The organism is Mucilaginibacter sp. UR6-1 (genome assembly GCF_020880975.1).
GTDB lineage: Bacteria > Bacteroidota > Bacteroidia > Sphingobacteriales > Sphingobacteriaceae > Mucilaginibacter.
Genome location: NZ_JAJIWP010000001.1, coordinates 807,401 through 865,071 on the forward strand (window position 1 = coordinate 807,401; position 57,671 = coordinate 865,071).

Genomic DNA, 57,671 nt, shown 5'->3' on the forward strand with positions numbered 1-57,671 from the left:
TGCGCCTGAAAGCCAAATCGCTTAACATTAATGCCGAGGATTACGAAACCGGCAAGGTTAAAAACGTTGGCGAGCTTTACACCGGCGTTACCGCGGTTGATAAAACTACTGAAAAATTTATCGGTCAGCTTAACAAGCAGCTAACCCTGTCAAACGGAATGCTTGATCCTGATGTGTATAAGAGCAATCACTTTTACATATTTAACAGTAAAAAAGCATCATCTGCTGCATTTTATAATGCCAATAACCAACAGCTTGAAAAAGTTACAGAGCAGCCCGTGCTCAATATCTTCCCCCGAAATACCGAGCAGGCTTTGGCCATTCATGCCCTGCTGCATCCGGATATTAAATTGGTAACCATTCAGGGTAATGCCGGTACAGGTAAAACCTTATTGGCTTTGGCCAGCGCACTTGAGCAGCGTAAGTTTTACCGGCAAATTTATGTAACCAGGCCAATAGTGCCGCTAAGTAATAAGGATATTGGTTTTTTGCCTGGCGATGTAAAATCAAAGATAGACCCTTATATGGCTCCGATATGGGATAACCTGAAATTCATCAAGGATCAATTCGCCGGTGACGAAAAAATGCAGGCCAAGATTGATGAACTGGTGAGCAATGATAAAATAACCATTACCCCGCTGGCCTTTATCCGCGGGCGTACATTGAGTAAGATATTTTTTATTGTTGACGAAGCGCAGAACCTTACCCCGCATGAAGTAAAAACCATTATATCAAGGGCCGGAGAGAACAGCAAATTTGTTTTTACCGGGGATATTTACCAGATAGACACACCTTATATGGATGCGGAGAGTAACGGCCTGTCGTATCTTATAGACAAGGCGAAGAATCATCCGCTGTACGCGCATATTACCCTGCAAAAAGGCGAGCGCAGTGAATTGGCTAATTTGGCTACGCAGTTATTGTAAAATACTGTCGGTTATTTTAATAACGTCGTTACTTATCTTATTAATAAAATCGAGTTGTTCTTTAAGCAGATTATCGTCGGCTGATGGCGGCGCGTGTTCGGCCAGGGGCTCTTCGGTAAGCTGTTTTGCTATCTTAAATTCGGCAACGGGGCCAAAAAGTTTTTTACTGGCATCATTAAGTACAGCAATACTCTTTTTAACAGATCGTATGGCATCAGGCCTTGCGCGGCGTGCCGGTTTACCCATTATTGACGCGGCAATTGTAGCTATATACGATGACAGGATATGGTTCAATACTACAAACTTATGTACATCCTTTATCTTTACCTGCTTGCTTTTCGGTTCAGACGTCATGCGTTGAAACGCTGCTGATAAATTGGCCGATTGTACAAACACATCCTTGCGGGCAAGCTTATATTCGGTTACATCAATATTATTGCCGGCTATGCTGTAACCTATCTTTGCCAGGTAATTGGCATTGGCGTTGATAACATCGCGCAGGTTCTCTTTGATTTGTTCAAACTCCCAGGATGGAAAAACAAAATAACTGGCAATAAACGCAACAGACGAACCTATTATAGTATCCAGTATACGCTCCTGCACAATATTATAACCACCTATACCTATAAATTTTAGCATGATAAGCACAAAAGGCGTCATAAATATTACGCTTACAATATAGTTGAGCCTTGTAAAGCTGTAAGTACCTATCATCAGCACAATCATGAGGCCGAACAATACGTTGTCATTACTTACTAATGCCAATATCAACACACCAATTATACCGCCCACTATGGTACCTATCAGCCTGTGGTAATTGCGCTCTTTTGATAAACTGAAACCCGGTTTCAGGATCACGATAATGGTAAGCAATATCCAGTAACTATGGTGGCTCGGCGCAAAAAATTTAGCGATAACAAACCCCACAAAGCATACTAACGATACACGCAAGGCATGTTTAAAGGCTGATGAGTTCATGCTCAGGTTATCAAAAAATATATGCAAGGCATAATCCTGATGCGTAACAAATTTTGAGTATTCTATTTTTCCTTGTTTCTCAAACAATAGTTTAGATGAGCTTGAATTATAATAATCATATATATTATGGATCTTTTGGTTCAGATCGCGAATATTGATAAGTATCTTTTTTAAAACCAACGTACTGCCGCTGCCTGCTTTATTGCCGGCTTCATCAATCATCAGTTTAATTTTTTCCAGATCTTTACTTAGGTCAAGCACCCGTTTATTACGCAGGTTGGAGAGTACCATGAAGGCCACATTGTCCACCTCGTCGGCCATTTTGTATATTACTTTATGAATAGCAGGCAAAACTTCGCTATCCTTAAAACTTTCGCGAATGTGCCCGTAATCATAATGCGTTGCCATCACCTGTTCAAACATATCAACCAGGTCAACAAATGTCAGTACTAATATCCGGCTGGCGTTGGTTGATTCTTTAACGGTTATACGGCTTTTAAATAATATTTCCCTCACCGCGTCCTGATGGGTACTTACATGTACCTGCTGGGCAACAAGCTTACGGTAGTTTTCGTCAATATCTGTATTAACATCGTAAAAATCAGCCTTAATACGTAAAAAACGGGCTATATCGCCAATACTTTCACCAAGCGTTTGCTGTGCGGCACGGTATGGCCTTATCCTAAAAAACAGCAAACTGAACAGCGTATACCAAATGCCGCCAACCAGCAGGGTTAAGCTAACCTCCAGCACTTCGCCGGGTTGGGTATCCTTACCCATCATAAAAACCATGGCCAGCAGGGCGGCTGTACCTACTGATGCTGCACGGTTACCATATACAATAAGTAGTGAAAATATAAAGCTGAACAGCGTAATTTCAACCCCGAGGGCGATGATATTTAAACGGGCAAAACCTGTTATAAGCGATACCAGGAACAGGCATATATTACCCAGCCCCATAGCATTACGTTTATGCACAACCGGGCCCGGACTATCAATTACCGACATGCACAGCGCGCCAAGCGAAAGCGTAAAGCCTATATCTAACAAACCAAACTGCAGCAGCAGCAGCGAGGGGAATAATATACCGGCCGTATAGCGTAACCCATCCGAGAAATACTGGCTGTAAAAAAAGCTTTTAACCTCCCGTTGCTGCGAATTATTAATAGGATTGGATATACTGAGTGCCACTGCGCAAATTTAAGTATTTTATTCGTTGATATTATTTATACCATTATTATGTCTTTTTGATTGATAAATGACTATAAAATTTAACAAACAAGCCGTTTTTTGCCGAATTTATTTAAATTCACGCCGATAATGGCCGCGTACGATACTGTACTGGTCTGTTTTGCCCCAAACATTCAACAATAACTATGTCCGCATCGTTAAAATTAAGCCAAAGAGAAGCAACTTTTAACAACGAAGTTGTTGCCCGCTTTGAGTTATATAACAGTTTGTTTCAAACACTTCCGTTTTACCAGGTTAAAGAAATTGGCATTTTGCTGCCATTTTTTACAGCCCATTGCGAGCAGGGAGTTAACGCCGGTTTATCGCCGGAGGAGATCATCAATTCTTTCTTCAGTAAAAACGTACCCGATATTGACCATGAAGAACAGATAAACCGGATGTTCCGCCTGTTGCAATACATAGAGCGCCAGGTTGTGCTTTTTGATGCCATTGAGGATTCATCATTCGGCAAGATAGGTCGCGCGGCGGATGCCGGTACATTACAGAGCTTATTACAGCAAGCCAACATCAGTGATCAGGCCCGTAAGGATATCAGTGAGAAATTAAAGGAAACATCGTTAAGGCTGGTGCTTACCGCGCATCCAACGCAGTTTTATCCCGGTACAGTGCTTGGCATCATGACGGACTTGATTGAGGCGCTGAAGCATAATGATATTAACACTATCGATGAATTGCTGCAGCAATTAGGCAAAACGCCGTTCTTCAACAAAACATCGCCAACACCGGTTGACGAGGCTACCAGCCTTATCTGGTTCATGGAAAATATATTTTACCATGCGCTATCAGGTATACAAACTACGCTTGAAGAAGAGTTTGATATTGATATAGTCGCCAAAAACCAAATACTTGAGCTGGGCTTTTGGCCGGGCGGCGACCGCGACGGCAATCCTAATGTTGTTACTGAAACTACCCGTTCGGTAGTTCGCATATTAAGGCAGGTATTATTCAGATGCTATTACCGTGATTATAAGGTTTTAAAACGCCGCATCACTTTCCGTGGGTTTGATAAAAAGCTGGATAGCCTTGAAAAGCTGTTATATCAAAATGCCTTTAACCCGCAGCGCGATCCGCATGATGTGCAGGACGAATTGCTTGAAATACTGAACTCGATACGTGATACCTTGATTAAAGATCACGACAGCTTGTTCCTGGACATTGTGGAAGGCATGATACGTAAGGTACGCCTGTTTGGTTGTTACTTTGCCACGCTTGACATAAGGCAGGATAGCCGCGTGCTGCGCAGCGTATTTAAATATGGCAGCGAGCAGATCAGCGAAACCGGCATTAAACCTGATTATTTTGAACTGGATGAAGCTAAAAAGTTAAAGAACATCAAATTCAACGAGGCTGATTTTATTTGCCCGGATGATGCTGACGAAATGACCAAGGATACGCTGAATACCATTCGTCTTGTCAAAAAGATCCAGCATAATAATGGTGAAAAAGCTTGTCAGCGTTTTATCATCAGTAACTGCCAGCAGGCATCAGATATTTTACAACTGATAGACCTGTTTTTGTGGAGCGGTTGGGAAAAAGACAATCTTACCATTGATTTTGTACCGCTTTTTGAAACGGTGAACGATTTGAAACACGCCGCCGATGTGATGGAAAAATTATATACCCATCCATTTTATAAGGAGCATCTTAAACAGCGCGATAATTCACAAACCATTATGCTTGGTTTCTCTGACAGTACTAAGGATGGTGGTTACCTGATGGCCAACTGGTCTATCTACAAGGCCAAGGTTGAGCTTACATCAATGGCGCGTAAATATGGTATAGATCTGTCGTTTTTTGATGGCAGGGGCGGCCCACCGGCACGCGGTGGTGGTAAAACGCACCGCTTTTACTCGTCAATGGGGCAGGAGATAGCCAACAAGCACATACAGCTTACCATACAGGGGCAAACTGTTAGCTCACAATATGGCTCGGTTGAAACCGCAAGGTTCAATATGGAGCAGTTGATACATGCAGGTATTGTATCGGCTCTGCATCCAAACCAGCACGATTTGCTTGATGCCAAACACAAAGCGCTTATAAGTGATATGGCTGATGAAAGCTACAGTTTATTTATGGCGCTGCGTGAGCATCCGTTATTTACGGAGTATCTCGAAAAGTTCAGCCCGATAAAACTGTTATCGCTGGTAAATATCAGCAGCCGCCCAACAAAACGTAATTCTGATTCAAAACTACGCCTTGAGGATTTACGTGCTATAAGTTTTGTAACCGCCTGGAGCCAGTTAAAACAAAGTATACCAGGTTTTTATGGTGTAGGTACTGCCCTTAAAAAAATGAAGGACGAAGGCAAATGGGAGCAGGTTAAAGAGTTGTATACAGGTTCGGGCTTTTTCCGCACCATGCTGGATAATTGCATGATGTCAATGTCGAAATCAGATTTCAGGGTAACCGCTCATTTGGAGAAAGACGAAAAATTCGGTGATTTTTGGAAAATGCTGAAGAACGAATTTGATCTTACTAAAAGTATGCTGCTTGACCTTACCGGCGCTGAAGTTTTAATGGCCGACTACCCGGTTGAGCGCCGCTCAATAGCTATCCGCGAAAAGATCGTGCTGCCGCTGGTGGTAATACAACACTATGCGCTTGGTTTACTTAACAAAAATGAAAACAGCGAATTAACTGAAGTTTATAATAAGCTGGCTATCAGAACAGTATATGGTATAGTTAATGCCGGCCGCAACCTGGCTTAATTAAGTATGCTTTTGTCATTCTTTTGTAAACCTAACCGGTATAAATTTGTTATGTACTAATTATACATATACAATTTTATACCATGAGAAGAGCAGTGGCCATAGGTTTACTATTTTTGGCAGTTATTGGTTTAGGGGCCTGCAAGGATAAGCGTAAGGCGCAGAATTATAATTTGCATGTTTTGGTTGATGATGACGGACTTGCTTTTATACGTAAGGCGGCCGAATCAGGTATTGCGGAGGTCGAGGCATCTAACATAGCCAAAGCAACATCTAAAAATCAGCAGGTGGTTAAATTCGCTACCATGCTTGCAGATCAGCATGCTGCTATAAATGAAGAACTGAAAACGCTGCAAACCCGCAATATGGTATCAACTAATGATACCATTAGCCTTGAAAAGCAACAAGCCATTGCCGACCTTGCCAAAAATACCGGTGTAGAGTTTGACCGTAAGTACATCAACATGATGGTGAAAGACCATGAGGAGGCGGTAAAGATATTTAGCAGCGGCACAAGTATCCGTATATCATCAGTAAATAAATTCGCTAACAAACATTTGGCCGAATTAAAAGCGCACCTTGATACAGCAAAGCAAATAAGCGCGAGCTTAAAATAATTTAAGCTGTTGTTGCATGGGTGGCCGCTCCTTACCAAAAACGGTGCGGCCGCCATATTTCCATGAATTCTGCCTTTCCTGTTCTATTACCTTTTCAAAATTCGAGTTAGGTATAAAATTCTTTTCAGCTTGCTCGGTTATTTTCGAGAGGCGCTTTATGGCCTCATTTTTATCATTATTACCCAACTTTGAGCGGTGTACAGCTTTTTGTAACACACCAATGGTTTCATCATACACCTTGATAGGTACCGGGAAGGGGTGGCCATCCTTGCCGCCATGCGCAAAGGAGAAACGGGCCGGATCTTTAAACCGCGAAGGTGTGCCATGTATTACCTCGCTAACCAGTGCTAATGATTGTAAAGTGCGTGGCCCAAGTCCTTGTAGTAACAGCAGGTCTTCAAAATCAGCAGGCTGTTTTTCATGCGCCAGCCATAGTACAGTGCCCAACCTCTTCATGTCTACATTCTCTGCCCGTACCTCGTGATGATCAGGCATAACCAGGTGCTTTATTTCGTTAAGCATTATTTCGGGCTTTTCGGCTGCTATCTGCATAATGCCCTTGCGTAACGGAGCTGCTGTTTTATCGGCCAGGTTTAATATATAACCAGTATTATGCCCGTAAACAAAAGTATGCGGATCATCAACGAAGGATTGCAGCTCCTCCGAATGCCAATGGTAACGCCTCGCGGTTTTAGTATCAGCCCGCATACCTTGCTGTACTACACACCATTGCCCGGTATCAGTTAAAATAAAGTTATGTGTATAAAGCTGAAAGCCATCCTGAACCGCGGTATTGTCTATTTTGGCGCTTAACTTACTGCAACGTACCAGTTCGGTGCTGTTAAGCCCGGTACTTTCACATACCTTTAAAAGTTCGGCAGGCGTATTGGTGGAGTGTTTGCCCTTGCCGCCGCAAATATAAATACCCAGCTCGCGGCTTAATGGGTTTACCGCCCTTTTTAAAGCACCCATTACTGATGTGGTGATACCGGATGAGTGCCAGTCCATGCCCATTACCGCCCCCAGGCTTTGAAACCAAAACGGGTCGCTTAACCTGCGAATAACTTCCTGCTTGCCATAATCGGTCACAATGTTTTCAACTATAGCCAGGCCAAGCTTAGCCATGCGTTCGGCAAGCCAAACAGGCACGTATCCATAGTGGAGCGGGAGATCGGCATTACCGGCGCGTTTCATACTAACAAATTTAGCATTTATTTATATAGATGTAGAGTATGTTCAATTATTGTTATTCGATTTATGGCTGCTAACAGCAAATACATATATTAGCATTGTATACCATGAAAACCGAACGACAAAAAATGCTTGATGGCGAGCTATACATAGCCGCCGATGCTGAACTAACCGAGATGCGAGAACGAGCCCGGCAACTGCTGCATCAGTACAACCAGATGATAGCATCGCCAACGGAAGAAAAGACCGGCGTATTGAAACAACTCCTGAGTAAATGTTCAACAATTGACATACAGCCACCGTTTTTTTGCGATTATGGCACCAATATTATTGCCGGCGACAACCTGTTTATGAACTTTAACTGCGTGGTATTGGATTGCGCTTTGGTAACCATTGGCAACAATGTGCAGTTTGGCCCATATATTCAGGTGTATACAGCAACCCACCCGTTGGTAGCAGCCGAACGCATTAAAGGGCCGGAGCTGGCTAAACCCATAACCATTGGCGATAATGTTTGGATAGGCGGTGGGGCAATTATTTGTCCGGGTGTAACTATTGGCGAAAATACCACCATTGGCTCGGGCAGTGTGGTAACCCGGGATGTGCCGGCCAATGTTTTTGCCGCGGGAAATCCCTGCCGTGTAATCAAGAATCTTTAACTAAAAACTTTATATGAAGAAATTAATATTATTGATAGTTGCAATGGCATTTGGCGGCCCGCTGATAACCAAGGCACAGCAAAAGCCGTTGTATGATACCACGCAGAAACCCACACTGGTATCGCGCCAGTTTGAATTTACCGAAGGGCCCGCTACCGACAAGAATGGTGATGTGTACTTTACCGATCAGCCTAATGATAAAATATGGAAATACAGTGCCGATGGTAAATTGACTGTTTTTATGGATAAAACGGGCAGGAGCAACGGTTTATTTTTTGACAACAAAGGCTGCTTATTAGCCTGTGCCGATGAAAAGAATGAGCTATGGGTTATTGATAAAAAGGGTGGGCATGAAGTGCTTTTATCAAACTTTAACGGTAAACGTTTTAACGGGCCAAATGATGGTTGGGTACTGCCTAATGGCGATATGTATTTTACCGACCCATATTACCAGCGCGATTACTGGCAGCATAAATCATCTGAACTGGATGGTGAAAAACTTTACTATTTAAAAAAAGGCAGTAAACAGGCAGTGGTGGCTAATGATCAGTTTAAGCAGCCTAACGGTATTGTGGGTACTGCTGATGGCAAGTATTTGTATGTGGCAGACATCGGCGATAATAAAACCTACCGCTTTAACATCGGGAAAAATGGTTCGCTAACCAACCGCGTACTGATCATCAAACAGGGATCAGACGGGATGACGCTTGATGACAAGGGTAACATTTACCTGACAGGCAAGGGTGTTACAATTTATAACCCGCAGGGCGAAAAGCTGTTTAACATACCTGTACCCGAGCAATGGACAGGCAATGTAACCTTTGCCGGTAAAAACCGTGATGTGCTTTTCATCACTGCATCAAAGGGCATTTATACCTTAAAGATGAACGTTAAAGGCAAATAACGCTATTTATAGGATCGCCTTGAGGTTGATGCACGGATGATAAGCTTTGGCTTAACACTGATAGTGCGCGGCACAACAGGCGATTCTTTATTTTCCGACTCCTGGAAATAGAGGTTGGCGATGGTTTTGCCCATATAATGGCTAAATTGGTCAATAGTGGTTATTGACGGGCTGGTCAATTCGGTAAATGGTTCGTTGGAGTAACCTAATATCCCCAGCTCCGAAGGTACCTTAATACCCATGGAGGTTGCCACCTCCAAAACGCCTAAAGCCGAAAAATCTGACGTGGAAGCGAATATGGCATCCGGTGGTTCGGGCAGGTTGAGCAGTTTGCGGGTAGCCTCGGCACCTAATTCTTTTGTCCAGGCATTTTCAATAATCAGTTCATTAATAACAGGTAGGTTATGTAGTTTCAAAGCTTCCAGATAACCTTGTTTACGCTGCCTGAATATATCAAGGTTTTGAGGGCCCTCAAGCAGGGCTATACGCTTATAACCCTGTTCTATGAGGTGTGTTATACCTTCTAACGATGCCTGGTGGTTATCATTCAATACCTTTAATGTTTCTACCTCATCGGCAACACGGTCAAACTGGATCAGCTTAATGCCATGATCTATAACGTTTTGCAGATGCGAATAATCGCTACCCTCGGCAGCAACCGATATTACTATACAATCAACATGCTGATTGATTAGCGCATTAACAGATTTTACCTCTTTCTCGTGCGATTCATTCGACTGGCAGATGATCAGGTTATAATCCTTACTGTACGTTGTTTCCTCGATACCGGCAATCACGTTTGAAAATATATTTTGATTGATACGCGGTACAACAATACCAATTGTTTTTGATTCGCCTTTACGCAGGTTTGATGCCAGTATGTTTCGCTTATAATTAAGCTCAGCGGCGGTTTTTAAAACCAGCTTCTTGGTTTCCTCATTTACATGACTGCTATTGTTAAGCGCACGCGATACCGAAGAAGCGGTTATGTTCAACTTTTCGGCAATATCGTATATAGTTGTTCTTTTTTTCGGTTTCATGGTCGGTTAAAAGTAATCAATAAAATTATGTGCAATCGATTGCATTTATAAAAATTTAATTTAAATTCGTTGCTAAATAATCCGAATAACCAAAACCAAGTAATAAACCGGTCTACCATGTTGCTATTAGGTATTGATATAGGCACATCATCTATTAAAGTTTGTATTGTAAATGCCGACACGCAGGCGGTAGTTACTGCTGCGCAGTATCCGGATGAGGAGTCGCCCATAAAATCATTAAAACCAGGCTGGGCCGAGCAGGAACCGGCTATGTGGTGGAATCATGTTAAACTGGCTTTAGCTAAATGCCATGCCACCGGTAAGTACAATCCGCAGCAAATAGCAGCCATTGGCATTGCCTATCAAATGCATGGTTTGGTTTTAGTAGATAAACAGCAAAATGTATTGCGCGATAGTATAATATGGTGTGATAGCCGTGCGGTAAAAATAGGAGATGATGCCTTTGAAGGTATCGGGAACGATGTTTGCCTGGGTAATATGCTTAATTCGCCGGGTAACTTCACGGCATCAAAATTAGCCTGGGTTAAACAAAACGAACCGGATGTTTACAGCAGGATAGACAAGATCATGCTTCCCGGAGATTTTATTGCCATGAAGCTGACGGGTGAAGTTACCACATCCATATCCGCCTTATCCGAAGGCATATTCTGGGATTTTAAGAACGACTGCTTATCAAAAGAGGTAAAAGAATATTTTGGCTTTGATGATAGCCTGTTTCCGCCGGTACATCCGGTATTTTCATCACACGGAAACGTTATTGCACAGATGGCTGAGGAATTAAATATCCCGGCTGGCATCCCGGTAGCTTATAAATCAGGCGATCAGCCCAATAACGCGCTTTCGCTCAATGTACTTAACCCCGGCGAAGTGGCCGCAACGGCCGGCACATCGGGGGTAATATATGGCGTTACAGATAGCCTGGAGTACGATCAGCTCTCGCGCGTAAATGCCTTTGCGCATGTTAATTACAGCGATAATTTAAAGCGCTTAGGGATATTGCTTTGCATCAACGGAACGGGGAGTATGTATAGCTGGGCCAAAAAAATGTTTGGCCAAACTTTGAGCTACCCGCAAATGAATGCCGAAGCAGAACAAATAGCTGAAGGTAGTGATGGCTTGAGGATATTGCCTTTTGGTAATGGCGCTGAGCGTATGCTTACCAATAAATTGATAGGGGCACACTTTGAAAATATCGACTTGAACCTCCATACCCGTGGTCATATTTTCCGTGCGGTACAGGAGGGCATAGCCTGCTCTTTCCGTTACGGGTTAGACATAATGCATGAGAACGGCATGAATCCAACGGTGATACGGGCCGGTAAAAGCAATTTGTTTTTGAGCGATCTGTTCACACAAATATTTGTAAACGTAACCGGTGTGGCTGTTGAATTGTACAGTAACGATGGCAGCGCCGGTGCCGCTTTAGGTGCCGGAATAGGCGCGGGTATATTTACAACAGCAGCCGAGGCATTTACCAATATGCAGGTTATAAAACGTGTGGAACCACAAGCCGGTAATAAAATGGAGCAATTATATAAGGAATGGAAAGCGTTGTTAGACAAACAACTTGCTTCGGTCAATTAAACAATTATTTAATATTAAAATACAATAAATCTATGGGCATAGTAACAGGAAACAAAGAGTTTTTTAAAGGTATTGACCAGATAAAATTTGAAGGACTTGAATCAGATAATCCTTTAGCATTCCGTTGGTATGATGCTGACCGTATTGTTGCAGGTAAAAGCATGAAAGACCACCTACGTTTCGCTTGCGCTTACTGGCATTCATTTGTAGGTAATGGCGGCGATCCGTTTGGTGGTGCTACACACGTTTTTCCATGGGATGAAAAAGCTGACGCTGTTGAACGCGCTAAAGATAAAATGGATGCCGCTTTTGAGTTCATCACAAAAATGAATTTGCCTTACTACTGTTTTCATGATGTTGACGTGGTTGATTATACCAACGATATTAACGAGAACGACCGCCGCCTGCAAGCCCTGGTTGATTATGCCAAGCAAAAGCAAGCCGAAAGCGGTGTGAAACTCCTGTGGGGTACAGCAAACCTGTTTAGCCATAAACGTTATATGAACGGCGCTTCAACCAATCCCGATTTCCATGTATTGGCACATGGTGCCGCTCAAGTAAAGGCAGCTTTAGATGCTATCATTGCTTTAGGCGGTGAGAACTATGTATTTTGGGGTGGACGCGAAGGTTATATGACCTTGCTTAATACTGATATGAAACGCGAGCAGGAGCATTTTGCGCGCTTTTTGCATACCGCAAAAGATTATGCCCGTAAACAGGGCTTTAAAGGCACGTTCTTTATCGAACCGAAACCTTGTGAGCCAACCAAGCACCAATATGATTACGATGCTGCTACGGTATTAGGCTTTTTACAGAAGTACGATCTTTTAAATGATTTCAAACTAAACCTTGAGGTTAACCACGCTACGCTGGCCGGGCATACCTTTCAGCATGAGTTGCAGGTAGCTGTTGATTCAGGCTTGTTAGGATCGATAGACGCTAACCGCGGCGATTACCAGAACGGTTGGGATACCGATCAATTTCCGAATGATATTAATGAATTGACCGAGGCCATGCTGATCATTCTTGAAGGCGGCGGCTTTCAGGGTGGCGGTATTAACTTTGATGCCAAAATACGGCGTAATTCAACTGATCCGGCTGATCTGTTCTACGCGCACGTTGGCGGTATGGATCTGTTTGCACGTGCATTGATCACGGCTGACAATATTCTGCAAAAATCAGACTACAAAAAGATACGTGAAGAGCGCTATGCTTCATTTGACAGCGGCAAAGGTAAGGAATATGAAGAAGGTAAATTATCGTTAGAAGAACTGAGAAACTACGCTGCCGAAAATGGCGAGCCACAAGTGATCAGCGGAAAACAGGAATACCTGGAAAATCTGATCAACCGCTATATTTAATAATTTTTAGTGTGTTATAATGGCCCTGCGCAGCGTTAGCTGTACAGGGCTTTTTTATGCCTTAACGGTCAACCTCGCCCAATACAAAATCGATAGAACCAATAATGGCTATCAGGTCGGCTATCATTACACCTTTGGCAATCTCGGGTAATACTGAAAGGTTATTAAAACTTGGTCCGCGCGATTTAGCACGGAAGGGTATCTCTGATTTTCCATCTGCAATAAAATAAAAGCCCAGCTCGCCTTTGGCACCTTCTCCGCGAATGTAATAATCCTGGGCTTTAGGCGTGATTTTACGGGGTAGCTTTGCACGCGGGTCAAAATCAGCGGTACGTTTCAATTCCTTTTGTAAGCGATCAAGGCATTGCTCAACAATTTTCACAGATTCGGCTATTTCATCAACACGTACTTTATAACGATCCCAGCAATCGCCAAGTGTACCCATTTCACCCTTACCAACCGGTATATCAAAATCAATTTCAGGGTATGCAGAGTAATTATCAATACGGCGCAGATCCCACTTTAAACCCGAGCCACGCAGCATGGGGCCCGAGCAGCCGTAGTTTATAGCTACATCCATTGGCAGTACACCTACATTGGCTGTTCGTTCAATAAACACCTGGTTTTCAGTAAGCAACTGGTTAAGCTCAGCCATTTTTGGCTTAAAATACGTTATAAATTCGCGGCAGCGTTCTTCAAAACCAACAGGCAGATCATAAAACAAACCGCCTATCCAGATATAATTGTACAGCATGCGCGAACCGGATGCCCACTCCAACATGCCCATAATATGTTCACGATCACGAAAACACCACAGGAAAGGGGTAAAGGCACCTATATCAATGCCATAAGTGCCAATGGCTATCAGGTGCGAAGCTATACGGTTCAATTCGCAAACCAATACACGTATGTACTCTACACGTTTGGGTATTTCTTTATCAATACCCAGCATTCGCTCAACACCCATTACCCACACATGGCTGTTATTCATAGATGCCAGGTAGTCCATACGGTCAGTAAACGGAATAGTTTGCTGATAGGTAAGACTTTCCGCGTGTTTTTCAAAGCAACGGTGCAGGTAACCCAAATGCGGAATTACATCTTTAACAATCTCGCCATCGGTTATAAGCTCCAACCGCAAAACACCGTGTGTTGACGGATGCTGCGGCCCCATATTGAGCACCATATCTTCGGTAGCGGCATTGGCTATCTTTTCATGGTAACGCTGTAAAGCTTCTTCGTATTTCGAATTTCGAATGTTCAATTTCGAATTTATTTATTGTTTATTACGCTGATTTTGTTTAGCTGTTTTACCTATGGCTGTAAAGATAGCGGTTAACTCTTTTGCCTCTTGTTTTAGTAAATAAACTGTTTCATTATGCACCAAACCACATTCCTCGATTAACTCTAACCAATAAATAGATTCATCGGCTTCTTCCTCAACGATAGTTATCTTATTGATAAAATCGGCAGTTGATTTACCCTTACATGCTGAACGATAATTGGCACCAACTGATGATGAGCTACGCAATAATTGATTAACAAGTACATTTACAGCACGTATATTTGGTAGTTCGCTACAAAACTTTATGATGTCGACAGCAAATTTCTTAGTGCGCTTCTGTAATTCTAACTTATCCACTTAATGGTATTTATCTTTTTTGTATCTACGTTAAATTCGAAATTGAACATTCGAATTTCGAAATCATCAATCTATCTTTATCCCCTTATAATATTCAGCGTTTTTATAATCTTTTCTTAGGGGATAACCTTCCCAGTCATCCGGCAACAATATTCTTCTCAGATCAGGATGGCCTTCAAAGTAAATGCCCAGCAGATCATAAGCTTCCCGCTCATGCCAGTCGGCCGTACGGTAAACTGTAGATACACTTTTAAAAGTAGGCAGTTTCTGGATGTTCCTGTCATGTTCAACACTTATTTTAAGCGTTAGCTGCAGGCGATAAGGTATTGATGCCAAATGATATACCACACCAAAACGGCATGCATCCACACCATAGTCAACACCACTAAGGCTTGACATGAAATCGAAGTACGTTTTGGGGTTATCGCGCAGCTCGCGGCAAACATCAACTATGCTGTCAGGTGCGATCAGCAAGGCAGGCTGCATGCCGGCACGTTCTTCGCCAATAATAGCATCAGCGCCAAATTTGGCTACCAGTAATTCTTTTATATCATCAAAGGTCATGGTGCCAAACGTACTTTCTTCCAGCTTTTTTTATCTGTTTTTTTATAAACTATACGATCATGTAAACGGCTGCGACGGCCCTGCCAAAACTCAATCAGCGTAGGCTTTAAAACATATCCGCCCCAATGCGATGGCTTAGGAACATCTTTATTTTCATACTCTGCCTCTAACTGCTGCATTTTGCTTTCAAGCACTTCACGGCTGGCTATTTCCTGGCTTTGCGGTGATGCAACGGCCCCAATCTGGCTTAGTTTGGGTCGAGAGTGAAAATACTCGTCTGATTCGTTTTTATTCAGCTTTTCAATGGTTCCCTCAATGCGTATCTGCCGCTCTAATGGTCCCCAAAAAAACACTAATGAGCCTAATGGATTTTTAGCCATCTCACGGCCTTTACGGCTTAAATAGTTGGTGTAAAATTTAAAACCATCATTACTGTAACCCTTTAGTAATACTATACGTGCCGATGGTCGGCCATCTTGGGTTGCGGTAGCCAGTGTCATGGCGTTGGGTTCATGCATTTCAGCAGCGAGTGCCTCATTAAACCACTTGTCAAACTGTTTTATGGGGTCGTCACTTGTACTGTCTTCGTTTAAAGTGGCAGCACTGTAGTCCTGACGTAAATTTTGTATCCTTTGGTTATCCATCAATGCAAACTTACAAATTAATTATACCGTACATATTGTTATAATGTAATTTAGTGTACGAACATAAATTTGCAATTATTGTTAAATAGTTAAGTAAATGTAAACCTTATGCTTAATTCAATATCAGCAGCGGCAGGGCGATTATTAATATCCGAACCCTTTATGATGGATCCGAACTTTAAAAGATCGGTTATATTGCTTACAGAATATTCAGAGGATGGGGCTGTAGGGTTTGTGCTCAACCATCAATCAGATATGTTGCTTGGTGACATACTGCCCGAATTATCGTATTCTGATCTGCCGGTTTATGAGGGCGGCCCGGTAGCTAAAAACACCTTGCATTTTGTTCACCGTTGCCCGCACAAAATACCAGGCGGCATTGAAATATGGGACAATATATTTTGGGGAGGCGACTTTGAAGAGGTTAAACAACTGATAAACACCTATCAGTTAAATGAAAGCGAGATAAAATTCTTTGCCGGATATTCAGGCTGGACACAAGGACAATTGGATGCTGAACTTATAGAAGATACCTGGATAGTAGCTAACCGCTTTAATGCCGATCTGATTTTCGCCAACAGCGAGCATAACCTATGGCGCGAAGTTGTGATCAGCCTTGGCAGCAGGTACGCGCACATTGCAAATTTTCCGGAAAATCCGTCGTTGAATTGAGATGAAGAGTCCGGAAGTAGGGAAGACCGTAAGTCCGAAAGCTATATTTTATACCAAAAAACTTTCGGACTTACTGACTTTACGGTCTTTCGGACTATAAACCCTCCATCTCCCTTGCTGATTCTTCTACTTTTTTGGCTAATTCCTGCTTGTAGGCTATCAGGTTATTGGTAACCGTTTCGTTTGCAATGCTGATAATTTGCGCGGCTAATATACCCGCGTTTTTTGCAGCGTTGAGTGCTACGGTAGCAACCGGTATACCGTTTGGCATTTGCAGGATTGACAGGATAGAATCCCAGCCATCAATAGAATTGCTTGATTTTACCGGGACACCAATTACTGGCAAATGCGTTAATGAGGCTACCATACCCGGCAAATGCGCGGCACCGCCGGCACCGGCTATAATTACCTTTATACCACGACCGGCAGCTTCTTTAGCGTATTTGAACATACGGTCGGGCGTGCGGTGAGCTGATACAACGGTGATCTCGTACGCTACGCCTAATTCTTTAAGCACATCGACAGCATCCTGCATTACGCCAAGATCTGATTTGCTGCCCATTATTATTCCGATTTGGGGGATATTTGGGTTCATAGTTAGTTAAATTGTGTTATTGTTCCTTGCTTTACTGTAAAAGATTTTACAAAAGTATCTAATTGAGCTTTGTATTTATCTTTATCAGCAAAAGGTAACGACCCACTCACAATTAGTATTGTATTATTAAAATAAATCGCCCTTTGATATATATAGCGTATATTTTGCTCAACTGCAGAATCTTTGTAACAGAATTCTATGCCATGCAATCCCTGAATTACAATCTCTTTATTGTAAAGAAGTTCCTTCTTGTTTTTAGGATTGGCTGCTCCGGCAACAATACCGGTATATAAATCATGTAAACTAATTGAATCTTTAACTATAAGATCTTTCATTTTAAATGATAATACCACAAATGCATTTGGCGCAACATCCGCCTTATACATTAAGCCCATTCCGTTTGGCAGGTTACTAACAACTGGTTGTTTAGGGAAGTCTATAGTGGCAATATCATCAAAATTTTGTTTGAAGGTGTTTTGGCTAAACGCCGTTGCAACGGTTAATGATAATAATAATAACGTTGCAATGATGGTTCTGATAAACTTCATACAATTATGAAATTACCTTCAAAGTCTTCTGCACATATCTTGCTTTTTCAATAGCCTGTTCTCTGTCTGCATCAACAATGGTTACGTGGCCCATTTTACGGAATGGTTTGGTTAAGGCTTTTCCATACAGGTGGATGTTTACTCCAGCGCATTTCAATACCTTTTCTATACCCTGGTAAACCGCCGGGCCTTCATGGCCGGGTTCGCCCAGTACGTTTATCATTATCGCGTTATTAAGGCAGGCTGTATCGCCAAGTGGTTGGTTGAATATAGCACGCAGGTGCTGCTCAAATTGAGATACTGTATTACCTTCAATAGTTTGATGACCGCTGTTGTGCGGGCGCGGAGCCAGTTCATTAACCAGTATCTTTCCGCTCTTATCCAAAAACATCTCAACGGCTAATAAACCAACTATCTTTAAATCATCTGCAATCTTTTTAGCTATCTGCTCTGCTTCCTGCTGTACCTCAAATGGCAGAGTAGAGGGGGCTATCAAAAATTCAACAAGGTTAGCTTGCGGGTTAAACTCCATCTCCACCATCGGGAAGGTTTTGATCTCACCGCTTTCATTCCGGGCAACTATTACAGCTATCTCTTTTTCAAAGTCAACCCAGCGCTCAACCAAGCTTGGCTCGGTAAAGGCACCTGTAAGGTCATCTTCACTAACCACTTTATACACACCTTTACCATCATAACCATCCTTACGCAGTTTTTGAATGTATGGGAATGGTATAATGCTATTCTTTAATTGCTCAGGTGATGAAATGATCTGAAATTCAGCGGTTGGTATATCATTCTCCTTAAAAAACTGCTTTTGCAGGCCTTTATCCTGTATCAGCCTGATCACGCGTGACTGTGGATAAACCAGCACACCTTCGCGCTCCAGTTGTTCCAAAGCGTCAACATTCACCTTTTCAATTTCGATGGTGAGCAGGTCAACCTTTTTACCAAAATTGTAAACAGTAGCGTAATCACTAAGCGAGCCTACTGTAAATTCTTCACACAGTTTGCGGCATGGAGCTTCCCGGTCAGGGTCGAGCACCTTGACTGTAACATTGTAATTTATAGCCTGTTGTATCAGCATGCGCCCAAGCTGGCCGCCGCCCAGTATTCCTAATTTTAAATCGCCGTAAAATGCTTTCATTGTTATCTGCAAATAAACGCATTTTAGTTAAGGTGTAAAAGCCCTTATTAACGTTCAAAATATAACTGCGCCTATAAGTTTTTTGCCAAATAATTATTTAGCGAATATTAACTATTGGATGCAAAGTATGATACAATCTTAACATAAACAGCCCAAACCTTATACTAATTTGACTGTTCAGGGTTAAAACAAAGCTCTAAAAGCGCTATATTTGCAGCGTTTTTGAAATAAGTTGTTTGAACATTTAAATAGTACTCGATGAATACAAAAATAGCAGTAGCCAATGGCGATGGTATAGGTCCGGAAATAATGGACGCCGTATTAAAAATTTTTAGCGCGGCAAACGTAAATTTAGAATATGAGTTTGTTGAAATGGGCAAATCGTATTTTGATGCAGGACACTCAACCGGCATGACCGAGCAGGCGAAAGCTACAATTGAAAATTTGGGTATATTATTTAAAGGCCCGATGGAAACCCCAAAAGGCAAGGGTGTTAAAAGTATAAATGTTACCGCCCGTAAGGTTTGGAACACTTACGCTAACCAACGCGATTTCCGTACGCTTAACGGTGTTGATACTGTGTTCTCAAAAGCAGGGATGAATATAAATATCACTATCATCCGCGAAAATATTGAGGATACTTACGGCGGCATTGAGCACATGCTTACCAATGATGTTGCCGTAGGCCGTCGTATTATAACACGCCCGGGTTCGGCACAGGTTATTCGTTACGCCTTTGAAATGGCTAAACGTAAAGGCCTTAAAAAACTGGCATGCGGCCACAAAGCCAACATCATGAAGCTTACTGATGGTATCTTCCTTGAAACTTTTTATCAGATAGCGAAGGAATATCCCGAGATAGAAGTGTCGGACATTATTGTTGATGACCTTTGTATGAAATTGGTATCTCGTCCGGAAATATTTGAATCAATTGTACTTACCAACCTGCAGGGCGATATCGTGTCTGACCTTTGTGCCGGTTTGGTAGGTGGTTTAGGTTTTGCCCCGTCAGCCAATATTGGTGATAATATCTCCATTTTTGAGGCTGTACACGGTACCGCGCCTGATATTGCCGGTCGTGGTATTGCTAACCCAACTGCGTTATTGCTTTCAGGCATATCAATGCTGCGTTTCCTGGGTTTAACTGAACATGCCGCCACTATTGAAAATTCATTGCTTTACACGCTTGAGCAAGGTGTACATACCGGCGATTTTGGTGATCGCTCAACCCAATCAGTAAATACTCAAGGTTTTGCTGATGCTATTATAGCTAATTTAGGCCAGGTACCTGCAAATGGCAGCGTAGTTGCGCAACCAAACTTTGAAACCCGCAAACCGGTTACAAGGCCTGCACAAAACAAGATAACTGATACAGCACCAAACATTACCAAAGAGATACAAGGTGTAGATATATTTGTTGAAACCGCCTTACAGCCCGCTGAAATAGCCGAGATAGCAAAAACAAAACTGAATGATAAGTTTAAACTGGTGATGATATCAAACCGTGGTACACAGGTTTGGCCAACCGGTTCGATATTTACTGAGCTGGTTAACCAATCACGCATTCGTTACGAAAAAACTGATGGTACAACCTTAACGCCGCGCGATGTATTCGCCATAGCGGCTGAACTATCTGACAGCATTAAAGTTTGCTCAACCGAAATGCTAAGCGTTTTTGACGGCAAACCAGGTTACTCATTAGCACAAGGACAGTAATTAAATATTTATATGTATAAATGCCGGCTAACAACCGGCATTTTTTGTTTAAGTACTAATTCAGTTTTATTACTTTTAAAAACTCGTATCAGCATTTACTATAAAATATAATTGCAGATGATACGTAAGCTATATACAGATAATATACATATGAAATTCGCAACCAAAGCAATACACGCAGGGCAGGAGCCCGACCCAACAACCGGCGCTATCATGACGCCTATATACCAAACGTCAACCTACTGGCAGGCATCTCCGGGTGATAATAAAGGTTTTGAATACTCACGTGGAACAAACCCCACACGCAAGGCGCTGGAAGATTGTTTAGCAGCTTTGGAAAATGCAAAATATGGCCTTGCCTTTTCAAGCGGTATGGGCGCGACAGATGCGGTAATGAAGTTGTTGCAACCTGGTGATGAGGTGATTACAGGTGATGATTTATACGGTGGTTCATATCGCATCTTTACCAAGATATTTGCCAACTATGGTATTAAGTTTCATTTTATCAGTTTTGCTGACCCTGAAAACATCCGCAATTATATCAATGATAATACCAAGCTGATATGGGTTGAAACACCAACCAACCCCACTATGCAGATTGTAGATATTGAAGCGGTTGGAAAAATAGCTAAAGAGAAAAAAGTGAAGCTGGTGGTTGATAACACCTTTGCTTCGCCATACCTGCAAAACCCGATTGACCTGGGGGCTGATATTGTAATGCATTCGGTAACCAAATACATAGGCGGCCACTCGGATGTGGTGATGGGCGCGCTCATGCTGAATGATGACGAATTGTACAAAAAGCTTTGGTTTATATACAACGCCTGTGGTGCCACACCCGGCCCAATGGATAGCTTTTTGGTATTGCGCGGTATAAAAACCTTACATCTGCGTATGAAAGCGCATTGCGAAAACGGCCGTAAAGTAGCTGAGTTTTTAAAGGATCACCCTAAAGTGGGTAAAATATACTGGCCGGGTTTTGAGGATGCGCCCGGGCATGAGGTTGCTAAAAAGCAGATGCGCGATTTTGGTGGCATGATCTCTATCACCATTAAAGATGCTACGTTAGAAGATACCTTTAAAATAGCCTCATCATTTAAAGTGTTTTCTCTTGCCGAATCATTAGGTGGGGTTGAATCATTAATTAATCACCCGGCTACCATGACGCATGGCTCCATACCAAAAGAAGTACGTGAAAAGGTTGGTGTGGTTGATAGCCTGCTGCGCCTGAGCGTAGGGGTGGAGGATATTGATGATCTGCTTGAAGATTTGAAGCAGGCGTTGAACTCCTAACTCCTAAACGGGAACTTAAAAATTTATGATCAAAAGTAAATTTCAAGAACTGCCCCTTCAGGGCGAAGGGGGGCTAAAAATATTCCTCGATGCTAAGGTAGCTCAATACAATCGTCCTGAATTTATTACAGCCGACCCGGTGAGCATACCGCATATGTTCAGTAAAAATCAGGATATTGAGATCATGGGTTTTTGGGCGGCAACCCTGGCCTGGGGCCAGCGGGTAACCATCATCAAAAAGTGTAAGGAACTGATTAGCCTGATGGATGGCGCACCGTATGACTTTATTATCAACCATGAAGAGCCCGATCTTAAAAAGTTGCTTAGCTTTAAGCATCGTACGTTTAATGATGTAGATACGCTGTACTTTATCGCTTTTTTCAGACAGCATTACGAGCGATTTGATTCATTAGAGGATGCTTTTGTTCCGGCCAATTCAACCGGTTGGGATGCCGAAAGGGCCTTGAATTATTTCAGATCATACTTTTTTTCACTGCCCGACTATCCACATCGTACTAAAAAGCATGTTTCATCACCTTCTCAAAAATCAACCTGTAAACGGCTGAACATGTTTTTACGCTGGATGGTACGCAAAGATGATTGTGGTGTTGATTTTGGTATATGGAACCGCGTTAAACCCGCCGACCTGGTATGCCCCTGCGATCTGCATGTTGATCGTGTTGCGCGCAAGCTGTTGCTTATTAGCAGAAAACAAACCGATTGGCAAACTACTGTTGAATTAACAAAAAACCTTAAAGCACTTGACCCTGCCGATCCGGTAAAGTATGATTTTGCACTTTTTGGTTTAGGGATTGAAGAGAAATTTTAATTAACCTTTATTAACATTCTAACCCTTTGAGTAATTGGTTAATAGCGCCTTAAAACGCTGATGTTAATAATTTATTGTATTAACCTATTGTAAATATTATATCTAATAGGCATATTTACAGCGTAATCCAATCGCAAACCTAATAATAAAGGCACATTTTCATGTGTCTTTTATTTTCAATATTAGCTAAATCGTTCTAAAGCATAAAAAGAGCATATAATAAAAATGCCCGTATGTTACGGGCATTTTTTAGGTGTATTACTGAAATAAATTTTTATTCCCAGCCTGTACCTTTTTTGGCTGCACCATTCTTAATGTGCTCTTCAGCCTTAGCCTTACCAAGTATAGCAGCAAGTTTGTTGCCGTCTTTATCTTTACCTGTCGCAATATAACGACCAGCTTTTACGTCGATTACCGGATCAATGATAGGAACGTTTTTGGTTTTGGTTTTTACTGAATAGGCTGTGATTGCGCCTTCGCTTTTTGTTGCCATAACTAGATTTTAAATTGTTTTACTAAGTAAATGTCTATACTGACGTTATTTGTTAAAAGCAAACATAAACCTTTGTATCAAACAAAAGAATAGTTGAACACATTTTTGTCATGTTTTTTATGCACAAAATGAGGTTTTTCACATTTTTTCACTACTCTAAAACTTATTTGACTGTATGGTTGTTATGTTCGATCTTACCAAAAAGCGATACCTGTTTTTAGCAAGTATCGCTTTTTTATTTTTATAACATTAGTGTGTGACTATTATTTTTGAGGTGACGTACCTACACCTGTTGGACTGGTTGTTGGCGACATGCCACCTGTACCTGTTGGCGATGTGGTTGGCGATGTCGGGCTTGTTGTTGGAGGCGTAGTCGGACTTGTGGTCGGACTGGTAGTTGGTGCCGTTGGACTTGTTGACGGTGGCGTAGTAGGGCTCGTCGGATTGTTTGGCACCGGTGTAGGGCTTGTTGATGGTATTGTATTTGGCGTAGTTGTTGGCGCCGTCGGGTTAGCCGGGTTCACAGGATTAGTTGATGGGCTTGTTGAACTTGGATTAGCCGGGTTTACAGGCGTGGTTCCTGGTGTGGTAGAATTAGGCTGAACCTGTTTGTCAGACCCTTTCTTTTTTGCCGGAACTGTATCCTGCTGCGCTCCATTTATCTGGTAAAATGCTACAGGTGTACGGTTGATATTGTTGTTCTGATCTGTCGTAACTTTTGCATAGCCAAACGCACATGTGGCGCTTACTGCTAATGCTATTAAACTTACTCTTTTCATAATATTATTTCTTTTAAATTATTTGTATTAACCAAAGCTATAATTGTGCCAAAATATTTCTTGTGTCAAAAGTTTAATTGTTGCTGATATGTGAACAATTTTAAATTTTGGCTGTATGAGTAGAATATTATAAGCACCATTAGCATGAATATTAAAACATTAAACATTTTAGGTATAGCGGCTATATTTGCCGCCTGTAACTCAAACCCGAATACCAAGACAGCCGACAGCATTGCCGCCGATAGTGCTGCAAGCGATACATCAGCACAAACCGCCGCTGCGCCGGGCCACGTATGTTTTTTACGTACTGAGGGTACTCAGAACCAGGATAGCACAAAAATTCATCTGATGATAGCAGGCGATAAAGTTACCGGTGATATGCAATGGTTACCTAAAGAAAAGGATGCCCGTAAAGGTACATTAGAAGGCACACAGGATGGCAATACCATTAAAGCCATATGGACCTTTAACCAAGAAGGTACAAAAGACACCATGGCTGTTGAGTTTAATTTTCCGGGTGATAAGCTAACGCAAAAACCTTATAAAGTGAACGCTAAGGATGGCCGCCAGCAAACGGATACCAAAGCGGGTTATACTGTAGTGTATGAAAAAGTAGATTGTGATTAATTTGCCATAGCACAGCAAACATGTTTTACATTAAGCTAACAGTGTTTTGGCCGTACTTGGTTTAATTTGCCTTGCCTGATAAAGGGCACTTAAACATTTACACCATGGATTTGCAATTAACCGGAAAAACCGCTTTGGTAAGCGGTTCAACACAAGGCATAGGGTATGCTATAGCTAAACGCTTATTAATTGAAGGCGCAACGGTAATTATAAACGGCCGTAACCAGCAACGTATTGATAATGCTGTTGCCAAACTAAAACAAGCTGTTAACGGGGCAGAGGTAAGAGGCATTGCGGCTGATTTTTCAAAAACTGCCGATGTTGACGCTTTGCTTGCCGCTATTGAAGATGTTGATATATTGATTAACAACGCGGGTATCTTTGAACCTAAGCCCTTTGCAGAAATCACCGATGATGAGTGGTTTAAGTTTTTTGAAGTGAATGTACTTAGCGGTGTAAGGCTTTCAAGGCATTATTTCCCTAAGATGCTAAAAAAAGACTGGGGGCGTATTATATTTATTTCAAGCGAATCGGGCATTAATGTGGCCGAGGAGATGATACATTACAGTACTACCAAAACAGCGCAGCTTACCATAAGCCGTGGTTTGGCCGAACTTACAAAAGGTACTAATGTTACCGTTAACGCTGTATTGCCGGGGCCAACAAAATCTGAAGGTGTTAGCGAGTTTGTAGGGCAGTTAGCCAAAGGCCAGGGTGTTACTTTTGAGGATGCCGAACGGGATTTCTTTAAAACAGCACGCCCATCTTCATTGATACAGCGCTTTGCTGATGTTGATGAGATAGCTAACCTGGTGGCTTATGTTGCAAGTCCGCTATCATCGGCTACCAATGGTAGTGCATTACGTGTCGACGGAGGAGTAGCAAAGCTTATTATTTAATCCGTTAAGTCAATAAAAAAACGCCGTTTCTGTTTAGAAACGGCGTTTTTTTATCGGTACTTACAAAGATACGACACCTGCTTATCGGCTTTTACCCTAAAACTTTTTCCGGCCGCTATCTCAAATGAATTACCATTAGTATAAATTTGCCATGTTTCATCATCACCAGGCAGCAAGGCATGTAATTCGCCTTCAATAATCTTCATAGTTTCATGCTGAGATGTGCCGAATTCATACTCGCCGGGTTCAATAACCCCGATAGTTGATTTACCCTCGGCTGATGTATAGGCCAGTGATTTGACCGAGCCTTCAAAATATTCATTAACGTTTATCATATCATTACATATAAATGAATTTCAATATGTAAATTTAATATGATGTACAGCAAAATGTGTTGCAAAAAAGGGCAGTATGTTCCTTATTGCTTCAACTTGGCTTTAAATATCTTTTCCAGTTTGTCCATTTTAGGCTTTATAACTATGCGGCAATATGGTTTTGAGCCATTAAGCTTATAATAGTTCTGATGATAATCTTCGGCCTTGTAAAAGTTTTTAAGTGGTGCTATTTGAGTAACTACCGGTTTGCCGAAAGCATTTTGATCATTCAGCTCCTTTTTGTACTTCTCGGCCAAAGCTTTCTGATCCGCATTGCTGTAAAAAATAACCGAGCGGTATTGCGTACCAACATCGGCACCCTGGCGATTAAGGGTAGTGGCATCATGCATTTTCCAAAACACTTCAAGCAGATCCTTGTAGCTGATCACGGCGGGGTCATAAGTTACCTGTATCACTTCGGCATGGCCGGTTTCGCCGGTACACACATCCTCATAACTTGGATTGGGCACTGTACCGCCTGAATAGCCCGACTCAACTTTCTTTACACCTTTCAGTTGCTGAAATATGGCTTCGGTACACCAAAAGCAGCCCATACCAAAGGTAGCCTTTTCGGTAGTTGGTTTGGGTTTGGCCTGGGTATTTATTGCGGTAATCATAACCATGATCACCATTAGTGTATTTACTATTAACTTCTTCATCAAAATAAATTGTTTAACTCATTTACGATATGTGCAGCACTTTAGTTTACCGGTTGCGGAGTATGACAAATTGCAGACATTAACGTATGTTCAACTGTGTTATCTGTTGCTTGTATTTTACAGGCAGCAACATATTTTTTATTATATCGGCTAAATTAATGTGCTTTAGTTTTTTATAAATAAATAATACAGGCTTTATCCATCCCCTGTTGTTTAACAACAATAACTGCTTAACAACCGGCGGTACCAGTACATATTGAACCCCAAGTACAAGCTGGTAGCGCAAAAGACCTAAGTGCATTTTGTATTGTTTATACAGATCAACAGTAAAATTGCTTTTTGTAAGGTTTTGTGCCAAATGCTGCTGCCTTGCAAGCAACCACTCCGCATGGGTTACCGGTAATTGTTTTAGCCCCATTTGCTGCCCCATGCGATAGAAAACATCGAACACCTCCTGTTTTTCCCGCAGGGTTAATTCACGCTCCAGTACCTCAAAAGACCGTATAGAATAATCTATCAGCATAAAAAGCACGTCACGGTATGCCCAGTCGGGTATTTGCGCGCCACGGCTTTTTTCAACGCCCTGGTGTATAGCGGTTATCTTGCTGATGGCTTGCAGCGCCGCGTCCTCATCGGCGAAAATTATAGAGCGGGAGTAAGCCACGGTTGAAAATAACCGGTCTAACGGATCAGCAGGCAACTTGCCGGTATAATACAGCCAGTCTACCGCTTTATTAAGCGCGAATTCAGCGGCGGCGCCCGCAAAGATAAATAGAACCGTATCAGCATTGCCCCATATCTGGCGAACTATGGAATTTTTAGCTACAAAGGTTTTCATGCGTGTAAAACAGGTTTATTTTTTGAGCGCTGTTGTTCAATTAAAGTAATGGTAATGGCTCCAAGTGTATAGGCCAACATATCTATCCAGTTAAAGGAGGAGCCCATAACCGTCATAGCAAATTTTGATTGCCCAAGACCAAGCCGTACAGCAAGGTTCAGGTATTGACTAAGCTCAACCAGGTAAGCAAACATTAATGAAGCCAATGCCACCATAACAGGAGGCTTATTGATAAATGCCATAACAAAGCAGTACACCAGCATTACCACCAGGTAATCACCGCCGTAAGGGCGAATGATAGCATCATTAACATACAAAGCTATCAGGCATTCTACTATAAACAGCAGCACAAATAGTAAGAAATACCATTTATAAAATTTCATAATTTAAAAGTACTTTCAAATACAAAGTAAATGAAAATATCTTTATTAATCAAATGATAAATGCGATTGACTATTTAAAATAAGCTGCGTATACTGCGGGAAGTGCTTTAATTGGTTTTATATAGATGTTTTTATAGTAAACCTCGGCTGCCTCGCTTTGTATTTGCAGCTTTCCGCTGGTGAGTGGTTTGTATACGTTACCGTCTTTATATGATGAACCGCTCAACGCCATAACAACATGGCCATTCAATATGTGCAGGCTTTTGTCGCCAAAGCATATCAGTTCGAGGGTGTTCCAGCCATTACCGGGCTTTTCGTAATTATGGCTTTGCTGTACAAAATTATTGCCCGCACCCATAAAGGTTTTCGTACCTGCCGGATCATAAACCATGGTATCTTTTTTAGCAGGTGTTTTTTTGGTAGTAATATATCCGGCTGATGAGGCAATGCACCAGTAATCGCCGCAGCCGCCTTCCATCACCTGTAGTTCCTGGCCCAACATCCACGATCTCCAGTAGTCTGCCCCGGCAGGGCCGTCAGAGTGATAAATAATACCCGAATCCTTGGGTTCATTTAAACGGGGAACCCACTTTTTATCGCCCCATTTTACCATCAGTTTAAGATGATAATTTTTAAAGGATTGTTTGGTATACAGGCAACCATATATTTCGCCGCTTACATGAAGTACCGGTTCCCGGCTGTTTTTATCAATGGTAAATACACCTGTCTTGTCGTTGTTATATCCTACAGGTTTTTCAGGTCTGCCTTTACTGTCAACGGGCATATCACCTTTATAGCCATTTTTATGGCGAAAGCTCAGGTATGTATCCCATTTACTAAGCTTGCTATCCAGCAGGGGTACCCAACCATCGTTAACAGTGAATGAGGTTGAGATGAATATTAGTATCGCGATAAAAAAGTAAAAAATACGCTTCATTTTAAGGTTTATTGATGCCCTTAAATTACTGTGTTACGGCATTACTATTTTACCAAAACATGGTGTTATATTAACAAGGTGAGTGGGAGCGGAACTCTATGTATGCACCGCGATTCAAGCACAAACCGCGGGCATAGCATAGTAGTTATAGGTAGATGTGAGAAAACTGCTATATGTGACGGGTATTAGGTATTACCACGATGTAAAAATACAACCACAAACATTGCTGGCCGCGAGTTCAAAAACCCATTGTGCGTATACTTTAAACGGGAATAAAATGGGTGAAAACACCCATTGCACGTGTCAATAGCTAATTTGGGGGAGGCAGTTTGTTAATAAAAACCTTTTTTCAACAACCGCGGTAAAGTCGGGGCAAGAGGCTAACTTTATCGGGTTAAAAACTGAGGTAATAGATTTGGCAAAAGCAACAACAAAAGAAACCCCTTTAATGCAGCAGTACAACGCCATAAAGGCAAAGTACCCGGGCGCGCTGCTGCTGTTTCGTGTGGGTGATTTTTACGAAACATTTGGTGAGGATGCTATAAAGGCGGCAGGTATACTGGGCATTGTGCTTACCAGGCGTGCCAACGGCGCGGCCACACATATTGAGCTGGCCGGTTTTCCGCACCACTCGCTCGAAACGTATTTGCCAAAGCTGGTGCGTGCCGGCCAGCGTGTTGCCATTTGCGACCAGTTGGAAGACCCCAAGACTACCAAAACCATCGTTAAACGTGGCGTTACCGAACTGGTTACCCCAGGTGTTGCCATTAGCGATAACATCCTTCAGCAAAAAAGTAATAACTACTTAGCCTCACTTTATTTTGAAAAAAATTCCATTGGCATAGCACTGATCGATATATCAACCGGGGAGTTTTTGACCGCGCAGGGTAACAGCGGGTACATTGATAAACTGTTGCAAAGCTTTTCGCCAAGCGAGGTGATCTACCCCAAAAGCCGACAGCACGATTTTAAGGATATTTATGGCGATCGCTTTTATACCTATTCGCTCGACGAGTGGCCTTATAGCGGTGATTATGCCTACGAAACATTGCTTAAACACTTTGGTGTGCAATCGCTTAAAGGGTTTGGTATTGATAAGCTGAATTTGGGCATTATTGCTGCGGGTGTGGCATTGCATTACCTTAATGAAACAGAGCACCGTAATCTACAGCATATATCGGCCATTAGTCGTATTGAGGAAGACCGTTACCTTTGGCTTGATCGCTTTAGCATCCGCAACCTGGAATTAGTAGGCTCAGCCAACGAGAACGCGCATACGCTGGTTGATGTGCTGGATAATACCTGCTCGCCTATGGGGGCACGTTTGCTGCGCCGCTGGATAGTAATGCCGCTAAAGGAGCTGAAGCCAATTACCGACAGGCTGAACGTAGTTGAACATTTGATAGAGCAGGAGGAACTGCGCGAAAACCTGCAACAACAATTGCGGCAAATAGGCGATCTTGAACGTTTAATATCAAAAATAGGCTTACAAAAGGCCAATCCGCGGGAGATATGCCAGCTTAAAAAAGCCCTGCAAGCCATTGGCGAAATAAAAAGAATAAGTGAGGCATCGGGCAGCCAGCCATTGCAAACCATTGGGGCACAGCTAAACCCCTGTGTTTATATATGTGAGAAGATAGAGAAAGAGCTTTACCCGGAACCACCGGTAGCCCTGGTAAAAGGGTCGGTAATTAATGAGGGCATCAACGAGGAGCTTGACCGCCTGCGTAAGATAGCTTTTGGCGGTAAAGGGTATTTGCTGGAGATACAAAAGCGTGAAGCTGAGTTAACTGGCATACCATCGCTTAAAGTATCGTTCAATAACGTGTTCGGTTATTATCTTGAGGTAACCCATTCACACCGTGATAAGGTACCTACCGAGTGGATACGCAAACAAACGCTGGTAAATGCCGAGCGTTACATTACGCCGGAATTAAAGGAGTATGAAGAACAAATATTAGGAGCTGAGGAAAAGATATTGGTACTTGAAACGCAGTTATATAACGATCTGCTTTATTCGCTTACCGAATATATTAAACCCATTCAGCTTAATGCTCAGTTAATAGCAAGGTTAGATGTGCTATTGAACTTCGCGCACATCTCCATCAAAAACCATTACGCCAAGCCTATAATCAATGATGGCAGGCTTATAGATATTAAGGGCGGCCGGCACCCGGTGATTGAAAAAACCTTGCCTTTGGGCGAATCGTATATTACCAATGATGTTTACCTCGATTCGGAAACGCAGCAGGTGATCATCATTACCGGTCCCAACATGGCGGGTAAGTCGGCATTGTTGAGGCAAACCGGTCTTATAGTACTGATGGCACAAATGGGGTGCTTTGTACCGGCAAAGGACGCGGTGATAGGCTTGGTGGATAAGATATTCACCAGGGTAGGCGCATCGGACAATCTATCGTCCGGCGAATCAACCTTTATGGTGGAGATGAACGAAACGGCCAGCATCCTAAATAATATATCCGACCGCAGCCTTATACTGCTGGACGAGATCGGTCGTGGTACTTCAACCTATGATGGTATTTCGATAGCCTGGGCTATTGCCGAATACCTGCACAATCATCCATCAGCAAAGGCAAAAACCTTGTTTGCAACGCATTACCATGAACTGAATGAGTTGAGTAACTCCTTTAACCGGATCAAAAACTTTAATGTATCAGTAAAAGAGGTTGGGCAACAGATTATATTTCTGCGCAAGCTGGTACCCGGTGGCAGCGAACACAGTTTTGGTATACATGTAGCCAAGCTGGCAGGTATGCCTCAAAAGGTGCTAAACCGTGCTAATGATATATTGAAGAAACTGGAGGCCGAACGGACAGGAGGGGAGCATATAAAGGAAAGCATACGCAAGGTGCAGAAACAGGCCGTGCAGATGCAAATGTTCTCTATTGATGATCCTGTATTAGTTAAGATACGGGATACTTTGAACAATCTCGACGTTAATACCCTAACCCCGGTTGAGGCATTAATGAAACTGGATGAGATACAACGGCTGATAAAAAGCTGATAAACAAAAAGAGCTCCGACTGATCGGAGCTCTTTTTGCTTTACAGACACCTACAGGTTTACACCAATTCGGCTGCTTGCGTTTTTGCCGTAGCTAAGCTGACCCCTGTTAGCTGATCGGCGAAAGCGATAAACGCTTTACTATCAGATATACGGGATTGATTCGAGATCAGATTTTGCAGATTTACTTTTCCGATAACATATTTAAAACCGTCGGATACGTAGCGTTCAAATATATGTTCAAAGCCAAGCTCTTCAACAAGGCTTTCATCTGTATAGCGCAGGTAAACCGTTAGTTTAATATCGTTGGTAAATGTAAGGCTGCCTTTTTCTTTGGCTTTTTTGTACTCGTAATGGTAATCATAACGCAGTGCCGCAACATCCGAAAGTACGGCTGCACCCGTAGGATGGCCACCCGCGCCTTTACCGAAAAAGAATTGCTGATCAGCAAAAGCAGCCTGTACTATTACGCCGTTGTACTCGTATTCTACATTATATAAAAACTCGCTTTCGTTAACCAATTTGGGCAGTACAAACAAAGCCACGTGGCGGTCGTCAAGCTCTTTGGCAACCGGTACCAACTTTATTTTCAGATTTTTTTCGCGGGTATATTGCAGGTCATTGGCCGATAGGTTTTGGATACCAATGTTTAATACTTCTTCGGGTTTTACAATTACCCCGTAAGCATGCGCGGCGGCTATCACCAGTTTAAATTTGGCATCATAACCACCAACATCCATGGTTGGGTCGGTTTCGGCAAAGCCCAAATCCTGTGCCTGCTTTAAAGCGCTTGCGTAATCCAGATTTTCCAGATAGCCTTTTGATAGTATATAGTTTGATGAACCATTGAAGATACCGCATATTGAGTGCAGCAATTCATTATCGTAATATTCTTCAAGGTTACGGATGATAGGTATACTGCCGCAAACCGCGCCTTCATAAAGTAATGATGTGCCGTATTCGTGCTGTATAGCCAATAATTCATCAAGGTAAGTGGCGATCATTTTTTTACTGGCTGATACCACATTCTTACCTGATTTCAGGGCTGTTGATACGATCTCAAAAGCGGCGTCGGTTTCATTGATCAGCTCGATCACTGTATTTATTTCCGGATTATTCAGTATCTCATCCCTGTCGGTAGTAAAAAGCTCGGCAGGTAGTGTACGTTTTTTTTCAGGGTTTTTAATAGCGATCTTAACGATCTCAAGGTTCAGGTTCTTTGTTTTTATGATGTCATATAAACCTTGTCCAACTACGCCAAAACCAAATAATCCTATAGTAAGTTTCTTGCTCATTATGCTATACGTTGCAATTCAATAATTTTTCCCTTTACGTCAGTTTTCAGGAATGATGTAATAATATTAGTTAGTGCTTCTGTTTCAATTAAAAATCCGTCGTGCCCGTAAAAGGAATCAAATTCGGCAAATGCCGCTTTAGGAATGTGCTGAAATAAATAACGCTGCTCATCAATCGGGAATAACACATCGGATGTTATGCCGATAACCAGCGTTTTAGCCTTGATAAGGCTCAACGCCTTATCTACACCGCCACGGTTACGGCCTACGTTGTGCGAATCCATTACCTTGCTTAAATACCAGTAACTGTAGGCATTATAACGGTTAACCAGTTTTTGGCCCTGGTAATTTTGATAACTGGCTGATTTGTATCCGTCGGTAAGGCTATCACTATCTTCCTGCTGGGTTATGTTGTAGGTTTTATAACCACGGTATGATAGCAGGGCTATGCTGCGTGCAGCCTTCAGACCGGCAGATCCGCCCTGCGGCGTATTTTCATAGAATGTAGGGTCGGCGCTGATAGCCAGGCGTTGCGACTCATTAAAGGCAATACCCCATGCCGAATGTTTGGCATTGGTGGCAATCAGTATCAGGTTTTTTATCCTGTCAGGCTCAACAATAGCCCACTCCATAGCTTGCTGGCCGCCTAATGATCCGCCTATCAGTATATTTATCTTGTCTACGCCCAGGTGCCCGGCTAACAGGCGGTGTGCCTGTACCATATCACGAATAGTTATTTCAGGAAAATCAAGGTAATATGGCTCACCGTTCTCCGGATTTAAACTAAGCGGATGTGTGGTACCGTAAGGTGAACCTAAAATGTTGGCACATACTATAAAATGCTCATCCGGGTTAAAAAAATCTTCTGCACCAAACAGCCCCTTCCACCAGTCAAGCACATCTGAATTAGCAGTTAGCGCATGGCATACCCAAACTACGTTGTCGCGGTTGGCGTTAAGCTTACCATAGGTATTAAAGCCAATTTCAAGTTCATGTAACTCCTTACCACATTCAAGCGTAAATTTTTGTGTATACCTGTATATTTCAGTACTCATTTGTTGTTATTAAGCTCCCGGCCAGGCCGGGAGCATCAGTATAAATCTATATCAGCAAGCCTATGCAAGGCTCGGTTCATGTATGTTTTATTTTGGCTAATGCCTGTTCAAAATCAGCCTTTATATCGTCAATATGTTCAATACCTACAGCCACGCGCAGTAAACCCGGCGTAACGCCTGCTGCAAGTTGTTCAGCATCACTTAATTGCTGGTGTGTAGTTGCCGACGGTTGTATGATCAATGTTTTAGCATCACCTACATTAGCTAAATGGCTTACCAGTTGCAAATTATCTATCACGGCAGAGGCATTGGCTTTGTCGCCCTTAACTTCAAAAGTGAGTACAGCGCCAAAACCATTGCGCAGGTATTTTTTTGCAAGATGATGGTAAGGTGAAGATGTAAGGCCGGGATAATTTACTTTTGCTACCAACGGATGCTGCTCGAGCCATTTGGCTAACTCAAGGGTATTGTCAACATGGCGCTGTACACGTAACGAGAGGGTTTCTAACCCCTGTATCAATAACCATGAATTAAAAGGCGATTGCGACGGACCGAAATCACGCAAACCCTCAACCCGCGCACGGATGATATATTGAATATTACCAAACGGACCGCCAATGCCAAAAACATCGTTAAATATCAGGCCATGATAACCATCAGACGGTTGGGTGAACTGCGGGAATTTGCCATTACCCCAGTTATAGTTACCACCATCAACAATTACACCGCCAATGCTGGTGCCGTGGCCGCCAATCCACTTAGTGGCTGATTGTACTACCACATGCGCGCCATGCTCAAACGGGCGAAACAGGTAACCGGCAGCACCAAATGTATTATCAACAATTAAAGGCAGATCGTGCTTATTAGCAACGGCTGCTATCTTTTCAAAATCTGGTATATTAAATTCAGGATTGCCGACGGTTTCCAGGTAGATGGCTTTTGTGCCGGCATTTATTAAAGCTTCAATACTTTCAGCGGTATCATCCTTAGCAAAACGAGCCTCAATACCCAGGCGTTTAAATGATACCTTGAACTGATTGTATGTACCACCGTATAAAAATGGCGATGTAACAAAGTTATCGCCGGTTTGCAAAATGTTATTAAGCGCTAAAAATTGCGCTGCCTGGCCTGATGCGGTGGCCAATGCTGCAACACCACCTTCTAAAGCCGCTACGCGTTTCTCAAATACGTCGGTAGTGGGGTTCATCAGGCGGGTATATATGTTACCGAACTCCTTTAACGCAAACAGGTTTGCGCCATGCTCGGCATTATTAAATACGTAGGAGGTAGTTTGGTACAGTGGTACGGCACGTGCGCCTGTTGTGGCATCAACTTCCTGACCGGCATGTAATTGTAATGTTTCGAATTTAAGGTTTGTAGCAGACATGGTTTTTAAGATTTAATTTTTAAAAGGTTAATGTTTTGTTGTTTAGCACCAGGGTGTAGTGATCCCTTATGGTTACACGCGTATTACAAAAAGTGAAGGTCAGCGTGCAAAATAGTGTGGCTTAGCAGCAACACATGCACATACAGCAACAACGGTTTAAACCATATTGATTATACTGTAGTACGTTTTTGAGAATGCTAAATAAACTTTTCATTTTGTTTGTTAATTTATATTTCCCGGGGTTATTCTTCCGGGGCAGGAATTGGCACCTTCTTCAGTTGCTGAAGGGTTGCCAGCGGGTAATTGAGCCTGTTCTCTCGCCGCTTCTTTATAAACCAAACCTTTTTGAGGGGTGTTGATCTTAAATATTTGCTGCCAAATATTGTTGCAAATGTATGTTAAAAAAACATTTGCTTCCAAATTTAATTTGTTTTTATCACTAAAAACTTTCTAAAGCCTGTTTTATATCTGCTATCAAGTCGTCAATATGCTCCAGCCCGACAGATACACGCAGCAGACTAAACGGCGTTTTGGTGTCAGGCCCCTCAACCAGCGCGCGATGCTCTATCAAGCTTTCAACGCCGCCTAAACTGGTAGCCTGGGTAAACAACTTGAGGGCATTAATAACTTTGCTTGCTTCATTTTGCCCACCTTTTACTAAAAAGGATAACATACCACCATATAAACCCATTTGTGCCGAAGCCAGTTCATGTTGCGGATGCGAAGCAAGGCCCGGATACATCACCCTTTCTACTTTTTCGTGATTTTCTAAAAAATCCGCGAGCCGCTGTGCATTATATACATGCCCGCGAACGCGGTATGGCAATGTTTTAATACTCCGCACCAAATAATAACAATCAGCAGGCGAGGGTATAGCGCCGCCCATTTCCTGTACCTGGCGTATCTTTTGCCACCAATCATTATCCTCAGCCGTAATCAAAGCGCCACCCATAAGGTCGCTGTGGCCGCCAAAATATTTGGTGGTCGAGTGCATCACCAGGTCGGCACCTAAGGCGAGTGGCTGCTGGCATAATGGGGTGGCAAATGTATTATCGCTTACCACTTTTATACCTTTAGCATGGGCTATAGCAACTACCTTTTTAATATCAGTAAGCTTTAATAAGGGGTTTGATGGCGTTTCTATCCAGATAACGCGGGTGTTAGGTTTGATGTGTTGTTGCAAAACGCTTTCATCGTTTACATCAATAAAATCAAACTCCAGTATACCAGCAAACAGGTTTTTAATTTGGTTGCGCAGGCCATGATACATATCATCAGGTAAAATAATATGTGTGCCCGGTTGCAGAGATTGAAATACGGCCATACCCGCCGCATTACCTGATGAAAATGCAGCCGCATCCGCACCGCCTTCAATTTGAGCCAAAACATTCTCTAACGATGTACGGTTAGGGTTTGACGAACGACTATAAATATGCCCTGATGGGTATTGGCCGTCAGCATTCCTGGTAAAGGTTGTTGATGTGGTGATGGGTTGTATCACTAAACCCGAAGCTTTATCCGGATGGTTGCCGGCATGTATGGCAATGGTTTCTATCTTCATAGCAATATTTGTAGCGTTCGGCGGTAAATGTACGTATTGATAAAAAACCTGAATAATGAAAAATGCAATATTTGCTGTTTTAATAGCGGTTTCCCTTTTTGCATGTAAAGCAACGCAGATTAGTAACAATGAACAATCTGTTGATCCTGAAAACCTAACCGGCCAGTGGGACTGGAAGCGAACCACCGGAGGCTTTGCCGGAATAAACACCACGCCCGAAACCGCACGCTATATATTACATATTGAGTTTAAGAACAATGAACTGCTGTTTTATAAGAATAATGTGGTAACCCAGCAATACCATTACACCATAACCAAAAACAAAACCATCTACTCAACTGAGCCGCTGTACATCATCAATCCTGATACCACTGTTAATGCCATACCGCTTGTAATTACCAAAATGGTAAAGGATACCATCATACTGGCTGATAATGTGAACGATGGGTTTTCATCAACCTATGTTAAAAGAACAAACTAAGTGTTTGTTTAGTAATTATATGTGGCAACACATATGTAAAAACAATGTCAATAACGGCCATGTTTATGGAATAAGGCTGCCATAATACCTGTAGTTTTTGTGCATTTTACTACCTTTGGTAAAACTTTTATTGAATGCAAAACCCAGATAGTTTACAGGTATTACTTAATGATCCTAACTTATCTGCTGATTTAAAAGACATTGCACAAAAGGTACTCAACCTGCAACGCATCAGCTTTGACGAGGGTGTGCTGTTATATGAAAAAGCTGAATTGGGCTATCTTGGCACTTTAGCGAATTATATACGCAACGCCAAACACGGCGATAAAACTTATTTCAACCGTAACTTCCACATCGAACCCACTAACCTGTGTGTGTACGATTGTAAATTCTGCTCCTATTCGCGCCTGATAAAACAACGTGGCGAAGGGTGGGAATACACGATGGAAGAGATGCTCGATATTGTAAAAAAATATGATAACGAGCCTGTTACCGAGGTGCATATTGTAGGTGGTGTATTGCCGCAATACGATGTGCCATTTTATGCTGAACTGTTTACCCGTATAAAACAGCACCGCCCTGATCTGCATGTTAAAGCCTTAACGCCGGTTGAATATCATTACATATTTAAAAAGGCTAAAATTGATTACGCCACAGGTATGCAGTTGATGAAGGATGCCGGCCTTGAGTCAATGCCGGGTGGTGGTGCGGAGATATTTCACCCGGAAGTGCGCGACCTGATCGCTAAAGACAAATGTACCGGCGACCAGTGGCTGCAGATACACGAGGAATGGCATAAACTGGGTATGCGCTCAAACGCTACCATGCTATACGGGCATATTGAAAAGTACTGGCACCGGGTTGACCACATGGAACGCCTGCGTCAGTTACAAGATCGTACCGGTGGTTTTCAAACGTTCATCCCGTTAAAATTTCGTAACCAGGATAACCAGATGTCTGATGTGCCGGAATCAACCGTATTGGAGGATCTGCGCAATTATGCCATCGCACGTATTTACCTGGATAATTTTGACCATATCAAGGCTTATTGGGCCATGATCAGCAGGAATACTGCACAACTTTCGCTAAATTTTGGTGTGGATGATATTGATGGTACGCTTGACGATACCACCAAGATCTACTCAATGGCAGGAGCGGAAGAACAGCATCCGGCCATGAGCACCAAAGAACTGGTTGAACTGATAAAGCAAGTTGGCCGTCATCCCATCGAGCGCGATACTTTATACAACGTAGTTACCGATTTTAAAGACCATGTATTTGCCGAAGAAAGCAAACCTAAGTTTTATAAACTCCCGGTGGTTAATTAAGATGAAAGAAGAAAGGTAAAAGCAGAAAGGTGAAAGCGAAAAGGTAGATGCTCAAAGCCGATTCTACAAAAGAATAAAAGCTTTAAGCTTTGGACTTTAAGCTTTAGGCTAAAATCGCTTTAAGCTCCAAAAAAAGAATGATACAAAAAACACTATACATTGTCCGCCATGGGCAAACCGATCTGAATAAGCAGGGGATTGTGCAGGGACGGGGAATGAATACTGATTTGAACGAGGAAGGCCGGGCGCAGGCCGCCTTGTTTTATGAGGCATACAAGCAGGTTCCTTTTGATAAGATCTATATATCTGAATTAAAGCGTACGCAGCAGAGCATACAACAATTTATTGATCAGGGCATACCTTACGAGAAACTTGCCGGGCTTGATGAATTGGCCTGGGGCAGGCTGGAAGGGCAGCCCAGCACGCCCGAAAATAAATCGGCTTTTTTAGACCTGATGCGTAACTGGCTTGACGGTAACCTGGATGCCAAGATAGAAGGCGGTGAAAGCCCTAACGAGGTAAAGTTAAGGCAGGAGGAAGCCCTGAAAGTAATTTTATCACATCCGGAAGAAAAAAATGTATTGGTATGTATGCATGGCCGCGCCATGAGGCTGCTGATGTGCCTGCTTACCGAGCGGCCACTTACCGAAATGGATAACTTTCCGCACCAAAACCTTGTGCTGTACAAAGTTACTTTTGACGGCCAAAAATTTGATATTGTTGACTTTAATAATGCCCTGCACTTAAAGCAGGCCTGAACGTACTCGTGAAAAAGATCCGTATTTCTGCTGTTAGCTATACTAACACCACACCATTTATATATGGTATACAACATACCGACTTTATTAATAAAATTGATCTGAGTTTAGATATTCCGGCGGACTGCGCCCAAAAGCTGATAGACGATAAAGCAGACATAGGCCTTATACCAGTTGCCGCTACACTTAATATGCCCGAATGGCACATCGTATCCGATTATTGTATTGGTGCTAATGGTCCGGTAGCCTCGGTATTCATATTCAGTAATTGCGATATTCATGATGTAAAATATCTTCAGCTTGACCCCCAATCGCGCAGCTCAAATAACCTGGCGAGGGTACTGCTCAAAAACTTTTGGAGGATTAACCCTGAACTAATTATTGATGCAAAGGATTACAGTTTATCAGCAAGCCCTGATACAGCCTTTGTACAGATAGGCGACAGGACTTTTGGCAAGGCGGACAAGTATTCTTACGTATATGATTTGGCCGGGGAGTGGCAAAAATTTACCGGTTTGCCTTTCGTGTTTGCCGCATGGATATCAAACAAACCCATACCTGCCGGTTTTATTGAAGAATTTAACACAATACTAAAATTTGGGTTAGATAACCGGCCTGAATTATTTAAGGAATTGCCTCACAGGGACGACTTTGATATTGAGGATTACCTGCTCAACAAAATAGATTATTTATTGACCGACGAAAAGCGGAAAGCACTGCATCTTTTTCTAATCTATGTTAAAGATCTTAACAGTCAATAATTTATATTCATTATCAGCATCTTTAGGTTTGTTGCCAATATTGCTTGCTAAAACTGTTTATCTAACCTGTGTTTTACATTTTAATGACAGGCTTATTGTACTTTGTACACTATTAATTAGCTCAAAAATTTATGATATTGTAAATTATACACTATCTAATCATTTATTTTTTAAAATATTTAAAATAAAATACATATAATTATTAAATTTTTATAAAAGTTGTACATAATTTACATAATTGATATTTATAACCGATATTTGTTATGGATTTAAAATTAACACAACAAGACAATGAAAAAGTTATTAATTATACCAGCAATTATCGGTTTATTAGTTACAGGTGCTTTTGCAGCCGATAAAAAAGTATCAGCAGATGACGACAAAAACGCAAACGTATCTTACGCTGTTATCAACCAATTCAAATCAGATTACAGTGGTGCTGAAAACGTTACCTGGACTGTAACTGAAAGCACTCAAAAAGCAGAGTTTACTTTAGACGGTGTTAAAATGACCGCTTTTTATAACCTGAATGGCGAGTATCTTGGTACAACCAGGCAAGTTAATTATAAAGCTATCTCAGCACGTGCTCAAAAAGAGATCGCTTCACGTTACAAAGATTACACTGTAGGTCAGGTTATTGAACTGAACACCGGTGATGGCATCCAACACTTTGTTGATCTGAAAAACGACAAGAACGAGATCTTAGTTCGCGTTGCTCCAACTTCGGCAGTATACTACTTTCAACAAGTAAAATAAGCTACACCCTATAACATATATAGCAAAAGGCTGCACCTTAACTGTTGCAGCCTTTTTTATTTATATATTGGCTTGATAATAACAGATTAATAAAGTATAAAAAAAGCAGTGATCAAAAATCAAATTAACTGATCTTTAATCACTGCTTATTGATTTATATTATTAGTGATATCTCAATCAACTGCTGAACGCAGCATCAAAGCACCTACGGTTACATTGGTACGGCTATCAATAATGATAGCGCCACCATTGGCTTTGTTTTTTTGGTAAGGATCAAATGCCAGTGCATCAGCCGTTTTAATTACGATGCGGCCTATGTCGTTGAGTTTAAATTCCTCATCGTACTGTTTTTCGAGCGTGTTAATGTTCACCTTGTATAATACCTCGCTTATACGGCATCGGGTTACTTTGCTGTTATGCTGTACCAGGTAGGTATGGGTACTATCTAACGGGCGGGTATCCATCCAGCAAAGGTCGGCTTCAATTAATTGAGCTACCTGCGGCTGCTCGGCACTGTTTACCAGCAGGTCGCCGCGGCTTATATCAATATCATCAGCCAGGTGGATAGTTACAGACATGCCGGTACTTGCTTCAACAGGATCTGCATCCAGTTGCTCAATTTTAGCGATGCTGCTGGTAAACCCTGAAGGTAAAACCGTAACCGGGTCATTCACCCTAAAGCTGCCACTGGCCACACGACCGGCATAGCCACGATAATCATGCAATTCATCAGTTTGCGGGCGAATTACCCATTGTACCGGCAAGCGTGCGTGTGCGGCGGAATTGTCAACTTTTATGTCAACATTCTCCAAATAATCCAGTAGGCTTTCACCTTTGTACCATGGCATATTGATTGAGCTATGCACAATGTTATCGCCCTTTAACGCACTGACGGGTATGAACTTAACATTATTTAGCTCAACCTTTTCAGCAAGTGCTTTGTAGTTGTTAACTATTTGATTATATGCTTCCTCATTATAGTCGAGCATATCCATTTTATTAATACAAACCACTACCTGCGGGATGCCTAATAATGATACCAGAAATGAGTGTCGAATGGTTTGCTCAATAACACCTTTACGCGCATCGATCAGGATGATAGCCAAACCGGCATTACTGGCGCCTGTAACCATGTTGCGGGTGTATTGAATGTGTCCGGGCGCATCGGCAATAATAAATTTGCGCTTATCGGTATTAAAATACTTGTAGGCCACATCAATGGTAATTCCTTGTTCACGTTCGGCTTTGAGGCCATCGGTTAATATGGCAAGGTCAATAGTGCCATCGTCGTTTTTACGGTTCGAGGCATGCAGCGCCTCTAACTGATCGGCTAAGATAGCTTCACTATCATATAACAGGCGGCCAATAAGGGTACTTTTACCATCATCAACACTACCCGCTGTTATAAACTTTAAAATATCCATATTAAAAATAGCCCCCTTTCTTGCGGTCTTCCATGGCCGCTTCTGATACCTTGTCGTCCATACGCGCACCACGCTCGCTTATTTTTGATTCGCTGATCTCGTTAATAATATCATCAATTTGATAAGCGTATGATTCAACAGCCGCAGTACAAGTCATATCGCCCACGGTACGGAAACGCACATTTCGGCGCTCTACAACATCTTCCTCATCCATATTAAGGAAAGGGGATGCTGCCATCAACTGGCCATTGCGGGTGATACAATCACGCTCGTGCGCGAAGTATATGGAAGGGAGTTCTATTTTCTCTCTGCGGATATAGTTCCAAACATCAAGTTCTGTCCAGTTACTGATAGGGAATACCCTAACGTTTTCGCCTTTGTGTATTTTACCATTATAGAGGTTCCATAATTCGGGGCGCTGGCGTTTTGGGTCCCATTGGCCAAATTCATCACGTACTGAGAATATGCGCTCCTTGGCGCGTGCTTTCTCCTCATCACGACGGGCACCGCCAATACAGGCATCAAACTGGTGTTTAGCTATAGTATCAAGCAGGGTAACAGTTTGTAAGGCGTTACGGCTGGCATTTTTACCTTTTTGTTCAACTACTTTACCTTCATTTATTGAATCCTGTACGTGGCCAATGATCAATTTCTCGCCAAGGCGTTCTATCATCCTGTCGCGATAATCAATTGTTTCAATAAAATTGTGGCCGGTATCAATATGTACCAGGGGAAAAGGGAACTTACCCGGGCGAAAAGCCTTTTCAGCTAATCGAACTAAAGTAATAGAATCCTTACCGCCAGAAAAAAGCAGCGCGGGTTTTTCAAATTGCCCCGCCACCTCGCGCAGAATGTATATCGCTTCTGCTTCAAGCTCATCTAAGTAATCCAGGTGGTTGTTAGTACTCATTTGGTGGTTATATATTATTTTACAGCATGAAGGCCGCATTCCTTTTTTGATTGATCTTCCCACCACCAGCGGCCCGCGCGAAAATCCTCGCCTTCCTGTACGGCGCGGGTGCAAGGCTGGCAGCCAATGCTCGGGAAACCCCTGTCATGCAATGTATTGTACGGAACATTGTATTTTTTGATGTAAGCCTTTACATCATCTAAAGTCCAGCTATAAATAGGATGATATTTTAAAATGTTATTCACTTCGTCCCATTCCAGGTTATCCATATCCTGGCGATTGGCCGATTGATCGGCACGGATACCGGTTACCCAGCATTTGTTACCTGCAAGGGCGCGTTTTAAGGGCTCTATCTTACGTATGCCGCAGCATTCCTTTCGGTTCTCAACCGACTCATAAAAACTGCTCGGACCCTTTTGGTTCACCATAGCCTCAACCAGCGAGTGGTCAGGGTAGTAAGCAAATATCGGCTTGCGGTACATTTCCATGGTGCGGTTCCATACATAATAGGTTTCCGGGAAGATCCGTCCTGTTTCAAGCGTGAATACTTTTATAGGCAAGTTATTGGTGAATATCATGTGGGTGATCACCTGGTCTTCCCAGCCAAAACTGGTTGAAAAAACGATCTCGGCAGGGAAGTGCCCCGCTAAAAAGCGCAAGGCCTCAATCGGTTCTAACCCTGCTATTTCTTGTTTAATATATTGAGTTAGCTCACTCATTTTAACTCAGTATTTTTTCAATAAAACCATAAATATTTTTAAAGCTGACAAGCACAACAATAATACCTACGGCAACCATAATTACCTTTGCTGATATTTTATTGGATATTTTAGCCGCTATGGGAGATGCTACAGCGCTGCCAATAATTAAACCTGCTACAGCATTCCATTGTATGCCGCTAAGCATAAAAATAAAAGTAGCTGAACTTAATATAGCTATAAAAAACCTTGATAATTTTACTGTACCTAAAGAAAAACGTGGGTGTCTGCCTCCTGCTATCAGTGAAGATAAAACAATAGAGCCCCAACCACCGCCACCTACAGCATCTATAAAACCACCACCCAAGCCTAATAAGCCAATCTTCTTTATCTTATCGGCCGATTTTTTGGTGGCACTTTTAAATGCTTTGGATAGTATTACCAAACCTAATATCAATGTGTATAAAGATACAAAAGGCTTTGTGTATTGGCTGTAGTGTTCTAATGATGACAGCAAATAGGCGCCTGTAGTAGCACCGATAATGCCCGGGATAATCAGCAGCTTAAATAATTTCCAGTTTACGTTCCCCATTCGGTAATGCATCCAGCCTGCTATACCGCAACTTAATATTTCTGATAAATGCACCCCCATACTTGCCGAAGCCGGTGGTATGCCCATAGATATAGAAAAGGTTTGCGAGGTTACGCCGTATGACATTCCGATAGATCCATCAATCATAGCAAAAACAAACCCGGCACCAAGGAAATAATAGAACATCGGGTCGATGTTTTGTACATAGTTTTGGAAGGCCGGTTCCTTGTTCCAAACCGAGATAAGGGCTATAATAATACAAACTATAGAGGTTAACCAAATAAGCCAGCGTACAAAAAGCCTGTTACCCGGTTTGGGCTTTTTTGATTCAACCAATACAGCCGTAGCGGCATTTAACTGGCGCACTTTATACGCAAAATCACCTTTAAGCGAATCGCGCAACTCATTCATTTGTTGCAAAGTATCATCTATCTCGTCAGGTATCTCACGGTTAAGGAACTCCTTGATGCGTTTGGCCACCGTAGGGGATTTGCCGTTAGTTGAGATAGCTATTTTAAGATTGCCCTTTTGTACAATAGAGCTCAGGTAGAAATCGCATAGATCAGGTTTATCGGCAACATTTACCAATAACTTACGATCATGTGCTGCCTGGCAAATGTAGTTGTTCAGGTCGCTGTCATCGGTAGCTGCAATAACCAGATCAGCATTATCCAGATCATACTCTGCAAAGCTCTTGTTTACTACACTTACCCCTGAATATTCGGCAGCAAGCGCGTGTATTTCAGGTAATATTGCCCTGGCAATAACGGTAACCCTTGCATGCGGACTATTTTTTAGCACAGCCGTAAGTTTTTCTAAACCAACGTTACCGGCACCAATAACCACTGTATGCAATTTATTAAGCTTGATAAAAACCGGGAAAAGTTGATTCCCCTTGCTTTTATCATGCTCAACAGGTTTTACATTATTATCTTCAGGCAACTGTGTCATAAAATGCTTTAATCTGTTTAAACTCAGGATGCAGTGATACTACTTCGCCAAATACAATGAGCGCGGGCGAGCTGATGTTCTTTTCGGCAACGGCAGCAACTATGGTATCAACGGTGCCAACAGCTATTTTTTCATTAACAGTAGTACCGCTTTGAATTACCGCTGCGGGCAAGCTGTTTTTACCTTCAGCCTTAAATAATTGGGTAATTTCAGCCAGTTTATGTATCCCCATAAGCACAACTACGGTAGCCTTACTTTTTGAGGCATCAATTAAATCAGATGATATTTTACCGCTTGCAGTTGTACCTGTAACCACCCAGAAGCTCTCGCTTAAACCACGGTGGGTAACTGGGATTTGCTGCAACTCGGGTACACCTATTGAGCTTGATATGCCAGGTACAACCTGCGCCTGTATATTATGCTGAGCCGCAAATTCAATCTCCTCGAAACCGCGGCCAAATACAAACGGATCGCCACCTTTAAGACGCACCACGTGGCCATAGTTAAAGGCATAGTCAACCATTAATTGATTGATGCTGGCCTGAGAATGGGTTTGATCGCCTGAACGTTTGCCCACATACACTTTGATTGAATGCGCGGGGGCAAGGTCAAGCAATTCATCGTTCACCAAAGCATCATACAAAACTACATCCGCAGTTTGTAAAGCTTTGATACCTTTAATAGTGATCAATTCGGCATCACCGGGACCTGCGCCCACTAAGGTGATACGTGGATTTATATTTTGTTTGTTGTTATTCATTATTTTACCAAAGCCTCCCTTTTCGCTTTGCTGTCATTTAAAAATTGAGTTGCCTGTGCCAGGTAGGCTGTAGCGAACTCCTCAGATGGTTCGTTCTTGTTGATCTGCAAAACAAGATCAGTAAAAGTTGCATCAAGTACAAATTCACCCGTTTCAACATATTGCGCGTCAAACTCTTTGATAACACCTGCCTGTGTACTACTGTTTATGCCTTTATCAAGCAACAACGCTTTAGCTGAACTAACGAATACGCTGTAAGCGTGATAAATAGCATCAGCCCAGCGGCTTTCAGCATAGGCTTCATTAGCCCAACCTAACTTTTCTTCAGATTCAAATAGCAGCGTAGCCACCAGATCGATCACCACACCGGCACATTCGCCAACGCCTATAGCGGTTACAAATGTTTCCTCGTGGCCCCAGTCAACAAACTCTTCTTCTGTTAAGTTGGTCAGGTCAGCAAGGGGTTTTAATAAGCGGTAAAAATAATCTTTACCCTGGCGGTCATAATAACCGTGGTAAGTTTCGTCTGTAATTGAATTTGCCTTATAATCATCCAATAACGAGCGTAAAACACTGGTAGCCCTTTTTGCAGGTACCTTTACTACGCGTTCGGCAACACGGCCAACGCCATTGCCAACGGTGCCGCCGCCAAGCATTACCTGTACTGATGGTAAAACCTTGGTTCCGGCTTTTAACGAGCTGCCATGCAGGCCGATATGTGCCAAACCATGTTGACCGCAGGAATTCATACAGCCGCTTATTTTGATCTTGATCTCACGATTGTAGATAAAATCCTCGTACTCGGTGTAAATCACATTCTCGAGTACACGAGCCATGGTCATGCTGTTTGATATGCCCAGGTTACAGGTATCAGTACCGGGGCAGGTAGTTACATCGGCCACGCTGTCAAAACCCGGTGCTGATAGTTCAAGTTCAGTTAACCCATTGTATAAAGCTGTTAAAGCTTCCTTACGTACGTATTTTAATAACAACCCCTGGTTTTGGGTGATGCGCAGCTCATCCGCAACCAATGGTTTTAACACATCAACCAGTTTGCGTGCTGTAGTTGTATCAATATCCCCAACAGGTACTTTAATGTAAACACCATAAAATCCCTCCTGCTTTTGCTCAAATACATTGGTAGCCAGCCATTGTTCGTAACGCAACGGGTTTACCGGTTGTGCATCAGCATAAATTGTGGTATTGGGTAAAGCAGGCTGGGGGAGTGCTTCGCGGTTGATAGGATAAGTTTTTACCTTGTTGGCCACACGCTCTTCTTTTGCCAGGCCTAAAACCTCATCTAAACCAAGTTTTTGTACCAAATATTTTAAACGGGCCTTGTTGCGGTTGTTACGTTCGCCATAACGATCAAACACACGGATAACCGATTCGATATAAGGAATTAGTTGATCCTCGGGCAAAAACTCTTCTACAGCGCTTGCCAAAAATGGCTGTGCGCCGAGTCCGCCTGCAAGTAACACTTTAAAACCTCGCTCACCATTGGCATTTACCTTAGGAATAAAACCCAGGTCATGGATATAGCTGAAAGCCTCATCACTATCAGTAGCTGAAAATGACATTTTGAACTTACGGCCCATTTCCTGACAGATAGGATTACGCAAAAAATACTCAAAAGTTGCGTGCGCGTATGGCGATACATCAAAAGGCTCCTTCGGGTCGATACCCGCGGTAGGGGCAGCCGTTACATTACGCACGGTATTACCGCAGGCTTCGCGGAGGGTAATGTCATCCTGCTCAAGCCTTGCCCAAAGTTCGGGCGTACGGTCAAGACTTACATAATGTATCTGTATATCCTGACGAGTGGTTAAATGCAGGTTGCCGCTGCCGTATTCATCAGATATATCGGCAATAGTAAGCAACTGTTTAAAGGTAACCTTACCGAAAGGTAGCTTAATACGTACCATTTGTACACCCGGTTGGCGCTGACCGTAAACGCCGCGCGCAAGGCGCAGGCTTCTGAACTTTTCATCGTGTATCTTACCTTCTCTGAACAGGCGTATCTTCCGTTCAAGATCGATAATATCTTTTTCAACTACAGGGTTCTCCAGTTCTGTTCTGAAGCTTTGCATAATTAAGTTGGTGGTTATTTTATAAAAAAGCCCCTTTTGCTTATGGCTAAAGAGGCGTTAATATCGCTTGTTTTATACTTATAGCCCATAATATGTGTTCTGCCAGCAGCAGCACATCGTTTGCATATAAATATAAGTAATTATCATAATGTCACAAATATATATATTCTATAGGGAAATTATAGACTTTATTATCAAATTACATTAGTATGAATTTTAAGCCCTATGCTATATATTGGTTATCAGGGTGTTTTCTCGCGCAATAATATCGGCTATGCTGGTTTCTGAGAGTATTTTGAGCGTAGCATCACGTACATCAACAAATACGCTGCGTATGCCGCAGGTGGTTTCCTGATGGCATTCATCGCATTTGTGATAAAAATTGAGGCTGGCGCAAGGCACCATAGCAATAGGGCCATCGGTTATACGCATGATGCTTACCAGGTAAATATCCTTCGGGTCCTTATTAAGGCTGTAACCGCCTCCTGCGCCTTTTTTACTGTATAAAAAACCGGCATTACGCAGGTCAAGCAGTATTTGTTCAAGGAATTTTTTTGGTATGCGTTCTTCCTCCGCGATCTTTGAGATCTGCATAGGTGGTTTGTCTGTGTTTTTACCCAGAACAACCAAAGCTTTAATAGCGTACTTTGTTTTTTTCGACAGCATCGTTTAAAGATACAATTCGCAAAGATATATGTTATATATAAAGAATACCTTTTTTATGGGGTAATAATTTACTTACAATATCTGCGCATCATACCATGAAGCGCTCTTCATTGTGCAGGCTGATGTTTGTTAATTGATCACCAACGGAGATAATTCCCGTACCTCTATGAATAACATTTTGCCCGAACAGTATCTTTTTGTCCTTACGGCGATAACCCGACAGGGTTTTCAACGGTTCCTTATTTTTCACACCGGTTTCCTGATCAATAGTGGTCATTACACAACGGGCGCAAAGTTTTACACCCTGAAAGCCGATATGGTTTATGGTAAAATCATTGATGATATCCTCAGCGTAAGGTTCGCCGCCGCTAAATACAATATTCGGCCTGAAGCGGTTCATGGGCAATGGTTCTTTTAAACGACTGTTAAGATCAATCAGTGACTGCTCACCAATCAATAAAAAGGGGTAGTCATCAGCAAAGGTGGTAATCTCTCCATGATGAGCATATCGCGGGTCAACCTTACGGCGGGTATCTTCGGGCATGTATACCATTTTACAAGGCATTTTTAGCACACGGCTAAACCAGGCATCTGCTTCATCACTCACCCTTACAGCCAGACAAGTGCTTTCCCAAATGGTCACATCAAATTTATCATCGGTATGCGGCTCAAACGGTATCACTATTGTATCGGCATCAGGCGTATGTGTAATTAGTAAACCTTCGGGCATAAGGGCTACTTTTAACAAAGCCATAACGGCATAATCACGCTGGGTCATAAAACGGTTATCACTATCAACAAGCAGCCATCGGCGATCGTACTTCAGGCCACGGTCGGTAACTTCCGCCTGTTGTAGCTCAATGCCTCCTAATGATTTTATGGGATAGATGTACAGTGCCGATACTTTGAGCATAGTGAAAACTTAATATGTAAAATTATTTAAAATCTTAACGTCGCCAAATCGTTTATATAAGTACACAACCTATAAAAAGTTTACATGAAAATAAAAGCCATAATTACAGGTGCAACCGGCATGGTAGGCGAGGGCGTTATGCACGAGTGCCTTAACAACCACCACGTTGAAGCCGTTTTGCTTATAAATCGACACCCATCCGGTGTGGTGCATCCAAAACTTAAAGAGCTCATTCATGCTGATCTTTCAGATATATCGGCCATTGCCGGCCAGCTTGGCGATTATAATGCCTGCTATTTTTGCGCGGGAGTAAGCTCTGTGGGTAAAGGGGAGGAGGAATATACCAGGCTTACCTACCACTTAACCATGGGTTTTGCCAAAGCACTTTCAGCCATAAACCCGGACATGGTATTTTGCTATGTATCAGGCGCCGGTACCGACAGTAGCGAAACCGGTAGTGTAATGTGGGCCCGCGTTAAAGGCCGCACCGAAAATGAATTGGCGAAGCTTCCCTTTAAAAAGGTTTACAACTTTAGGCCGGGCTTTATGAAACCCACACCAGGATTAAAAAATACGCTTAAACTATATAAATATATTGGCTGGCTTTTCCCGGTGATCAAAACATTTTGGCCAAATGCAACAAGCACGCTTAAAGAAGTGGGTGATGCCATGATAAACGTGACCACATTGGGCTACAATAAAACCATTATTGAGGTACCTGATGTTAAGCGATTGGCCTATCCGCCTGCTTTATAAAACCTTTACCGGGTTTTTATGCTCATCAATAGCCACAAAGGTAAATGTGCCGGTAATGGCTTTTTCGCGGTGCTCGTAATACATTTCTTCAATAAATATTTCAACCAATACTTTTAAGCTGGTATTACCTACATGAATAACCCTGGCAATAAGCTCAACAATGGTACCGGCAGGAATGGGTTTGTTAAAATCGATACGATCTGACGATACCGTTACCATACGTTTACGGCTAAAGCGGGTGGCAGCCATAAAAGCTGCTTCATCCATCATAAACATGGCATTACCGCCATGCAACGTATCGTAATGGTTTGTAGCACCCGGAAATATGGGCCTGAACATACGTGTTTCTGACTGTTGTATTCTATCTTCGATCTCCATGCGGCAAAAATAGCAATACCACGCTTTTTGAGCGTGGTATTGTACTTATTATTAATTAATGTGGCTTAATTGTTATTAACGGACGGCAATTCAAAGTAAAATGCTGAACCTACGCCCGGCTCGCTCTCAACACCTATTTCTCCCTCATGCCTGCTAATAATCTCGGCACAAAGGTACAGGCCGATACCAAACCCACTGATGGTTTGTGTTTGTTTATTGGTAACGCGATAAAAACGGTCAAACAGTTTTTGCCTGTCCTGCGGCTGTATACCGATGCCCTGATCTTTCACAGTAACCCGCACACGGCCGTTAACCTCGGCACACTCCACAATTATTGACGTGCCTTTAGGCGAATATTTGATAGCATTAGTAAGGAAATTATTTACTACCTGGCCAATTTTATCACGATCAGCTTCCACAAAAACCGGCGTACAACGGTTAAAAATTATAGGATGGCTACTGTTTATCAGTTTCATCTCATCCTCAACTTCATCAACCAGTTGCTCAATATCAAATTTCTGTTTTTCAAGATATATTTTGCCCGATTCAAGCCGCGATACGTTCAGGAAACCATTTATCAGCGAGGTCATTTTTTTAACCTGTGTACCTGCTTTGCCCAATGCCTGGGCGGTAAAGGTATCTTCAGCTTTTTGGGCTTTGGCAGTAAGCATCTGCAAATAGGCATTCAATGAGGTAAGCGGCGTTTTCAGCTCATGGCTTACCATGCCTATAAAATCATTTTTACGTATATCGTCCTCTTTGGCTTCGGTAATATCCAGCAACGTGCCCGAAAAGTACTTATTACCGTCAACCTTATCTTCATAAAGCTTACCCGTAGCTTTAACCCAGCGTAGTTGCTGGCTCCCCGGCGTACAAAGGCTGAATTCCTCTTCAAAAGGGGCAGCCTTGTTTATGGCGTTACGCATGGCTATTTTAACACGATCGCGGCAATCATCGCTAATCATGGCAAGGGCATCATTGTAAGTCATGTGCTCATCCTCACCATAACCAAAAAAGCCTTTCATCCTTATGGATGGTAAAAACTCATAAGTTTTGGCATCAATGTGCCATGTACCCAGTTTTGATGATTCAATAGCCAGGCGCAATTGTTCTTCAGCCTTTTCAAGCGCTTTACGGGCTAAAGCACGTTCTGTATTATCAATTACTGTAGCCAGTACCCGGTTAACCTTACCCTCAAGATCCCGTAATGGCTGGTAATGAAAATCAGCCAAGAACCGTCTTTCGCCATCAACAGGATGTTTGTAATAAACTTCAATTTCTTCCTTAACAACAATTTCACCGGTTTCAAGTACATGATTCCAAAGGCTTGGAAAAACCTGATCCTTCATCTCCGGAAATACCTCCAGCATGGGTTTGCCCAAAACCTGATCGGTCGTTCTGTTCCAAAAGTTGAGTATCGCCTGGTTTACAGATGTAATAATATGTTCAGGCCCTTGTAGTACTACCACCGGCGCGGCAAGAGAATTAAGAATCTGATCTACCTTTGATTTGCTGTAACGCAGATCCATTTGCGATTGCGCAAGCTCCTCAATGGTTGCGGTAAGCTCCTCATTAGTAGCCGATAATTCTTCGTTTGTGGCTAAATATTCCTCATTGATAGCGGTAAGCTCTTCGTTAGAAGCGGCAAGCTCCTCAAAAAGCTCCTGCTCGTGATCCTCTTTGTCAACAATAACTTTTCCCCGCCTTACCTCTTCGGTAACATCAGTGGCTGTATGTAAAATGCTATATACATCGCCGGTGTCGCTTTTAATGGCCCTGTATTCAAAATCAAAATAAAAGGTTTGCAGTTCACCATCAATCATCAGGGCGGCAGGCATACTTTCGGCCCTGTAGGTTGTACCTGTACGCCAAACCTGTTTAAGCAAATCAGTAAATGGCTGATCTTTTATTTCGGGCAGAGCCTCTTGAAACGTTTTACCTGTAACAGAACGATCCTTACCCCAAATTTGTAGCATGCCATCATTCACAAAACCTATATGCAAATCTTCGCTTACATATATTGCAGTAGCATGCACAGATGAGGAGAGCACCTGGATTAACAGGCTGTCATTAATATTTTTTGAGGCTAACGCCGAATTGTCCATTCCTGATAAAACGCTAAAAGATTATATACTTGCAATGTACCTGTGCTAAAAGGCAAATCGGTAATATTGTTATCACCAAAATTATATAAAACAAACATTAATCTATTCCTGATTATTGTAATAAAATTTATTTACAAGGATAATTATATAGTTATAACATAAACAGGATGCAGATGTTTGATACTATTGACTACCTTAGTACCGGAAATGAAAGACAAAAAAGCGCCTATGCTACATTGACCAAGTATGGTTTAATGAAGGCACTTTCAGGATACGACCCTATACTTACCGGCACCATACCTATTAACATAGCTATTGATAGCAGCGACCTTGACATTATTTGCTGTTATAAGGATGCTGAAGATTTTGTACTGATGTTAAAAAAATGCTTTGAACACCTGGAGGGTTTTGCCTGCCATTATAATAAAGCAGGGGAGCAGGTAACAGCCAACTTTATGTTAGATGGTTGGGAAATTGAAATATTTGGACAGCCAATACCCACACAACTGCAATACGCTTACAGGCACATGATAGTTGAATACAACTTGCTGAAACTCTATGGCGAAAAATTCAGACAGAGGATCATCGACCTTAAAAAAGACGGCCATAAAACTGAACCTGCCTTTGCCATCGCTTTGGGTTTGCAAGGCGACCCGTATCAGGCGTTATTAGCTTTAAATATTTAACGTTTAGCACATCAATAGCCTATTTGTTTTTTACATGACATTGGGTAAGTAACTAAAAACGTATTTTTGCCTTTACCGTCAAACGGAACCACCAATATATGAATGACGATTTTTACAAAATACTACTCAGTAAACCGAGGGCAAAACAGGTAATCCCTTCAAATGATATGATTGCAGGTTGGGCGCTAAAGGTTATTTATTTGCTGTACCCAGAGCACTCAACACTTGCGTTTGACTCCATTAGCGGGTTAAAAAAATATTCGGCCACATTGCGTGATGAGCTTACAACTATTTTAAGTACAGGCGGCCATGCCGACGCGGATACCGGAAAAATAGTGGCCGAGGAATTTTTTAATAATCTGCCATCATTATATGATACCCTTAATACCGATATACAGGCCATTTACGATGGCGACCCTGCAGCCAAAAGCGAATTTGAAGTTATACGTACCTATCCGGGCTTTTATGCCATATGCTTTTACCGCATAGCACATATACTGTATAATTTTGATATACCCTTTATCCCAAGGATATTAACTGAGCATGCCCATTCAAAAACAGGTATTGATATACACCCCGCCGCTGTAATAGGCGAGTACTTTCATATAGACCATGGTACAGGCATTGTTATTGGCGAAACCTGCGTTATAGGCAAGTATGTAAAACTTTACCAAGGCGTAACGCTCGGTGCATTAAGCGTTCGCAAGGGCTTGTCAGGCATAAAAAGACATCCTAATGTTGAGGATAGGGTGATCATCTATTCGGGTGCCACTATACTGGGCGGTAATACCGTAATAGGGCACGATAGCATTATTGGCGGCAATGCATGGCTCACCAACAGTGTTGCGCCGTATTCAACGGTTTATCATATCCCCAAGATCACCATACAAAAGGTTACACAAGAATAATTATTGAAATGGCATCAGTTACCGATTTTATAGGCAATACGCCACTGGTTAAACTGGCAAAGCTTAACCCTAACCCCAATGTTGAGGTATTTGCCAAATTAGAAGGCAATAACCCCGGCGGGAGTGTTAAGGACAGGGCGGCACTAAATATGATACGCAGCGCTATTGAGCGTGGTGATATTAATGAACGCACCAAACTGGTTGAAGCCACCAGCGGTAATACCGGCATTGCGCTTGCCATGATAGCCCGTTTATTTGACCTTGATATAGAGCTGGTTATGCCAGCTAATTCAACCCGTGAGCGTACACTTACCATGGAAGCCTACGGTGCCAAAGTTACTTTGCTTGAAAGTATTGAGGTTTGCCGTGATTATGCCGAAGAAAAAGGAGTAACCCCAGGCTATTTTCTGCTTAACCAGTTCGCCAATACCGATAACTATATGGCCCACTACAAAACTACCGGCCCTGAATTATGGCGTGACACAGCGGGTAAAATAACCCATTTTGTAAGCGCTATGGGTACTACCGGCACTATAATGGGCTGCTCTAAATATTTAAAAGAAAAAAACACGGATATACAAATTGTAGGTTGCCAGCCTACCGAAGGTTCATCCATACCCGGTATACGCCGCTGGCCCGAAGCTTATCTGCCTAAAATATTTAACCCTGCCAGTGTAGATCAAACTATAGATATTGACGAGGCCGAAGCCGTTGCCATGACCCGCCAATTAGCCAAAGTTGAAGGCATTTTTGCCGGCATGAGCAGCGGAGGCGCTTGTACGGCGGCTATTAACCTGGCTAAGACACTGCAAAGCGGTACCATCGTATTCATAGCCTGCGACCGCGGCGATCGCTACCTGAGCAGCGGCCTGTTTGGCGATGTGGCAAAATAATTAATAACCAAAATTAAAATAATTGCGGGCATTGTGATAGCATATATCACTGATGATCTTGCCCGTCCATTCTATATCAGCGGGCAATTCGCCGCGCTCTATATCCTCACCAAAAAGGTTGCATAATACGCGCCTGAAATATTCGTGCCGCGGATAGGAGAGAAAGCTGCGCGAATCGGTAAGCATCCCTATCATACGGCTGATGAGGCCGATGTTTGAAAGGGAATTTAGCTGTTTTGTGATGCCATCCTTTTGATCAAGAAACCACCATGCCGAGCCGAACTGCATTTTACCCGCTATTTCGCCATCATTAAAACAGCCTGTTACAGATGCTATAACCTCATTATCCGCCGGGTTAAGGTTATATACAATAGTTTTGGCAAGCGCGTTTTCGGCATTCAGCTTGTCTAAAAAACGGGCGAGCGCTGTTGCCTGGCTAAAATCTCCTATGCCATCCCAACCGGTATTAGCACCAAGATAGTGCATGCCTTTGCTGTTGATGTTACGCATGGCCCCCAGGTGTAGTTGCTGTGCCCAGCCTTTTTCATGGTTCCACCGGGCTATCTTAAATAATAAAGCCGATCTGAACTGGCTTGCTTCAACCACGGTTATTGTGTTACCGGCTCGTATCTTACCAAAAACAATGTTAATGGCCGCTTCGGTATAATCATCAGCATACACATGATCAATACCATGATCAGACAGTACACAGCCATGTGCAGCAAAATAATCATGACGTAATTTTAAAGCCGTAAGGTAATTATCATAAGTACTTATATCAATATCAGTAACAGCGGCAAGCTTATCTATGTAAGCGTTAAGTGCTTTAAGATTTGTGGTATTCATGGCCTCATCGGGCCTGAAGGTGGGGTAAACCTTTGTTTCAAAAGTTGAACTTTGGAGTTGTTGGTGATAGTGCAGATCATCAACAGGATCATCGGTAGTGCAAATAACCTCCACATTCATCCTGCTGATAAGCGCCCGTGTACTAAAGTTGGGCTGTTGCAGCATGGCTGAACACTTATCGTAAATAGTTTTTGCTGTAGCAGGAGAGAGAATATCGCTCACTCCAAAATATTTTTGAAGCTCAAGGTGGCTCCAGTGATATAAGGGATTACGTAAGGTATACGGAATGGTGGCTGCCCATTTTTCAAATTTCTCATAATCGCTGCTGCGGCCGGTTATATAATCTTCGTTAACACCATTGGTCCGCATGGCCCGCCATTTATAATGGTCGCCTTTGAGCCATATATCTGTCAGGTTAGTAAAGATTTTGTTCTCTGCTATTTCAACCGGGGGCAAATGGCAATGGTAATCAATTATCGGAAGATTAGCGGCATATTCAAAATACAGCCTGCGGGCAGTATTATTAGTGAGCAAAAAGTTATCGTTTAAAAAGCTTTGCACGGCTACAGTTTTTTGATGCGATATTAACAAGTTTACAGCCATAACGTTGCACTGCACCACATGAAAACTACGCAAACGTTACCGAAACCACCAATTGTCAGCATAAAATAAATGTTAAAACTTGTATTGGTTCATTCAACACCTTTGGTTTACCTTAGCGCGGTACTACAGCTAAATATGCAATGAAAGCGATAATATTTGATTTGAACGGCACCATGATTAATGATATGTGGTACCATACCTTAGCCTGGG

The 57,671-nt window shown here is 42.4% G+C and carries 56 protein-coding genes and 1 riboswitch (2 of these 57 running past the window's edge); of the genes, 24 read left to right on the top strand and 32 right to left on the bottom strand.

What is annotated here, in order from left to right; all coding sequences use genetic code 11:
- On the top strand, nt 1-926 hold the 3' portion of the coding sequence (locus tag LJ707_RS03480) for a PhoH family protein (RefSeq protein ID WP_228949343.1). The gene continues 424 nt to the left of window position 1, outside the view; 926 of the gene's 1,350 nt are visible here — the last part of the coding sequence; the start codon falls outside the window, past its left edge; its stop codon occupies nt 924-926.
- Here LJ707_RS03480 and LJ707_RS03485 read toward each other — a convergent pair.
- Nucleotides 918-3,095: an FUSC family membrane protein gene (locus tag LJ707_RS03485; protein WP_228949344.1), complete on the bottom strand. Its 2,178-nt coding sequence runs from the start codon at nt 3,093-3,095 to the stop codon at nt 918-920. The two genes, LJ707_RS03480 and LJ707_RS03485, sit on opposite strands and share 9 nt — an antisense overlap.
- 185 nt (nt 3,096-3,280) lie before the next feature.
- Between LJ707_RS03485 and LJ707_RS03490 the strand changes: the two genes are divergently transcribed.
- Nucleotides 3,281-5,863 (top strand): phosphoenolpyruvate carboxylase, encoded by a 2,583-nt coding sequence (locus LJ707_RS03490; protein ID WP_228949345.1) that lies wholly within the window; start codon nt 3,281-3,283, stop codon nt 5,861-5,863.
- A gap of 83 nt (nt 5,864-5,946) precedes the next feature.
- The gene (locus LJ707_RS03495) at nt 5,947-6,480 is read left to right on the top strand and encodes a DUF4142 domain-containing protein (protein WP_228949346.1); all 534 of its coding nucleotides are present in this window, start codon (nt 5,947-5,949) and stop codon (nt 6,478-6,480) included.
- Here the strand turns inward: LJ707_RS03495 and LJ707_RS03500 are convergent.
- On the bottom strand, nt 6,472-7,674 hold the full coding sequence (locus LJ707_RS03500; protein WP_228949347.1) for a DUF763 domain-containing protein: 1,203 nt from the start codon (nt 7,672-7,674) through the stop codon (nt 6,472-6,474). The genes LJ707_RS03495 and LJ707_RS03500 overlap by 9 nt on opposite strands.
- Before the next feature lie 104 nt (nt 7,675-7,778).
- On the opposite strand from LJ707_RS03500, the gene LJ707_RS03505 reads away from it, so the two are divergent.
- Together LJ707_RS03505 and LJ707_RS03510 are read left to right on the top strand one after the other, a co-directional pair.
- A complete protein-coding gene (locus LJ707_RS03505; protein WP_228949348.1) occupies nt 7,779-8,330 on the top strand; it encodes a sugar O-acetyltransferase in 552 nt (183 codons plus the stop codon).
- A 13-nt stretch (nt 8,331-8,343) separates the two neighbouring features.
- Complete coding sequence (locus tag LJ707_RS03510) at nt 8,344-9,234, top strand: SMP-30/gluconolactonase/LRE family protein (protein WP_228949349.1); 891 nt, start codon at nt 8,344-8,346, stop codon at nt 9,232-9,234.
- A 2-nt stretch (nt 9,235-9,236) separates the two neighbouring features.
- On the opposite strand, the gene LJ707_RS03515 is transcribed toward LJ707_RS03510, so the two are convergent.
- Nucleotides 9,237-10,274, bottom strand: coding sequence for a LacI family DNA-binding transcriptional regulator (locus tag LJ707_RS03515; RefSeq protein WP_228949350.1), 1,038 nt, complete (start codon nt 10,272-10,274; stop codon nt 9,237-9,239).
- A gap of 117 nt (nt 10,275-10,391) precedes the next feature.
- On the opposite strand from LJ707_RS03515, the gene LJ707_RS03520 reads away from it, so the two are divergent.
- Both LJ707_RS03520 and xylA read left to right on the top strand, forming a co-directional pair.
- Nucleotides 10,392-11,879, top strand: a complete 1,488-nt coding sequence (locus LJ707_RS03520) for a xylulokinase (protein ID WP_228949351.1) — start codon at nt 10,392-10,394, stop codon at nt 11,877-11,879.
- Between the two features lie 32 nt (nt 11,880-11,911).
- Nucleotides 11,912-13,240: a xylose isomerase gene (xylA, locus tag LJ707_RS03525; protein WP_228949352.1), complete on the top strand. Its 1,329-nt coding sequence runs from the start codon at nt 11,912-11,914 to the stop codon at nt 13,238-13,240.
- 61 nt (nt 13,241-13,301) lie between these two features.
- On the opposite strand, the gene LJ707_RS03530 is transcribed toward xylA, so the two are convergent.
- The 4 genes from LJ707_RS03530 to pdxH form a co-directional block, all read right to left on the bottom strand.
- Nucleotides 13,302-14,426 carry an NADH-quinone oxidoreductase subunit D gene (locus tag LJ707_RS03530; protein WP_228949759.1) on the bottom strand — a complete coding sequence of 375 codons (1,125 nt, stop codon included), beginning with the start codon at nt 14,424-14,426 and terminating at the stop codon, nt 13,302-13,304.
- 90 nt (nt 14,427-14,516) lie between these two features.
- Nucleotides 14,517-14,882, bottom strand: a complete 366-nt coding sequence (locus tag LJ707_RS03535; protein ID WP_228949353.1) for a four helix bundle protein — start codon at nt 14,880-14,882, stop codon at nt 14,517-14,519.
- 66 nt (nt 14,883-14,948) lie between these two features.
- On the bottom strand, nt 14,949-15,446 hold the full coding sequence (locus LJ707_RS03540; protein ID WP_228949354.1) for an NADH-quinone oxidoreductase subunit C: 498 nt from the start codon (nt 15,444-15,446) through the stop codon (nt 14,949-14,951).
- Nucleotides 15,443-16,090, bottom strand: a complete 648-nt coding sequence (pdxH, locus tag LJ707_RS03545; RefSeq protein WP_228949355.1) for a pyridoxamine 5'-phosphate oxidase — start codon at nt 16,088-16,090, stop codon at nt 15,443-15,445. Before pdxH ends, LJ707_RS03540 begins: the two co-directional genes overlap by 4 nt.
- A 108-nt stretch (nt 16,091-16,198) precedes the next feature.
- Here pdxH and LJ707_RS03550 point away from each other — a divergent pair, with 108 nt between their 5' ends.
- Complete coding sequence (locus tag LJ707_RS03550; protein WP_228949356.1) at nt 16,199-16,762, top strand: YqgE/AlgH family protein; 564 nt, start codon at nt 16,199-16,201, stop codon at nt 16,760-16,762.
- 94 nt (nt 16,763-16,856) lie between these two features.
- Here LJ707_RS03550 and purE read toward each other — a convergent pair whose 3' ends face one another.
- From purE to LJ707_RS03565, 3 genes are read right to left on the bottom strand one after another with little or no spacing between them, the layout of a single operon-like run.
- Nucleotides 16,857-17,357 (bottom strand): 5-(carboxyamino)imidazole ribonucleotide mutase, encoded by a 501-nt coding sequence (gene purE, locus LJ707_RS03555; RefSeq protein ID WP_255678718.1) that lies wholly within the window; start codon nt 17,355-17,357, stop codon nt 16,857-16,859.
- 2 nt (nt 17,358-17,359) lie between these two features.
- Nucleotides 17,360-17,905: a hypothetical protein gene (locus tag LJ707_RS03560; protein WP_228949358.1), complete on the bottom strand. Its 546-nt coding sequence runs from the start codon at nt 17,903-17,905 to the stop codon at nt 17,360-17,362.
- 4 nt (nt 17,906-17,909) lie between these two features.
- A complete protein-coding gene (locus tag LJ707_RS03565; RefSeq protein ID WP_228949359.1) occupies nt 17,910-19,049 on the bottom strand; it encodes a 5-(carboxyamino)imidazole ribonucleotide synthase in 1,140 nt (379 codons plus the stop codon).
- Between the two features lie 258 nt (nt 19,050-19,307).
- On the opposite strand from LJ707_RS03565, the gene LJ707_RS03570 reads away from it, so the two are divergent.
- From LJ707_RS03570 to LJ707_RS03580, 3 genes are all read left to right on the top strand, one after another.
- Nucleotides 19,308-20,765 (top strand): NADP-dependent isocitrate dehydrogenase, encoded by a 1,458-nt coding sequence (locus tag LJ707_RS03570; RefSeq protein ID WP_228949360.1) that lies wholly within the window; start codon nt 19,308-19,310, stop codon nt 20,763-20,765.
- A gap of 150 nt (nt 20,766-20,915) precedes the next feature.
- Nucleotides 20,916-22,058, top strand: coding sequence for a cystathionine gamma-synthase (locus LJ707_RS03575; RefSeq protein ID WP_228949760.1), 1,143 nt, complete (start codon nt 20,916-20,918; stop codon nt 22,056-22,058).
- Between the two features lie 25 nt (nt 22,059-22,083).
- Nucleotides 22,084-22,887 (top strand): TIGR02757 family protein, encoded by an 804-nt coding sequence (locus LJ707_RS03580; protein WP_228949361.1) that lies wholly within the window; start codon nt 22,084-22,086, stop codon nt 22,885-22,887.
- Between the two features lie 274 nt (nt 22,888-23,161).
- On the opposite strand, the gene LJ707_RS03585 is transcribed toward LJ707_RS03580, so the two are convergent.
- Nucleotides 23,162-23,380: a hypothetical protein gene (locus tag LJ707_RS03585; RefSeq protein WP_194100608.1), complete on the bottom strand. Its 219-nt coding sequence runs from the start codon at nt 23,378-23,380 to the stop codon at nt 23,162-23,164.
- Between the two features lie 263 nt (nt 23,381-23,643).
- On the bottom strand, nt 23,644-24,159 hold the full coding sequence (locus LJ707_RS03590) for a hypothetical protein (RefSeq protein ID WP_228949362.1): 516 nt from the start codon (nt 24,157-24,159) through the stop codon (nt 23,644-23,646).
- Nucleotides 24,160-24,303: 144 nt separating this feature from the next.
- Between LJ707_RS03590 and LJ707_RS03595 the strand changes: the two genes are divergently transcribed.
- Both LJ707_RS03595 and LJ707_RS03600 read left to right on the top strand, forming a co-directional pair.
- Nucleotides 24,304-24,786, top strand: coding sequence for a hypothetical protein (locus LJ707_RS03595; protein WP_228949363.1), 483 nt, complete (start codon nt 24,304-24,306; stop codon nt 24,784-24,786).
- 104 nt (nt 24,787-24,890) lie between these two features.
- The gene (locus LJ707_RS03600; RefSeq protein WP_228949364.1) at nt 24,891-25,685 is read left to right on the top strand and encodes an SDR family NAD(P)-dependent oxidoreductase; all 795 of its coding nucleotides are present in this window, start codon (nt 24,891-24,893) and stop codon (nt 25,683-25,685) included.
- A gap of 50 nt (nt 25,686-25,735) precedes the next feature.
- Here LJ707_RS03600 and LJ707_RS03605 read toward each other — a convergent pair whose 3' ends face one another.
- The 5 genes from LJ707_RS03605 to LJ707_RS03625 form a co-directional block, all read right to left on the bottom strand.
- Complete coding sequence (locus LJ707_RS03605) at nt 25,736-26,020, bottom strand: pyrimidine/purine nucleoside phosphorylase (protein ID WP_228949365.1); 285 nt, start codon at nt 26,018-26,020, stop codon at nt 25,736-25,738.
- 83 nt (nt 26,021-26,103) lie between these two features.
- Nucleotides 26,104-26,718: a peptide-methionine (S)-S-oxide reductase MsrA gene (msrA, locus tag LJ707_RS03610; protein ID WP_370632369.1), complete on the bottom strand. Its 615-nt coding sequence runs from the start codon at nt 26,716-26,718 to the stop codon at nt 26,104-26,106.
- Nucleotides 26,719-26,797: 79 nt separating this feature from the next.
- Nucleotides 26,798-27,556 (bottom strand): oxygenase MpaB family protein, encoded by a 759-nt coding sequence (locus tag LJ707_RS03615; protein WP_228949366.1) that lies wholly within the window; start codon nt 27,554-27,556, stop codon nt 26,798-26,800.
- Complete coding sequence (locus LJ707_RS03620; protein ID WP_228949367.1) at nt 27,553-27,939, bottom strand: DUF2809 domain-containing protein; 387 nt, start codon at nt 27,937-27,939, stop codon at nt 27,553-27,555. Before LJ707_RS03620 ends, LJ707_RS03615 begins: the two co-directional genes overlap by 4 nt.
- 70 nt (nt 27,940-28,009) lie before the next feature.
- On the bottom strand, nt 28,010-28,876 hold the full coding sequence (locus LJ707_RS03625; RefSeq protein ID WP_228949368.1) for a DUF1080 domain-containing protein: 867 nt from the start codon (nt 28,874-28,876) through the stop codon (nt 28,010-28,012).
- Nucleotides 28,877-29,291: 415 nt separating this feature from the next.
- Between LJ707_RS03625 and mutS the strand changes: the two genes are divergently transcribed.
- Nucleotides 29,292-31,901: a DNA mismatch repair protein MutS gene (gene mutS / locus LJ707_RS03630; protein WP_370632370.1), complete on the top strand. Its 2,610-nt coding sequence runs from the start codon at nt 29,292-29,294 to the stop codon at nt 31,899-31,901.
- A 58-nt stretch (nt 31,902-31,959) separates the two neighbouring features.
- Here mutS and LJ707_RS03635 read toward each other — a convergent pair whose 3' ends face one another.
- The 4 genes from LJ707_RS03635 to LJ707_RS03650 form a co-directional block, all read right to left on the bottom strand.
- Nucleotides 31,960-33,195, bottom strand: coding sequence for a homoserine dehydrogenase (locus tag LJ707_RS03635; RefSeq protein WP_228949370.1), 1,236 nt, complete (start codon nt 33,193-33,195; stop codon nt 31,960-31,962).
- Nucleotides 33,195-34,250, bottom strand: a complete 1,056-nt coding sequence (gene metX / locus LJ707_RS03640) for a homoserine O-acetyltransferase (protein WP_228949371.1) — start codon at nt 34,248-34,250, stop codon at nt 33,195-33,197. The genes LJ707_RS03635 and metX overlap by 1 nt, the downstream gene beginning before the upstream one ends.
- A 76-nt stretch (nt 34,251-34,326) precedes the next feature.
- The gene (locus LJ707_RS03645; RefSeq protein ID WP_228949372.1) at nt 34,327-35,637 is read right to left on the bottom strand and encodes an O-acetylhomoserine aminocarboxypropyltransferase/cysteine synthase family protein; all 1,311 of its coding nucleotides are present in this window, start codon (nt 35,635-35,637) and stop codon (nt 34,327-34,329) included.
- Nucleotides 35,638-35,861: 224 nt separating this feature from the next.
- Nucleotides 35,862-35,974: riboswitch (SAM riboswitch) on the bottom strand.
- A gap of 102 nt (nt 35,975-36,076) precedes the next feature.
- Nucleotides 36,077-37,198: a PLP-dependent aspartate aminotransferase family protein gene (locus tag LJ707_RS03650; protein WP_228949373.1), complete on the bottom strand. Its 1,122-nt coding sequence runs from the start codon at nt 37,196-37,198 to the stop codon at nt 36,077-36,079.
- Nucleotides 37,199-37,253: 55 nt separating this feature from the next.
- Between LJ707_RS03650 and LJ707_RS03655 the strand changes: the two genes are divergently transcribed.
- The 5 genes from LJ707_RS03655 to LJ707_RS03675 all read left to right on the top strand — a co-directional run bounded on the left by LJ707_RS03655 (nt 37,254) and on the right by LJ707_RS03675 (nt 41,282).
- Nucleotides 37,254-37,679 carry a hypothetical protein gene (locus tag LJ707_RS03655; RefSeq protein ID WP_228949374.1) on the top strand — a complete coding sequence of 142 codons (426 nt, stop codon included), beginning with the start codon at nt 37,254-37,256 and terminating at the stop codon, nt 37,677-37,679.
- Between the two features lie 134 nt (nt 37,680-37,813).
- Nucleotides 37,814-39,007 (top strand): aminofutalosine synthase MqnE, encoded by a 1,194-nt coding sequence (gene mqnE, locus LJ707_RS03660; RefSeq protein WP_228949375.1) that lies wholly within the window; start codon nt 37,814-37,816, stop codon nt 39,005-39,007.
- A 137-nt stretch (nt 39,008-39,144) separates the two neighbouring features.
- The gene (locus tag LJ707_RS03665; RefSeq protein WP_228949376.1) at nt 39,145-39,765 is read left to right on the top strand and encodes a histidine phosphatase family protein; all 621 of its coding nucleotides are present in this window, start codon (nt 39,145-39,147) and stop codon (nt 39,763-39,765) included.
- An 8-nt stretch (nt 39,766-39,773) separates the two neighbouring features.
- A complete protein-coding gene (locus LJ707_RS03670) occupies nt 39,774-40,526 on the top strand; it encodes a menaquinone biosynthesis protein (protein WP_228949378.1) in 753 nt (250 codons plus the stop codon).
- A gap of 291 nt (nt 40,527-40,817) precedes the next feature.
- Nucleotides 40,818-41,282, top strand: a complete 465-nt coding sequence (locus LJ707_RS03675) for a hypothetical protein (RefSeq protein ID WP_228949380.1) — start codon at nt 40,818-40,820, stop codon at nt 41,280-41,282.
- A 173-nt stretch (nt 41,283-41,455) separates the two neighbouring features.
- On the opposite strand, the gene LJ707_RS03680 is transcribed toward LJ707_RS03675, so the two are convergent.
- The 8 genes from LJ707_RS03680 to LJ707_RS03715 form a co-directional block, all read right to left on the bottom strand.
- The gene (locus LJ707_RS03680; protein WP_228949381.1) at nt 41,456-42,706 is read right to left on the bottom strand and encodes a sulfate adenylyltransferase subunit 1; all 1,251 of its coding nucleotides are present in this window, start codon (nt 42,704-42,706) and stop codon (nt 41,456-41,458) included.
- Nucleotide 42,707: 1 nt separating this feature from the next.
- A complete protein-coding gene (cysD, locus tag LJ707_RS03685) occupies nt 42,708-43,616 on the bottom strand; it encodes a sulfate adenylyltransferase subunit CysD (RefSeq protein WP_228949383.1) in 909 nt (302 codons plus the stop codon).
- Between the two features lie 14 nt (nt 43,617-43,630).
- Nucleotides 43,631-44,335, bottom strand: coding sequence for a phosphoadenylyl-sulfate reductase (locus tag LJ707_RS03690; RefSeq protein ID WP_228949385.1), 705 nt, complete (start codon nt 44,333-44,335; stop codon nt 43,631-43,633).
- 1 nt (nt 44,336) lies between these two features.
- Nucleotides 44,337-45,857 carry a TSUP family transporter gene (locus LJ707_RS03695; protein WP_228949388.1) on the bottom strand — a complete coding sequence of 507 codons (1,521 nt, stop codon included), beginning with the start codon at nt 45,855-45,857 and terminating at the stop codon, nt 44,337-44,339.
- Nucleotides 45,841-46,617, bottom strand: coding sequence for a uroporphyrinogen-III C-methyltransferase (gene cobA, locus LJ707_RS03700; RefSeq protein WP_228949389.1), 777 nt, complete (start codon nt 46,615-46,617; stop codon nt 45,841-45,843). The genes LJ707_RS03695 and cobA overlap by 17 nt, the downstream gene beginning before the upstream one ends.
- Nucleotides 46,617-48,707, bottom strand: a complete 2,091-nt coding sequence (locus tag LJ707_RS03705) for a nitrite reductase (RefSeq protein ID WP_228949390.1) — start codon at nt 48,705-48,707, stop codon at nt 46,617-46,619. Before LJ707_RS03705 ends, cobA begins: the two co-directional genes overlap by 1 nt.
- A gap of 228 nt (nt 48,708-48,935) precedes the next feature.
- Entirely contained in the window at nt 48,936-49,373 is a 438-nt protein-coding gene (locus LJ707_RS03710; protein ID WP_228949391.1) for an Rrf2 family transcriptional regulator, read from the bottom strand.
- Nucleotides 49,374-49,461: 88 nt separating this feature from the next.
- Complete coding sequence (locus LJ707_RS03715; protein ID WP_228949392.1) at nt 49,462-50,286, bottom strand: MOSC domain-containing protein; 825 nt, start codon at nt 50,284-50,286, stop codon at nt 49,462-49,464.
- Between the two features lie 84 nt (nt 50,287-50,370).
- Between LJ707_RS03715 and LJ707_RS03720 the strand changes: the two genes are divergently transcribed.
- A complete protein-coding gene (locus tag LJ707_RS03720; protein WP_228949393.1) occupies nt 50,371-51,042 on the top strand; it encodes an NAD-dependent epimerase/dehydratase family protein in 672 nt (223 codons plus the stop codon).
- On the opposite strand, the gene LJ707_RS03725 is transcribed toward LJ707_RS03720, so the two are convergent.
- Together LJ707_RS03725 and LJ707_RS03730 are read right to left on the bottom strand one after the other, a co-directional pair.
- On the bottom strand, nt 51,037-51,420 hold the full coding sequence (locus LJ707_RS03725) for an acyl-CoA thioesterase (protein WP_228949394.1): 384 nt from the start codon (nt 51,418-51,420) through the stop codon (nt 51,037-51,039). The two genes, LJ707_RS03720 and LJ707_RS03725, sit on opposite strands and share 6 nt — an antisense overlap.
- A gap of 65 nt (nt 51,421-51,485) precedes the next feature.
- Nucleotides 51,486-53,525, bottom strand: a complete 2,040-nt coding sequence (locus tag LJ707_RS03730) for an ATP-binding protein (protein WP_228949395.1) — start codon at nt 53,523-53,525, stop codon at nt 51,486-51,488.
- Nucleotides 53,526-53,692: 167 nt separating this feature from the next.
- Between LJ707_RS03730 and LJ707_RS03735 the strand changes: the two genes are divergently transcribed.
- From LJ707_RS03735 to cysM, 3 genes are all read left to right on the top strand, one after another.
- Nucleotides 53,693-54,211 carry a DUF4269 domain-containing protein gene (locus tag LJ707_RS03735; protein ID WP_228949397.1) on the top strand — a complete coding sequence of 173 codons (519 nt, stop codon included), beginning with the start codon at nt 53,693-53,695 and terminating at the stop codon, nt 54,209-54,211.
- A 98-nt stretch (nt 54,212-54,309) separates the two neighbouring features.
- Nucleotides 54,310-55,119: a serine O-acetyltransferase EpsC gene (gene epsC, locus LJ707_RS03740; RefSeq protein WP_228949401.1), complete on the top strand. Its 810-nt coding sequence runs from the start codon at nt 54,310-54,312 to the stop codon at nt 55,117-55,119.
- Between the two features lie 8 nt (nt 55,120-55,127).
- On the top strand, nt 55,128-56,012 hold the full coding sequence (cysM, locus tag LJ707_RS03745) for a cysteine synthase CysM (protein WP_228949402.1): 885 nt from the start codon (nt 55,128-55,130) through the stop codon (nt 56,010-56,012).
- Here cysM and uxaC read toward each other — a convergent pair whose 3' ends face one another.
- Nucleotides 56,013-57,419: a glucuronate isomerase gene (gene uxaC, locus LJ707_RS03750; RefSeq protein ID WP_228949404.1), complete on the bottom strand. Its 1,407-nt coding sequence runs from the start codon at nt 57,417-57,419 to the stop codon at nt 56,013-56,015. It abuts the gene before it with no gap.
- 182 nt (nt 57,420-57,601) lie between these two features.
- On the opposite strand from uxaC, the gene LJ707_RS03755 reads away from it, so the two are divergent.
- Nucleotides 57,602-57,671 carry the start of an HAD family phosphatase gene (locus LJ707_RS03755; RefSeq protein WP_228949406.1) on the top strand. It continues 584 nt past the right edge of the window, so the window shows 70 of its 654 coding nt (coding positions 1-70); it begins with the start codon at nt 57,602-57,604; its stop codon lies beyond the right edge, outside the window.

What these genes read in the sequence shown, in the direction of transcription:
- LJ707_RS03490 (WP_228949345.1), top strand. Translation starts at nt 3,281, where the DNA reads ATGTCCGCATCGTTAAAATTAAGCCAAAGAGAAGCAACTTTTAACAAC.
- LJ707_RS03495 (WP_228949346.1), top strand. Translation starts at nt 5,947, where the DNA reads ATGAGAAGAGCAGTGGCCATAGGTTTACTATTTTTGGCAGTTATTGGT.
- LJ707_RS03500 (WP_228949347.1), bottom strand. Translation starts at nt 7,674, where the DNA reads ATGAAACGCGCCGGTAATGCCGATCTCCCGCTCCACTATGGATACGTG.
- LJ707_RS03505 (WP_228949348.1), top strand. Translation starts at nt 7,779, where the DNA reads ATGAAAACCGAACGACAAAAAATGCTTGATGGCGAGCTATACATAGCC.
- LJ707_RS03510 (WP_228949349.1), top strand. Translation starts at nt 8,344, where the DNA reads ATGAAGAAATTAATATTATTGATAGTTGCAATGGCATTTGGCGGCCCG.
- LJ707_RS03515 (WP_228949350.1), bottom strand. Translation starts at nt 10,274, where the DNA reads ATGAAACCGAAAAAAAGAACAACTATATACGATATTGCCGAAAAGTTG.
- LJ707_RS03520 (WP_228949351.1), top strand. Translation starts at nt 10,392, where the DNA reads ATGTTGCTATTAGGTATTGATATAGGCACATCATCTATTAAAGTTTGT.
- xylA (WP_228949352.1), top strand. Translation starts at nt 11,912, where the DNA reads ATGGGCATAGTAACAGGAAACAAAGAGTTTTTTAAAGGTATTGACCAG.
- LJ707_RS03530 (WP_228949759.1), bottom strand. Translation starts at nt 14,426, where the DNA reads ATGGTGCTCAATATGGGGCCGCAGCATCCGTCAACACACGGTGTTTTG.
- LJ707_RS03540 (WP_228949354.1), bottom strand. Translation starts at nt 15,446, where the DNA reads ATGACCTTTGATGATATAAAAGAATTACTGGTAGCCAAATTTGGCGCT.
- pdxH (WP_228949355.1), bottom strand. Translation starts at nt 16,090, where the DNA reads ATGGATAACCAAAGGATACAAAATTTACGTCAGGACTACAGTGCTGCC.
- LJ707_RS03550 (WP_228949356.1), top strand. Translation starts at nt 16,199, where the DNA reads ATGCTTAATTCAATATCAGCAGCGGCAGGGCGATTATTAATATCCGAA.
- purE (WP_255678718.1), bottom strand. Translation starts at nt 17,357, where the DNA reads ATGAACCCAAATATCCCCCAAATCGGAATAATAATGGGCAGCAAATCA.
- LJ707_RS03560 (WP_228949358.1), bottom strand. Translation starts at nt 17,905, where the DNA reads ATGAAGTTTATCAGAACCATCATTGCAACGTTATTATTATTATCATTA.
- LJ707_RS03565 (WP_228949359.1), bottom strand. Translation starts at nt 19,049, where the DNA reads ATGAAAGCATTTTACGGCGATTTAAAATTAGGAATACTGGGCGGCGGC.
- LJ707_RS03570 (WP_228949360.1), top strand. Translation starts at nt 19,308, where the DNA reads ATGAATACAAAAATAGCAGTAGCCAATGGCGATGGTATAGGTCCGGAA.
- LJ707_RS03575 (WP_228949760.1), top strand. Translation starts at nt 20,916, where the DNA reads ATGAAATTCGCAACCAAAGCAATACACGCAGGGCAGGAGCCCGACCCA.
- LJ707_RS03580 (WP_228949361.1), top strand. Translation starts at nt 22,084, where the DNA reads ATGATCAAAAGTAAATTTCAAGAACTGCCCCTTCAGGGCGAAGGGGGG.
- LJ707_RS03585 (WP_194100608.1), bottom strand. Translation starts at nt 23,380, where the DNA reads ATGGCAACAAAAAGCGAAGGCGCAATCACAGCCTATTCAGTAAAAACC.
- LJ707_RS03590 (WP_228949362.1), bottom strand. Translation starts at nt 24,159, where the DNA reads ATGAAAAGAGTAAGTTTAATAGCATTAGCAGTAAGCGCCACATGTGCG.
- LJ707_RS03595 (WP_228949363.1), top strand. Translation starts at nt 24,304, where the DNA reads ATGAATATTAAAACATTAAACATTTTAGGTATAGCGGCTATATTTGCC.
- LJ707_RS03600 (WP_228949364.1), top strand. Translation starts at nt 24,891, where the DNA reads ATGGATTTGCAATTAACCGGAAAAACCGCTTTGGTAAGCGGTTCAACA.
- LJ707_RS03605 (WP_228949365.1), bottom strand. Translation starts at nt 26,020, where the DNA reads ATGATAAACGTTAATGAATATTTTGAAGGCTCGGTCAAATCACTGGCC.
- msrA (WP_370632369.1), bottom strand. Translation starts at nt 26,718, where the DNA reads ATGAAGAAGTTAATAGTAAATACACTAATGGTGATCATGGTTATGATT.
- LJ707_RS03615 (WP_228949366.1), bottom strand. Translation starts at nt 27,556, where the DNA reads ATGAAAACCTTTGTAGCTAAAAATTCCATAGTTCGCCAGATATGGGGC.
- LJ707_RS03620 (WP_228949367.1), bottom strand. Translation starts at nt 27,939, where the DNA reads ATGAAATTTTATAAATGGTATTTCTTACTATTTGTGCTGCTGTTTATA.
- LJ707_RS03625 (WP_228949368.1), bottom strand. Translation starts at nt 28,876, where the DNA reads ATGAAGCGTATTTTTTACTTTTTTATCGCGATACTAATATTCATCTCA.
- LJ707_RS03635 (WP_228949370.1), bottom strand. Translation starts at nt 33,195, where the DNA reads ATGAGCAAGAAACTTACTATAGGATTATTTGGTTTTGGCGTAGTTGGA.
- metX (WP_228949371.1), bottom strand. Translation starts at nt 34,250, where the DNA reads ATGAGTACTGAAATATACAGGTATACACAAAAATTTACGCTTGAATGT.
- LJ707_RS03645 (WP_228949372.1), bottom strand. Translation starts at nt 35,637, where the DNA reads ATGTCTGCTACAAACCTTAAATTCGAAACATTACAATTACATGCCGGT.
- LJ707_RS03650 (WP_228949373.1), bottom strand. Translation starts at nt 37,198, where the DNA reads ATGAAGATAGAAACCATTGCCATACATGCCGGCAACCATCCGGATAAA.
- LJ707_RS03655 (WP_228949374.1), top strand. Translation starts at nt 37,254, where the DNA reads ATGAAAAATGCAATATTTGCTGTTTTAATAGCGGTTTCCCTTTTTGCA.
- mqnE (WP_228949375.1), top strand. Translation starts at nt 37,814, where the DNA reads ATGCAAAACCCAGATAGTTTACAGGTATTACTTAATGATCCTAACTTA.
- LJ707_RS03665 (WP_228949376.1), top strand. Translation starts at nt 39,145, where the DNA reads ATGATACAAAAAACACTATACATTGTCCGCCATGGGCAAACCGATCTG.
- LJ707_RS03675 (WP_228949380.1), top strand. Translation starts at nt 40,818, where the DNA reads ATGAAAAAGTTATTAATTATACCAGCAATTATCGGTTTATTAGTTACA.
- LJ707_RS03680 (WP_228949381.1), bottom strand. Translation starts at nt 42,706, where the DNA reads ATGGATATTTTAAAGTTTATAACAGCGGGTAGTGTTGATGATGGTAAA.
- cysD (WP_228949383.1), bottom strand. Translation starts at nt 43,616, where the DNA reads ATGAGTACTAACAACCACCTGGATTACTTAGATGAGCTTGAAGCAGAA.
- LJ707_RS03690 (WP_228949385.1), bottom strand. Translation starts at nt 44,335, where the DNA reads ATGAGTGAGCTAACTCAATATATTAAACAAGAAATAGCAGGGTTAGAA.
- LJ707_RS03695 (WP_228949388.1), bottom strand. Translation starts at nt 45,857, where the DNA reads ATGACACAGTTGCCTGAAGATAATAATGTAAAACCTGTTGAGCATGAT.
- cobA (WP_228949389.1), bottom strand. Translation starts at nt 46,617, where the DNA reads ATGAATAACAACAAACAAAATATAAATCCACGTATCACCTTAGTGGGC.
- LJ707_RS03705 (WP_228949390.1), bottom strand. Translation starts at nt 48,707, where the DNA reads ATGCAAAGCTTCAGAACAGAACTGGAGAACCCTGTAGTTGAAAAAGAT.
- LJ707_RS03710 (WP_228949391.1), bottom strand. Translation starts at nt 49,373, where the DNA reads ATGCTGTCGAAAAAAACAAAGTACGCTATTAAAGCTTTGGTTGTTCTG.
- LJ707_RS03715 (WP_228949392.1), bottom strand. Translation starts at nt 50,286, where the DNA reads ATGCTCAAAGTATCGGCACTGTACATCTATCCCATAAAATCATTAGGA.
- LJ707_RS03720 (WP_228949393.1), top strand. Translation starts at nt 50,371, where the DNA reads ATGAAAATAAAAGCCATAATTACAGGTGCAACCGGCATGGTAGGCGAG.
- LJ707_RS03725 (WP_228949394.1), bottom strand. Translation starts at nt 51,420, where the DNA reads ATGGAGATCGAAGATAGAATACAACAGTCAGAAACACGTATGTTCAGG.
- LJ707_RS03730 (WP_228949395.1), bottom strand. Translation starts at nt 53,525, where the DNA reads ATGGACAATTCGGCGTTAGCCTCAAAAAATATTAATGACAGCCTGTTA.
- LJ707_RS03735 (WP_228949397.1), top strand. Translation starts at nt 53,693, where the DNA reads ATGCAGATGTTTGATACTATTGACTACCTTAGTACCGGAAATGAAAGA.
- epsC (WP_228949401.1), top strand. Translation starts at nt 54,310, where the DNA reads ATGAATGACGATTTTTACAAAATACTACTCAGTAAACCGAGGGCAAAA.
- cysM (WP_228949402.1), top strand. Translation starts at nt 55,128, where the DNA reads ATGGCATCAGTTACCGATTTTATAGGCAATACGCCACTGGTTAAACTG.